The sequence below is a fragment of the Actinomadura latina NBRC 106108 genome (genome assembly GCF_001552195.1).
Lineage (GTDB): Bacteria > Actinomycetota > Actinomycetes > Streptosporangiales > Streptosporangiaceae > Spirillospora > Spirillospora latina.
In genome coordinates this window covers 165096-220181 of record NZ_BCQS01000012.1, presented here as the reverse complement: position 1 = coordinate 220181, position 55086 = coordinate 165096, and the positions used below count along the sequence as shown (strand labels likewise).

Below are 55086 nucleotides of genomic sequence, written 5' to 3'. Positions count from 1 at the left end.
CGCAGGTGGGGTTGAGCGCTTCCAGGACGCGGCGTTGGGCGGGGGTGGCGAACCGTTCCGTGCGACCGAGGTAAAGGGGGAGGTTTCCCTTGCCGAGCAGGAGGGGCGAGACACCGGCGTTGAGAGCGATGCGGCGGGCCTGGGCGGCGGGGATCGGTGTGCCGTCGGTCAGCCGTGCGGGCACGCTGCCGCCGGTCAGCGTCTCCAGGTCGCAGATGACGGTGACCTTGGTGGCCTTGTGGCCGCCCGACAGCACCGAGGTGAGCGCGGACGCCGTCCGTTCAGACAGGTCGCGATGGTCGTCGGTCCCGGCGGGTTTGGCCAGCGGCGCGAGCGTCCCTTCCCAGACTGCGGCGTCCTCGGCGTTCAGCCATCCTTCGATGTACCGGCCGCCGTCCAGCGAACGAGTGGAGTCGATCCACGAACGCTCGTAGCCGTGCTTGACGTCCGCCGGGGCCGGGGCGGTGCCGTCACGCTCGGCGATCACGTCCCGGATGCGCTTGCCGAAGGAGGCGACCTTCCCGGCGGAGAACCCTTGGCCGACCATTCCCAGCATGATCTCTTCAGCGGCGGCGCAGTCCGTGTCGTCCAGCCGGGCGACCGCACCGGCGATGGTGGCGGCATAGCCGAGGGAGAGGTCCCCGGCGGCCCAGCGGCTCGACACCTCGGTGAGGCGGGGCCGCTGCCGGGCCAGTGCCAGCCGTTCTCTGGCTCGGGCCTCGCGCATTCCGAGCCGCGAGCGCAGCCACGCCCGGGTGGAGGGGAATCCCCACCGCTGCACTTCCCGGCCAGTGTCGACGACGCCGACAAATCCAGCGAGTGCCGCCTCCTGAATGTCACCGGCGGAGGCGAGGGATTCGGCGAGTTCCATGCAGGACGCCGCCGATTCCGGTGGGGTACGGCGGGCGAGTTCGGCGGCGATCGCAGATGCGGCGTCCACCAATTCTCTTGTGGACGCCGCGTCGAGGTCGACCACGACTGAACTCATGCTTTTATATTACCCGACCAAGGCCACCTTCATCCCTCGGAACATAGACTCCGGCCAACCAATTTACCTCACACGCAATTCACCATATGCCCGACTTGAACGTTTTGGAAAATGCTGACGGCCAATGATTCTTGGACGTGCTGAAATAGCGCTCTTGGAGGGGCGGCCCCGTACGCAGCGCCGCCCCCACCGCACGACCACGAATACTGCCCACACGGACCACGTCGGCCAATCCACGCGATCACGCCGCCGGCCATGGGGTCACGTCCAGCGAATATAGATCATCTACTGAGCAGCAGATATATCCGCGGACGTTCCCCCATCTCCGACTAAGCGTGATCACTTCTGGACTACCGCTTGGACTACCGGTGTTCCATGGAAGAGCCGAGCGCTTCCTTATGTCGTGTCCCGACAATACGTGGTCGCTCTCGGACTACTGGTGGTCCGGTATGAGCCTGGCTCAGCAGGTGGCGAGCATTGAGTTGAGGGCGCTCTTTTCGGCGCTGTCGACGGTGAGGCCGTAGTACCACTTCACCTGGATCCAGGCACGGGCGTAGGTGCAGCGGAACGCGCTGCGCGGCGGCTGCCATTCCGCCGGGTCCTTGTCGCTCTTGGACTGGTTCACGTTGTCGGTGACGGCCCACAGCTCGGGGCCGCCGAGGTCGTTGGCGTAGGTCTGGCGGCGGGAGGTCGTCCAGGCCCAGGCGCCGGACGCCCACGCCTCGGCGAGCGGCACCATGTGGTCGATGTCCAGGTCGGACGCGGCGGTCCAGGTCGCGCCGTCGTAGGGCGAGTACCAGCGGCCGGACGTGGCGGCGCAGGACGAGTTGGTGACGACGCTCGTCCCGTCCCGCTTGAGGACGGTCTCGCGGGTGTTGCACGCACCGGAGATGGTGATCCAGTGCGGGAACAGGTCGCGGTCGTAGGTGCTGCCGTGCGATTCGGCGGCGACGGTGAGGGCGGCCAGGCGGCTCGCGGCCGTGGCGGCGGACGGGATGTTGGGCGGGGTCGCGGACGCCGGCGCGTCCAGGACGCCGATCAGCGCCGCGCCCAGGACGGCCGGTAGCAGGAACAAAAGCAGGCGTCGCATCGGGGGAGCCCTTCCGCGGCCGTTCCCGGCCAGGGCGGGGGGCGCCCCGAGGGGGATCGGAAACGGCGGCACTGCGACGGTGACATTTCCGGCAAATATGAAGAAACGTCACGCATTGCCCAGGCGTGGGCTCGCCCTTGGTCGGATGCTGCCGTACGTTCCCGGCCATATGCCGCATGACCTGCGGCGTCACCGGCGTCGGCGGGCGCCGCGCCTCCCCCGCTTGGACACCGCCCCCGGTTCGTCCGGCAAGCCCGGGACCCTCCAAGGGGCAAGGACCGTGCGAGGCTAGGGAGCGGTCGGGGAGGTTGCTTCGTCGCCGAGGCTCAGTAGGAGGGTGCGGAGGGTCGCGGCGAGGTCGTCCTGCTGGCCTTGGTCGAGTGCGGCGAGGATGCGGCGCTCGTTGTCCACGTGGGCGGCTACGGCGCGGTCGATGAGTTCGCGGCCGGCGGGGGTGAGGGCGACGATGACGGTCCGCCGGTTGGCGGGGTCGAGGTCGCGCGTGACGTAGCCCTTCGCGACGAGCCGGTCGAGCCGGTTGGTGACGGCGCCCGAGGTCACCATCGAGGAGCGGGCCAGCATGCCCGCGGTCATGCCGCCGGACGGGGCGGCACGCCTGAGTGTGGCGAGGACGTCGAACTCGCCTCTCTCCAGCCCGAACTCGTTGAAGAGGTTCTTCAGTTCGCGCTCGGCGATCCGGGTCACCCGGGAGAGGCGGCCGAGGACCCGCATCGGGGACGCGTCGAGGTCCGGCCGGGCGCGGGCCCACTGCTCCAGCACGACGTCGACGGCATCACGTGCCACGCGGACTCCTCAGCGTTGAACTGTTTGACATCAAGGTATCAGCCGACCTACCGTCATCAGCATTGAACATTTCAACGTTGAAAGGTGACCGATGATCGAACGCGAGGAAGCATCGCACTCGCCGCTGCGCGGATGGCTGGGGGTCGCGGCCATCACCGCCAGCCTGTTCGTCTTCCTTACGACGGAGCTGATGCCCATCGGCCTGCTCACCCCGCTGAGCACGAGCCTGGACATCTCCGTGGGAGTCGCCGCGCTGATGGTCACCCTGTACGGAGTCTCGGCAGGACTGGGCGTCACGTTCATCGTGGCGTGGACGCGGCGGGTCAACCGGCGCGTGCTGCTGTCCGCGCTGCTGGCCGTACTGGCGCTGGGGAACCTGGTCACGGCCGTCTCACCGAACTATCCGGTGGTCCTGGCGACGCGGCTCACCATGGGATTCGCCAGCGGAGTGTTCTGGGCCATCGGCGTGAGCATGGCGGTCCGCCTCGTCCCGGAACGCTACGCGAGCCGGGCCGCCGCGACCGTGATGTCCGGCATCTCGATCGCCACGGTGGTGGGCATACCGCTGGGGACGGTCCTGGAGGACCTCACCGGCTGGCGGGCCACGTTCCTCATCTGGGCCGGCCTCAGCCTGCTGGTGCTCCTGACGGTCGCCGCCGCGGTCCCCTCACTGCCTTCGCAGAACGCCGTCTCGGTCCGCGCGGTCTTCGGGCTCCCGGTGCGGAACGTGCCGCTCCGCTCGGTGCTGATCATCGTCGTGCTCTTCGTGCTCGGCCACTTCGGGGCCTACACGTTCGTGCGGCCGTTCCTGGAGGAGAACGCGTCCGCCTCATCCGCCTTCATCACCGTGGTGCTGATCATCTTCGGCGTCGGGGGCGCCGTCGGGAACTTCGTCGCCGGGTACACGGTGAACCGAAGCCTGCGGGGCAGCTACATCGTCGGCTGCCTGGGTCTCGTAGCCGCCCTGTCGCTGCTGCTCGCGATCGGCGGCGGACGGGCCGGCGCGATCGCCGCGCTGGTGCTCTGGGGCCTGTCCTTCGGCGTCGTCCAGCTGTCCCAGGTCAACATGACGCTCGCCGCCGCGCCCGACACGTTCGAAGCCGCGATGTCGCTCAACACGATGGCGTACAACACGTCGATCGCGCTGGGAGCGCTCTTCGGCGGGCTGCTCGCCGACCATTCGGGCGTCACGAGCGTGGTGTGGTTCGGGGTCGCGCTCACGGCGGCCTCGCTGCTCGTCATGCTCGGCACCGGCGGGAAGGCCCGGCGCACCCGGTCGGCCGGTGCGCCGGCCGATGAAACGGTCCCGGCCGCCGGCGCCGGCACATGACTCTGGACGCCGACGGGACGCGCGCCGATCGTGAGAAGGGCCGCACCGGCGGCCGGTCAGGCGAAGCGGACGCGCCCCGCTGAGATGACCGTCCGGTCGTCCGCCGCGGCCTCGAAGAGCACCGCCGCGTCGTCCTTCCAGGTCTCGACACGGAGTCCGTCGCCGGGAAAGACCGGAGCGGCGAAGCGGCCTTCCAGCTCCTGCAGGTCGGCCGGGTGGGCGCCGAGCGACGCGGCCAGCGGAAGCGTGATGGCGGCCAGCGTGCACAGGCCGTGCATGATGGGGCGCGGCATCCCGGCCGCCTTCGCCGCTCCCGGGTCGATGTGCAGGTGGTGGCGGTCGCCGAGGAGGCGGTAGAGGGCCGCCTGGTTGGCGGCGGTCCGCACGGCCAGCGCTCCGGAGGGGGCGGCGTCGGGACGCCGGCGGGCGGACGGGCCCCGCTCGCCGCCGAAGCCGCCGCAGCCCGGGGCGAAGATCGACCAGGTGGCTTCGAAGTACTCGCTTTCCACCGCCACGTCGAAGACCGCCGCCGAGCCCTTGTCCCAGACCTCGGCCACGCGCGCCGCCATCTCCACGGCACCCGAGCGCGGAAGGGGATTCCGGACGCGGAGACGCTGCGTCCCGTGAACGGCCGTCCGCACATCGAAAGCACCGGCCGAACCCAGCACGTCCGGCGCCCATTGGGCGAGCGTCAGCGCGAACGCGGGAAGGACGCGAAGGCGCTCTTCGAACACCAGGTCCAGGTCGGACGCGTCAGCGCCGACCGCGAGCGCATAAAGGATGGCCTGCGTTTCGTCGTAGGTGACGGTCCTGGTGCCGAGGTCCCGCCCGCGCCACTCGCTCACGTGTCCGCCCCCAGGACGAGCCCGCTGGTCGGGACGCCGGTCCCGGCGGTGACCAGCACGTTGTGGACGTCCCCCGGCTGGTTCGGCGACGTGCCGCGCAGCAGGCGCACCGCTTCCGCGATTCCGTTCATGCCGTGGATGTACGCCTCCCCGAGCTGCCCGCCGTGGGTGTTGAACGGGAGCCGGCCGCCGTGTTCGAGATTGCCGTCCGCGACGAAGTCCTTGGCCTCACCCTTGGCGCAGAAGCCCAGCTCTTCAAGCTGAGGCAGCACCAGCGGCGTGAAGTGGTCGTACAGAATGGCGGCCTGCACATCGGCCGGCGTCAACCGCGACTGCGCGTACAGCTGCCGTCCCACCAGCCCCATTTCGGGGATGCCGGTGATCTCGGAGCGGTAGTAGCTCGTCATCATGTGCTGGTCGTTGCCGGACCCCTGCGCCGCACCCCAGATCAGAGCCGGACGGTGCGGCAGGTCGCGGGCGCGCTCGGCGGAGACGACCACGAGAGCCTGGCCGCCGTCGCTCTCCTGGCAGCAGTCCAGCAGCCGGAGCGGCTCGGCGATCCAGCGGGACGCCTGGTGGTCCGCCAGCGTGATCGGACGCCCGTAGAACCACGCGGCCGGGTTCTTCGCGGCGTGCGCCCGGTCGACGACGGCGATGCGGCCGAAGTCCTCGCTGGTCGCGCCGTACTCGTGCATGTAGCGGCGGGCGAACATGGCGACCCACTGGGCGGGGGTCGACAGCCCGAACGGGTTCATCCACGCGTACGCGGCGCTGTCGGCGCTGACGTCCATCGGGCGGTCCGCCTGGCCGAGGCCGTACCGCGTCCCGGACCGCTCGTTGAACGCCCGGTAGCAGACCACGACGTCGGCGACGCCGGTCGCGACGGCCATCGCCGCCTGCTGGACGGTGCCGCAGGCGGCGCCGCCGCCGTGCCCGACACGGGAGAAGAACTTCAGCTCGCCGATGCCGAGGTTGCGGGCGATGTGGATCTCGGAGCTGGTGTCGGCGGTGAACGTCACCATCCCGTCCACGTCGGACGGCTGCAGCCCGGCGTCGGTGATCGCGGCCAGCACCGCCTCGCAGGCGAGCCGCAGTTCGCTGCGGCCGGACTCCTTGGAGAACTCCGTGGCGCCGATCCCGGCGATCGCGGCGGCCCCTGGCAGCACGCTCATGCGTCACTCCCCTGCGCTGGAACGACGGGCAGTTGGACGACGACCGTCCCGGTCACGTGCGGGCCGATCTCGTTCACGCCGCGCACCTTGATCTCGACGCGGCCGCCGTCCCGCTTCTCCGCGACGGTGCCGGTCAGGACCATGGTGTCGCCCGGGTAGTTGGGCGCGCCGAGCCGGATCTTGATGGCCTTCACGACGGCGGCGGGCCCGGCCCAGCCCGTCACGTACCGCTCGACGAGCCCGTTGGTCGTCAGGATGTTCATGAAGACGTCCTTGGAGCCGCGCTCGACGGCGAGCGCCGGGTCGTGGTGGACGTCCTGGTAGTCGCGGCTCGCGAGCGCGGTCGCGACGATCATCGTGCGGGTCAGCGGGATGCTCAGCTCCGGGAGCTCCTCCCCCACCGCCACGTCCTGGAACCGCTTCACAGCGCGGCTCCCAGCAGGTCGAGGTCGTACGACGCGCCGCCGAGCGTCCCGGCGAGCTGCTTGCCCCACAGGAAGTGGCGGTGCACCGGGTAGTCGACGTCCACGCCGATGCCGCCGTGCAGGTGCTGGACGCGGTGGACGACGTTCAGCCCGCCCTCGTCCGACCACCACTTGGCGACGAGGACGGCGGTCTCGGCGTCCTCCCCGGCGGCGACCAGCGAGACGGCGTGCCAGAGGCAGACGCGGAGCGCGTCGATCTCGATGTAGCAGTCGGCGAGCTGGTGCTGCGCGGCCTGGAACGTGGCGAGCGGCCGGCCGAACTGCTCGCGTCCGGCCAGGTAGCCGGCGGCCATGCGCAGCGCGCCGTCGGCCACGCCGACCTGGACGGCGGCGAGCGACACGCGCACCGTCCGCAGCAGCGCGTCCAGGGCGCCGGAAGCAAGGGCCTGCGCGGGGGCGCCGTCGAGGGTGAGGTGCCCGGCGACGTCGCGGCTCGTCGTTTCGGCGCGCTCCCAGGAACCGGCGGACGTCTCGACCAGGAACAGCCCGGGCCCGTCGGCCGACGAGGCCGACACGAGCACGTGGCTCGTCCCGAACGGCGTGGGAACGACCGCCTTGGTGCCGGTCAGCAGCCAGCCGTCCCCGTCCCGCGCGGCGGTGCAGCGCGGCGACGCCGGGTCGGACGGCCCGAACTCCTCCAGCGCGACCGTCAGCCGCGCCGACCCGTCCAGAACGGACGGCACGATCTCCTGCTGCGCACCCGACCCGTGCGAGGCGAGCGTCAACGCGGCCGCGACGGCGGGCCAGACCGGGACGGGCGCGACGGTGCGCCCCTGCTCCTCCAGCAGGACGGCGAGCCCGGCGATGCCGAGGTCCGCCCCGCCGGCCGCCTCCGGCAGCGCGACGCCGAGCAGGCCGGTCTCCGCGAGTTCCGTCCACAGGCTCTCGTCGAAGCCGTGCCGGGACTCCTCCGCGGCCTTGATCCGCGCCTGCGCGGCCCGGTCGGCGAAGACCTGCCGGGCCAGGTCCCGGACGGCCTCCAGCTCCTCTCCCAGGGTGAAGTCCATCAGCGCTCCTCAACGTCTGCGCCCGCCGGGCGGGACGCCGGCGGGGACGGGGCCGGGCGGAAGGCCGGCAGGGACAGGTCGGGGTCGGGGTCGATCCAGTCGAGGACGACGGGCATGCCGACCTCGACGTCCGCGGGCTCGACCCCGGTCATGTTGCTGATCAGCCGGGTCCCCTCGGCGAGCTCGATCACCGCGATGACCAGCGGGTAGTCGAACGCCGGGTGGCGCGGGTGGTGGGCGATCACGTAGCTGTAGACGTGGCCGTCGCCCTGCGCCTCGACGGTGTCCCACTCGAACGAGCCGCACTGCGGGCAGCACGGGCCGGGCGGGTGCCGCAGCGACTTGCACTCGGCGCACCGCTGGATGACGAGCTTGTGCTCGCGCGCCGCCTCGAACCAGAACGCGTTGTCGGGGTTGACCGGCGGGCGCGGCCGCAGCGGCCTGGGCTCCGGCTTCGCGGCGGGACGGAAGCGCAGCAGCCGCCAGCGCTGTGTCGCGACGACCTCGCCGGACGCGTCCCGGTACGTCCGGACCGTGGAGATGAAGCGTCCCGCGCCGAGCCCGGTCTTCTTCTCCGGGGAGATCGCCTCGACGACCTCCTCGACGCTGACCTGGTCGCCCGGCACCAGCTCGCGCTCGAACGCGAACTCCGAGTCGGTGGCGACGACGGAGGTGTAGCCGCCGTCGGCGAGCAGCGCGGTCAGCTCGTCGGAACCGGTCGGCGCCGGGTCCGGGCGGACGGACGCCGCGTAGCCGCGCATCGTCCACGCCTGCACCATCGACGCGGGCGCCACGACGCCGTCGCGTCCGGCCTCGCGGGCGGCGGATTCGTCCAGGTAGACGGGATTGCCGTCCTCCATCGCCTCGACCCAGTGCCGGATCATGGGGACGTTCACCGGGTCCTGCCCGAAGCGGCGGGTCAGCAGCTCACGCCCGACCCACGCCTGGAGCCTGTCCTCATAGTCGTTCGTCACCGTGTCGCCGTTCGTCACCGTGTCGCCGTTCGTCACCGTGTCGCCGCTCATGACCGCTTCATCCTCGGCAGACCCAATCCCTGGACGGCGACCATGTCGCGCAGCACCTCGTTGACGCCGCCGCCGAACGTGTTGACGATGCCCTGCCGGGACAGCTGCTCGATCTGCCCGTACAGCACCGCCCCCGGCGATTCGGGACGGATCCGGCCGGCCGCCCCCAGCACCCCGGTCAGCGTCCGCTGGACGAAGATGTGCGTCTCCGTCCCGTACGCCTTCGCCGCCCCGGCCTGCGCGCCCGTCAGCGTCCCGGCGTCGACGGCCATGGTCATCTTCCAGTTCATCAGCCGCATCGCCTCAAGCCGCGCGTACGTGCGGGCGAGGTCGGCGCGCACCCACGGCAGGTCGATCAGGCCGTTCTCGCGGGCCCAGTCCCGGACGTCCTCCCACAGCCGGATCATCCGGCCGCCGAGCGCGGCGAGGCCGATGCGCTCGTGGTTGAGCTGGGTGGTGATGAGGCTCCAGCCGCCGTCGACGTCCCCGACGACCGACGACGCGGGCACCCGGAGGCCGTTGTAGTACGTCGACGTCACGACCATCCCGCCGACCGTCGGGATCGGGCTCCAGGAGAACCCGTCCGCGTCGGTCGGCACGATCAGGATCGAGATGCCCTTGTGCTTCGGCGCGTCCGGGTTGGTCCTCGCCGCGAGCCAGATGTGGTCGGCGGTGTTGGCGCCGCTCGTGAACACCTTGCTGCCGTCGATGACGAACTCGTCGCCGTCCCGGACGGCCCTGGTCCGCAGCGACGCGAGGTCGGTGCCGGCGTCGGGCTCGGTGTAGCCGATCGCGAACACGATGTCGCCCGAGAGGATGCCGGGGAGGTACTTCTTCTTCTGCTCGTCCGTCCCGAAGCGCATCAGCGTCGGGCCGACCGTGTTCACCGTCACGAACGGGAACGGCAGCCCGGCCCGCTGCACCTCGTCGAAGAACACGTACTGCTCGGCGATCGACCTGCCCTGGCCGCCGTACTCCTCCGGCCAGCCGTAGCCGAGCCAGCCGTCGTTGCCGAGCATCTTGACGATCTCGCGGAACCGGTCGCCGCCGACGCCCTGCTCGCCGGCGCGGCGCCGCACGTCCTCGGGCAGCAGGCCCGCGAAGTACGCCCTCAGTTCCGCGCGCAACTCGCGATGCGCGTCGGACTCACGCAGATCCATACCTGCCCCTTCTCAGTTCATGGGAGGAAGCGCCGGCGGCCGGCGGCGGCGAACTCCGCGCGAAGCGCCGCCTTGTCCGACTCGGTCATCAGGACGTACTCGGGCGTCCCCCGGCCCCGCCACCAGTACACGGGGTCGCCGGTGCGCCAGCCGTCGAGCTGGAGCTCCTTCTTCTTGAGCTTGCCCGAACCGGTCGTCGGCAGCGCGTGCGAGACGCGGACGAACCTGGGCGCACCCTTGGTGCCGAGGTCGTCCTGCCGGGCCAGGAACGCCCCGAGGTCCAGGTCGCCGAACTCGACGCCCTCGGGGATCTCGATGGCCGCCATGACCTGGTCGCCGGAGCGCGGGTCGGGGACGCCGAACGCGACCGCGTCCACGATCCTCGGGTGGCGCCGGACGACGTTCTGGGTGAGCAGCGCCGAGATGTTCTCCGAGTCGACCCGGATCCAGTCACCGGACCGGCCGGCGAAGTACAGGAACCCGTCGCCGTCGACATAGCCGAGGTCGCCGGTCCAGTACCAGCCGTGCCGCACCCGCTCGGCGTCCGCCTCCGGGTTCTTGTAGTAGCCCTCGAACTTCGCGGCGCCGTGCACGTCGACGATCTCGCCGACGGCGGCCTCGGCGTTGGTGACGCGTCCGTGCTCGTCCAGGATCGCGGGTGCGCACGTCTCGCGCGTCTCCGGGTTCACGATCCGGACGCCGTCGTGGGCGGGGCGCCCGAACGCGGTCGGCGGCGCGGCCGGATCCCGCTTGATCATGCCGGCGCTCTCGCTGGAGCCGTAGCCCTCGACCAGGGTCGCGCCGAACCGGCGCAGGAACTCGGCCTTGTCCTCGGGGGACGCCTCGGTGCCGAACCCGTGCGTGAGCGTGTTGTCGCCGTCGTCCGGCTTCTCGGGGGTGGCGAGGACGTACCCGATCGCCTTGCCGACGTAGGTGAAGAACGTCGCCCCGTAGAACCGGACGTCCGGCAGGAACCCGGACGCGGAGAACTTCGGCGCCAGCGCCACCGCCGCGCCGGCCGCCAGAGACGGCGCCCACAGCGCCATCAGCGCGTTGCCGTGGAACAGCGGCATCGAGCAGTAGCTGATGTCGTCGCGCTTGATGTCGTACTTGGCGCTGTTGTTGCGGCCCAGCTCGGCGAGCCGCCCCTGCGAGCAGCGCGCCGCCTTGGACGCCCCCGTCGTCCCTGACGTGAACAGCAGCAGCATCTGCGTCGCCGGGGTGACCGACGCGTCGGCCGCGGGTTCGCAGGCGTGGGACGAGACGAGCGCGGGGTACCCGGCGGAGTCGATCAGCAGGAAACGATCGCGCGGGACGCCGATGTCGAGACCGTCCAGCAGCTTCGCCCCGGCCTCATCGGTGATCAGCAGCTGGAGGTCGGTGTGCCGGACCTCCTGCTCCAGGTAGGCGCCGGTCCGCGTCGAGTTGATGCCGACGATCGTCGCGCCGCTCAGCGCCGCCGCGCCCAGCCACAGGACGTACTCGGGGACGTTCTCCAGCAGCACGCCGATGTGGAACGGCCCCTCCCGGCGCAGCTCACGCGCCAGCGACGCACGCGCCGCGCTCTCCCGGACGACCTCGTCCCACGTCCACGTCCGGTCGCGGCTGCGCAGGCCGGGCCGGGCGTCGCCCAGCCGAGCCAGCAGCAGCCCCGCGATCGTCTCGTCACGCACTCGGGCTTCCCCAGGCCGGCTCGGTGGACAGGACGCAGTGGGTGCCGCCGTAGATCGCGGTCATGCACTTGTTGCAGTGGATGCACAGCGACTCGGTGGCGGGGTCGTCCTTGATCCGGTTGATCAGGTCGGGCTCGCGCAGCAGGGCGCGGGCCATCGCGACGAACTCGAAGCCCGCCCCCATGGCCCTGTCCATGCCGGCCTTGTCGGTGACGCCGCCGAGCAGGATCATCGGCAGCTTCACCGCGGCGCGGATCTGCCGCGCGTCCTTGAGCAGGTAGAGGTCCTCGTAGGGGTAGGACTTCAGGAAGTGCTTGCCGACGAGCTTGATCCCGAGCTTGGTCGGCTGCTTCATGACGGCCGCGAACTCGTGCAGCGGCGCGTCACCCTTGAACAGGTACATGGGGTTGAGCAGGGAGCTCCCGGCGGTCATCTGGAGGGCGTCGACGGAGCCGTCGGCCTCCAGCCACCGCGCGACCTGGATCGCCTCGTCGATCCAGAACCCGCCGGGCACGCCGTCGTCCATGTTCAGCTTCGCGGTGACCGCGATGCGGTCGCCGACGGCGTCGCGGACGGCGCGGCCGATGTCGCGCGCCAGCCGGGCGCGGTTCTCCAGCGAGCCGCCGTACTCGTCGTCACGGTGGTTGATCTTGGGGCTGAGGAACGAGCTCGTCAGGTAGTTGTGCCCCATGTGGATCTCGATCGAGTCGAAACCCGCCTCGATCGCCATCTTCCCGGCCTGGCCGTGCTGCTCGACGACGCGCTCCAGGTCCGCGTGCGTGGCGGCCCTCGCGACGGTCTGCGTGGTCAGGTGGAAGTGGCGGCTGGGCGCGAGCGCGGGCAGCTTGTTGCTCTTGGGGTTGGCGACCGGGCCGGCGTGCCCGATCTGCGCCTGGACGGCCGCCCCCTCGGCGTGCACGGCGTCGGTCAGCTTGCGCAGGCCGGCCATCGCCTCGTCCCGCCAGTAGATCTGCCTGCGGTCGGTGCGCCCCTCCGGCGCGACCGCGCAGTACGCGACGGTCGTCATCCCGACGCCGCCGCGCGCGTGCCGGACGTGGAAGTCGATCAGCGCGTCGGTGACCTGGCCGTCCTTGGTCAGGCCCTCGTACGTCGCGGCCTTGACGATGCGGTTCCGCAGCGTGACGGGCCCCAGCTTGGCGGGAGCGAACACGTCGGGCGTCGGGTCGTTCATGCAGAGTCCTCCATCCGGTTAGACGTTAATCAGCGGGATGTCCGGGCACTCCGGACATCCCGCTGACCGGGAGCGTCGACGCGCCCTAGGCGTCCTTGCGCAGCGCGGCGGCGATCTGGTCGGCCTGCGCCTGCTGCTCGACGAGCTGGCGCAGCAGCCACAGCCGCAGGACGCGGGTGACGGCGGCGGCCAGGTACAGGGCCGCGCCGAGGACGGTCAGCGCCAGGAACCCGACGGCGAGCGTCTGCAGCGAGCCCACGTCCCGCATGTCGTCCTTGGCGAGCGAGACGTTGTAGGCGGCGAAGACGCCCACGACGCCGGCGACCATCGCGACGAGGCCGACAATGCGGAGCGCCCCGTCGAACCGGGACTGGTCGGTCTTCAGCTTCTGCTTCGCCACGTCGTCCTTGAACTGCTGGCGCCGTTCCTCGGTGAGCATGATGGGGTCAACCTCCCAGGTAGTCGCTGGACAGCCGGTCTTCGATCTCGTCGGGCGGGCCGGCCGCCACCACGCGCCCGTGCAGCATGAGCGCGGCGGTGTCGGCGATCGGCAGGACGGCGCGGGCGAACTGCTCCGCGACCAGTACCGACAGGCCGCCCTCGACCAGCTCGGCGACCGTCTCGTACATCCGGGTGACGATCATGGGCGCGAGGCCCATGGACAGCTCGTCGAGCAGCAGCACCGCCGGGTCGGTGCCGAGCGCCCGCGACAGCGCGAGCATCTGCTGCTCGCCGCCGGACAGGGAGCCGGCCAGCTGGTGGCGGCGCTCGCCGAGGATCGGGAAGCGGGCGTAGGCCTTCTCCTCCAGCTCCGCCAGCCTGGCGCCGGTGCCGGTGGCGGCCCACAGGTTCTCCCGCACCGTCAGGTTGGGGAAGATCCCGCGGCCCTCGGGGATCGAGCAGACGCCGAGGCGGGCCGCGTCCTGCGCGGAGATGCCGTTCACCTTGCGCCCCGCGAACCGGAGCTCCCCGCCGGACGGGGGGTGCAGGCCCGCGCAGACGCGCATCGTGGTCGACTTCCCGCCGCCGTTCGGGCCGAGCAGCGCCAGCAGCGAACCGGGCCTCAGCGCGAGGTCCACGCCGTGCAGGACCTCGATCGCGCCGTAGCCCGCGCGGACGTCCACGAGCTCCAGCAGCGGCTCGGCCTCCGGCACGGCGTCGTCGGCCGCGGCACGCGGCTCCGGGACGACCTCACTCATGGCCTGCCTCCTCAGTCCCGATGTAGGCGGCGATGACCTCGGGCGAATCCTTGATCTCCGCCGGCGTGCCGGACGCGATGAGCGCGCCGTAGTCGAGGACGTGGATGGTGGAGCACAGCTTCATGACGAGCGGCAGATCGTGCTCGACGAGGCAGATCGCGAGGCCCTCGCCGGCGAGGCCGGTGAGCATCTCGGCGAACGCCTCCGTCTCGCGTTCGGTCTGGCCGGACGCGGGCTCGTCCAGCAGCAGGACGCGCGGTGAGGTCATCAGCGCGCGCGCCACCTCGACGACGCGGGCCCGTCCGATCGGGATGTCGGACACGTCGCGGTCGGCGATGTCGGTGAGCCCGGTGCGTTCGAGGACCTTGTCGGTCTCCTCGTCAAGGTCGAAGCGCTTGCGGGTGTTGCTGCGCAGGATGTCGCCCGCTACGCGCACGTTGTCGCGGACCGAGAGCGACAGGAACAGCTCCAGTCGCTGGAAGGTCCGCGCCATGCCGCGCCGCGCGCGCTTGGCCGGGGACAGCCTGGTGATGTCCTCGCCGTCCAGGAGTACCTGGCCGGACGCCGGCTTCTGCAGTCCGGTGATGGTGTTGAACATGGTGGTCTTGCCGGCGCCGTTCGGGCCGATCAGCCCGGTGATCTGCCCCTCGTCCATGGCGAGGCCGACGTCGTTGACGGCCGTGTTGCCGCCGAACCGGACGGTGATGCCCCGGGTCTCCAGCAGCGACGTCTTGTCAGGCACGGGCCCCTCCCTTCAGGCCGAGTTCGCGGTCGAGTCGCGCGCGCAGTTCGTCGGTGTAGGGCTCGTCCACGCCGACGAGCTCCAGCGGTGTCGGGCGGGTGCGCCGCCCCTCGTCCAGGTACATGCGGCCGAAGACCGGCAGCAGCATGGCCGTGCACAGGGCGACGAGTGCGAACGTCCACGTCCCGATCACACCGGTGAGGGCCAGCAGGTAGAGGACGGCGCCCAGCGCCCCCGCCCCGTACAGGACGGGCTTGGCGTTCCGCGTCGCCCGGTAGCCCTCGAAAAGGTCGTGCAGGAAACCGCTCGGGTTCCTGCCGACGCCCATCCCGAGAAGCGCCGTGCTGACCATGACGAGGTGACCGATCGTGGTGTAGATGGTGGCCATGCCCTCGTTGTCCAGCGCCAGCTCGCTGAACGTGGACACGAGGACCGCCGAGCCGACCCCCGCCATCAGCCCGCCGATCAGGGCTCCGCTGATGTAGCCGATGCCCGCCACGACGACGAGCATCAGCAGGGCGAGGCTGCCGATGAACGTGAAGTTCTCCTGCGCGACGGTCCCGGTCGCGGCCGACATCAGCACGCCGCCGAGCCCCGCGATCGCCGCGGAGATCATGAAGACGCTCAGCTTCAGCCGGACCAGGTTCTGGCCGAGCATCGCCGACGCCGCCGGGCTGTCCTTCATCGCCGCGAGCCGCCGCCCGTACCCGCTGTTGCGCAGGGCGGCGAGCCCGACGGCGATCAGCGCGAACAGGACCGTCGCGGTCATCAGCGACGCCGTCCCGTTCCGCAGGTCGAGCGGGCCCGCCTTGAGCGGCGGGATGACCAGCGACCCGTCCGGGAACAGGGTGAACTTCATCCCGAACAGCTCGTGCTCGGTGGTGTCGCGCAGCACCATGTTGGACAGGAACTCGCCGAACGCCATCGTCGCGAGGGCCAGGTAGAGGCCGCGCAGGCGCAGCGCCGGCAGCGCGACGAGCCCGCCGACGAGTGCCGCGGCCGCGATGCCCAGCACGATGCCCTGGACGTTCATCCGCGCGTCGAGGCCGGTGCCGACCACCCCGGCGTGGAACGCCACGACGGTGGCGACCGCGCCGAACGCCAGCGGCGCGAGATTCAGTTCTCCCGCGTAGCCGGTGAGGACGGTCAGCGACAGCGCAATGATCGCGAACGTCATGCCGAGCGAGAACGTGGTGATCGCGCCGTCCGAAAGCAGCAGGCTGTAGAGGTACACGACCGCGACGAGCACGAGCCCCCACGCGGCCGAGGCCCGGACGGTCGGCACCCGGTACCGCTCGCGGGTCCGGACCGCGGCCCCGCGCAGCCGATCCTGGGGCAGCACCACCAGGACCACGAACAGCAGGATCATCGGCAGCGAAACGCGCAGGTTGCCGGTGAACGTGCCCGCCGACGGCAGGTAGGCGAGCACGTAGTTGGCGGCCAGGCCGAGCACCATCGCCCCGGCGAACGTGCGGGGGATGCTGCGCAGCCGGCCGAACATCGCCGCCGCGAACGCGTCGATCACCAGCAGCGTCAGCATGTTGGCGTCGAGCCCGCCGCCGCTGATGGGCACGATCAGCACCCCGGCGAGGACGGCGAGGGTGGAGCCGAGCGCCCACGACAGCATCGCGGCGCGCTCGGGGTCGTGGCCGTTGAGGCGCAGCAGGTCGGGGTCGTCGACCGAGCCGCGCATGACCACGCCGACCCGGCTGCGGGTGAACAGCACCCGCAGCCCGGCGGCGATCGCCACGGCGGCGACCAGGCAGACGATCTCGTGGTACCGGATCACCACGCCGGCGACCGTGATCTTCGCACCCGCACCGAAGAACATGTCCACGGTGTGGGCCTCATCCGGATTCCAGATCCACTGGGCCAGATAGACGGTGCCGAGCAGCACCCCCACCGTCACGATGATCTTCGTGACGTCGGCGGTGCCGCGCAGCCCCTTCATGATCGCGGTGTGCAGCGCGGCGCCCATCGCGGGACCGACCAGCCCGATGACGACGATCAGCGCGAGCCACACCGGCCAGCCCCACCGCTCGGTGAGGTGCCAGTACAGGAACGTGCCGAACATCGCCTGCGCGCCATGGGCGAAGTTGAAGATTCCCGAGGTGTTGTACGTGAGTACGAGCCCCGAGGCCGCGATGGAGTACACCGAGCCCAGGACGAGGCCCAGGATCGTGTACGTCAGGAACGTCGTCACTTGCTCACCGCCATGTGGTACCGCCTCCGGCGGGTCGGATCAGGAGGACTGGGGCTTGATGACGTCGCCGGTCAGGAACTTCGTCGAGATCCGGTCGTCGTTCAGCTTCGCGCCCCAGGTCTTCGGGTCCGTCTTGACGACGAACTCGGGGCCGCACTCGAACTCGCCGGGGTTCTTCGGCATGACCTGCTCGTACTTGGTCTTGTCGAGCTTCACCATGAGCGAGCACGACGCCGGCTTGTTGTTGCCCGGGTCGGTCGGCGCGTGCAGGCCGCCGCCCGTCCACTCGTGCACCTTCGCCAGCTCGTTGATCACGCACTGCCGGGTCAGGTCCGAGCCGCACTTCTGCGCGGACTGCGCCCACAGCAGGAACGACGAGGTGGCCTGCATGCCGAGCAGCGCGACCTTGCCCTGCTTGGCGTTGACCAGGTCCATGTACTGCTTGACCGCCGGGACCTTCTCTGCGTTCTCCAGCGGCTGGAAGATCATGCCGACGTGCAGGTTGTCACCCGCGCCGGAGGTGTTCCACTTGGCCACCATCGTGCTGTACCAGGTCGCCTCGAAGACGTACTTCGGCTTGGCGCCGACCCGCTCGATCGACTCCAGCAGGCTGAACTGGCCGGGGTCGGGCGAGTCGGACGACCACAGGTAGCCCGCGTCGCACTTCTTGATCTTCTCGGCGAACGGCATGTAGCTGCTCTCGCCCTTGTCGTTCAGCCGCACGCCGCACTCCAGCGGCTTGATGCCGATGCCCTTCATGGCGCTGGCGATCTTGCTGGTGCCGGTGCTGACGGCCGGGGACGTCGACAGCAGGAGGTCGGTCTTGTCCTTGAAGTCGGGGAACAGCTTCTCGGCGAGGCGGAGCCCGCCGATGTTCATCATGTCCACCGGGTACGGGACGGCCTCGTACTTCATCGGGCCCATCGCCGCGTTCGGGCCGACGGTGAAGCCGGCGACCGTCGGCAGCTTGCACGCCACCCGGTACTGCTCGGCGGCCTCGTCCATCGCGAAGCCCTGCCCGACGAGCATGAAGTCCTGCTTGCAGGACTCCTGCATCACCTTCGCGGACTGCATGTAGGCGGCGTCGTACTGGTTGCCCTTGATCTTGCGTCCGTTGATGCCGCCCTGCTGGTTGCACCAGTCGATCATGGCGGCGACGGCGTCGCCCATCTCCTTGGACAGGCCGGGCGCCGCGGAGAAGCCGCGGTCGTCGCCGAAGCCGATGGTGATGGCGTCGTCGGTGATGCCCTGGTCGGTCTTGCCCTTGGCATCGCCGGGGCCGCACGGGGACGGCAGCGTCCCGAACGTCTTGCCGGCCGCGGCGGCACCGCCCGAGCCGCCGCTCTCGGAGGCGCCGTCCGTACCCGAACGCTCGCTGGAACAGGACGCGGTGACGAGCGCCACCGCGAGGGCGCCTGCGGCGAGGCGCCCGATCTTGTCGACCTTCATTCGGTCGTACTCCTTTCACCGGCCGCCGGGGCGGCAAGTGGTGTTTTCGGGCAGGCGGGGGACGGGGTTCTCGGGGGTGCGGGCGACCCGCCCGGCGGCCCTCTGGTACGCCGGGCGAGGTGGTTCGCGTGTCTGTTGTCGCGGCCCGTTCCAGCGGGCCGGCGGGGTGGGACGTGGTCAGCCGAAGTTGGCCTGGCCGCCGTCCAGCGGGATCGTCGCCCCGGTGAGGTAGCGCATCGCCGGCTGGACGAGCGCGACCACGGCCTTGCCGATGTCGTCCTCGCAGTCGCCGATGTAGCCGAGCGGGATCGTCCTGCGGAACTCTTCGGCCGCCTCGGGGTTGTTCTCCGCCCACCACTTCAGCCCCGGGGACAGGGCGTGCGGGGCGATGTTGTTGGCGCGGATACCGTCCGGGCCCCATTCGGCCGCGGCGGTCCGGGTCAGCGACCGGAGGGCCTGCTTGGCGGCCGCGTAGGCGCCGTACGTGGCCGGGTCCCAGCGGACCATGGCGGACGTGACCAGGTTGATGATGCTGCCGCCGCCGCGCGCCTTCAGGTGCGGGTGGCACGCCCTCATGAACGCGAACGCGGCGAACGGGCCGGTCACGAAGCCCTTCTGGAACTTCCTGTCGCTCATCTCCAGCAGCGGGCCGTAGGAACCCGAGTAGGCGTTGTTGACGAGGATGTCGATGCCGCCGAACTCCTCGGCGACCCGCTCCACGACGCCGGGGATCGCCTCGGTGTCCGCGACGTCGCACCCGAACGGCTCGGCCCGCGAGCCGCGCTCGCGGATCAGCTCGCAGGTGGTGTCCAGCTTGGACTCCGTGCGGCCGAGCACGGCGATCGCCGCGCCCTCGGACGCCAGGGCGAGCGCTATGCCCTGCCCGACGCCCTGCCCCGCTCCGGTGACGATCGCGACCTTGTCGCTGAGGCTTCCCATTGGCTCTCCTACTCAGTCCTGCTTGCGCGCCCATCCCGGTCGACCAGCGTCGTGCCTGGTCAGTCCGGGCTGCTCAGTCCTGATGCGGTCATGGTGATGTGACCCGACGCACGTAGAAGGTCCAGTCCCGCTCAGCGGGAACGAGTTCGGCATGGAACGGTCCGTGACCGTCCCGCTCACCGGAATGCCCTGGTGGGGCGCGTGTCCCTCAGCCCACAATGGGCCGTCTCGGTTGCGAGGAGGGGTCCGATGGAGATGATCGCGAGACTGACCGGTCCCGGCGGCGAGTTCGAGTTGCGGGAGGACGAGGTGCTCGGCGCGCGGCTGCCCGTGTTCGCCAACCGCGCCCGCAGCCTCGGCGAGGTGCTCGCCCGTTCGGCGTCCTACGGCGACCGCGACTACATCGTCACCGCGTCCCGCCGGCTGACCTTCGCCGCGCACGCCGCCGCCGTCGCGTCGATGGCGAAGGCGCTGCGGGACGACCTCGGCGTCCGGCCCGGCGACCGCATCGCGATCAACGCGGCGAACAGCCCCGAATGGATCGTCTCCTTCTGGGCGGCGATCGCCGCGGGCGCCGTCGCGGTCGGCTACAACGCCTGGTGGACGCCGCGCGAGGTCGAGTACGCGCTCGGCCACACCGACCCGAAGATCGTGATCGCCGACGAGAAGCGGGCCGCGCTGACCGCCGAGGACGTGCTGACGGTCGAGAGGGACGTCCCGTCCCTGATGGCCCGCTACCCGGACGCCGAGCTGGACATCCCCGACGTCGCCGAGGACGACCCGGCGGTCATCCTGTACACGAGCGGCACGTCGGGCCGCCCGAAGGGCGCCGTCCATTCGCACCGGAACCTGACCTCGGTGATCGAGTACCACCGGTACAACGACGCCGTCATGGGGGCGTTCGGCATCGACGCCTCCTCCCGCCGGTACCTGCTCGCGCTGCCGCTGTTCCACATCGCGTCGCTGCACAACCTGGCCGTCCCGCGCCTCGCCACCGGCACCGCCGTGGTCATGCACCTCGGCGGCTTCGATGTGGACAAGGTGCTGAGCCTGGTCGAGAAGGAGAAGGTCACGAACTGGGGCGCCGTCCCCACGATGGCGCACCGCATGATGCAGCACGGTGATCTGGCGAAGTACGACCTGTCGTCGCTGACCGCGTTCGCGCTGGCCTCCGCGCCATCCTCGCCCGCGTTCAAGGAGCGGCTCCAGGCGGTGTTCCCGCCGGCGCGCGCCGCCCTCGTCGACAGCTACGGGCTGACCGAGTCGTGCACGGCCATCTCCGTCGCCACCCCGATGGACCTCGCGGAGGCGCCGGGGACGCTCGGCGCCCCGAACCTCGGCGTCCAGGTGGAGATCCGCGACCCCGAGGGCAAGCCGGTCCCGGACGGCACCGAGGGCGAGGTGTGCGCCCGCAGCGCCTACAACATGATCGGCTACTGGCGGGACCCGGAGGCCACCGCCGCGAGCATCGACCCGGACCGGTGGCTGCGCACCGGCGACATCGGCATGATCGACAACGGCCGGCTGCGGCTCACCACCCGCCGCTCCGACCTGATCATCCGCGGCGGCGAGAACGTCTACCCGATCGAGGTCGAGAACGCCATCGCCGAGTACCCGGGGATCTCCGAGTGCATCGTCGTCGGCGTTCCGCACCCCGACCTCGGGCAGGAGGTCGCGGCGGTCGTCGTCGCCGCCGGCGCCCCGCCCTCGGCCGACGATCTGACGGCCTTCGCGAAGGAGCGCCTCGCCTACTTCAAGGTCCCGTCCCGCTGGCACGTCACCACCGACCCGCTCCCCCGCAACGCGACCGGAAAGGTCCTCCGCAAGCAGATCGAGACCGAGATCTCCTGACGTGCGGACGGAGACCGTGCCGCCGGCATCGCGGTGGGACCGCGAACTGTCAGGGGTCGCTGGTTGGCTGACCGGTGCCGCCGACGAGACGAGAGGCCCGCCGTGGACGAAGAGCGTTTCTGGAATCTGATCGAGACGGCGTGGGCGCCGCTGGGCGCCGAGGCCGGTGCGGCGCGCCGCGCCCTGGCCACTCGCGACCTCGACGAGGACGCCTACGAGCTGCCCGCCTTCGCCGTGGTGGGGAAGGCGCTCGACGAGTTCATCGGCAACCTCCGCCGGCTCGCCCGGGATCTGCCCGCCGAAACGCTGACCGACCTCGACCGGGTGCTGGAGCGCAAGCTCCACGACATCGACCGCTCCGACGTCCATGCCGTGACGGACGGCTCCGACGACGGTTTCCTATACGCGCGCGGCTTCATCGTGGCGCTCGGCCGCGACTTCTACACCGCCGTGGCCGCCGACCCGCGCACGGCCATCCTGGACGCCGACTGCGAGGAGATGTGCTACCTGTTCGCGCATCTGTACCGGGAACGGTTCGGCGCCTTCCCGGATACGGGTTCCGGCATCACCCGCGAGTCCTGCTCGAACCCGGCCGGCTGGAGAGACTGACGGCGTATCGCGGGAGGAGTCGCCGAGGCGGGCCGGGCGGGGCGACCGGATCGGGCGCTGGTCGTGGCTGCGGGGTACCTCGGTCACCGGCGTCGGCCGTCGTGTTCAGGTGCGGTGGGCGTGGGTGAGGAGGGCGGCGGCGGGGCCGGACGGGGTGGTGCCGGTCCGCCACACGGCGCGCAGGGAACGTTCCAGCGTCACGCCGTCGATCGCGATCCCGGCGAGGACGCCGGTGGCCAGGTCGGCGGCCACGACGAGGTCGCTGATCAGCGCCGGTCCCGCGCCCGCGACGACGGCGTTGCGGACGGCCGTGCTGGAGCCGAACTCCAGCAGCGGCGGGGCGAGGTCCAGGCCGTGCGCGGCCATCGCCTGCCGGGCCGCCTGCCGGGTGCCCGAGCCCGCCTCCCGGGTGATCAGCGGGGTCGCGGCGACCTCGGCGGGCGGGACGGGACGCTTCCGGCGCGTCCAGGGGTGGCCGGGCGGCGCGACGAGGACGAGGCGGTCACGCGCGACCGTCCGGGAGCGGAGCCCGCTCGGGCGGCCCGGCGACTCGATGAAGCCGATGTCGACCTCGCCCTGCCGCGCCAGCTCGCAGACGTGCGCGGAGTTCGTCACCTGCATGCCCACGTGCAGGTCGGGGTCGGCGCGGCGCAGCTCCCCGATCCAGGCGGGCAGCAGGTGCTCGGCGATGGTGAGGCTGGCGGCGACCGTGAGGTTGCCGGTGTGCTCGCCGCGGAGGGCCTCGACGCCGTCCGCGAGCGCGTTCAGGGCGTCCAGGACGCGCTGGGCCCAGCCGGTCACCAGCGTCCCGGCGGGGGTGAGGGACGAGCCGCGGCGGGTCCGGTCGACGAGCCGGACGCCGAGCCGGCGTTCCAGCCGGGACAGCCGCTTGCTCGCGGACGGCTGGCTGATCCGCAGCTCCCCGGCGGCGGCCGTCAGGCTGCCCCGCTCGGCGACCAGGACCAGCAGCCGCAGCGAGTCGACGTCGGGGTGAGGGGCCATGCCCCCAGGCTATGACGTGAGGCCGGAACGGCCGGTACCGGGCGTGCCGGGCGAGCGGAAGCCTCGGACGCATGAGCACTCTGGAAGCCGTCCGTCCCGAGCGGGCGAGGCCGTGGTGGGAGCGGGCGGCGCCGGGCCTCGCGGTGGCGGCGGTCGGCGCGGCCGTGGCGATGGCGGTCAACCGGCTCGTCCCGGCGCTGAGCGCGCTGACCGTCGCGGTGCTCCTCGGGGTGCTGATCGGCGGGGCGCTGCCGGCGGCGGCGGAGTGCGGGCTGCGGTGGGCGACACGGGCCTTCCTGCGTGCCGGCGTGGTCCTTCTCGGTCTCCAGCTCAGCCTCACCGAGGTGCTGCGGCTCGGGCCCGGCATGCTCGCGGTGGTCGTGGTCACCGTCGTGGTCGCCTTCGGAGGGACGCTCCTGCTGGGACGGTTGATCGGCGTGCCGCGCGGTCTGGGGCTGATGGTGGCCACCGGGTTCTCGATCTGCGGGGCCTCGGCGATCGTGGCCATGGACGGCGTCGCCCGCAGCCGCAAGGAGGACGTCGCCACCGCGGTGACGCTGGTGACGATCTACGGCGGTGCCGCGATCGCCGCCGTCCCGTTCCTCGGCGCCCATGTGCTCGGGCTGGAGCCGGAGACGCTCGGCATGTGGGCGGGGCTGAGCGTCCACGAGGTCGCGCAGGTCGTGGCCGCCGCGTCCCCGGCCGGCGCGGCGGCGGTCGGCACCGCCGTGGTCGTGAAGCTGACGCGGGTGGTGCTGCTCGCACCCATGGTGGCGGGGATGGGCGTCATCGAGCGCAGGGCTGGCGGCGCCGACGGGAAGCGCCCGCCGGTGATGCCGCTGTTCGTCGCCGGGTTCCTGGTGATGCTGCTGGTGCGCAGCGCGGGCGTCGTACCCGGCTTCGTGCTGGCCGGCGCGAAGGAGGTCTCGACCGTGCTGCTCGCGGCGGCGATGTTCGGGCTGGGGACGTCCGTCCGCGTCCGCTCCCTGCTGCGGACGGGACGGCGCGGCCTCCTCCTCGGCCTCCTGTCGACCGTGCTGGTCGGCACCGTCTCCCTGGCCGCCCTCAGCCTCCTCGGGCACCGGTGAGGTCCCCTGGGCCGCTCCAGTCGCTCGTCCAGGACCTCCCAAGCGCGCCCCGTCACTCCGCGGACCCGGCCGTGAGCCGATCGCCGAGGGGGCTCCGCCGGTACAGGACGTGCCGCCCGTCGCGGGTCCGGGTGAGCAGGCCCGCGGCGTGGAGGACCCGCAGATGCTGGGAGACGGCGCTGGGCGTGACGTTCAGGCGGCGGGCGACCCCCACCGTCGGCAGCGGTTCGCCGAGCATGTCGAGCAGCGCCGCACGGCGGGCGCCGAGCAGGGATGCGAGCGCGGTCGCGTCCGGTGCCGGCGGCGGAGTCCACAGGGTGGCCACGCCGCGGCTGGGGTAGGCCAGGCTCGGCGGTTCGCCGGGGTGGACGGGCGGGGCGGGCTTGTGGACGAACACGGCCGGCATGAGGAGCAGCCCGCGCCCGGACGCCGCCACATGGTGCCGCCCGATCATCTTGTCGATGTAGAGCACCCCGTCCTCCCAGCGCAGGTTCGGGTGCATGTCGGCGAACAGCAGCCGCGCGCCCCCCATGGCCAGCCGCCGCGCCCGGTAGGTCATATCGGCCTCCAGCACCAGCCGCATCTGCGGCCACACCGGCTCGACGGCCGTCCGCCAGTGGCGTCGCAGCAGGTCGCACGCGGCGTCGCGAACCTCGGCGGCCGCCGCGTCGTCCGCGGGCGCGTCCCGGACGAGGGCGGCCTCCATGTCCCTTCGCACAATCTCCGGGGGCGTCCGCCGGACAACGGACAGTTCGTCCTCGAACACCGGCGCGAAGGTCGCGGGGCGCGGCGCAAGGAAGTCCGGCATGGCCAGCCTCGCGCCGACCAGGGACGTCAGCGAGCGGACGTCGCGCGGGTCGAGCCGGGCGAGCGCCGACCTGCGCCACGGCAGGTGCAGCGCCTGCAGGCCGGGCTCCCGCAGCACCCGCAGGCTGAGCACCGTCTCCGTCAGGGGCGACAGGGCGAACCGGGTGTCCGCGAGGTCCTCGACCCCGAGCCCGAAGCTGATCATTAAGCCCCAGGCTACATTCATTGGCCGTCGAGCCCGCACCGCGTGCACTTGCCTCCGGAACCGAACGGAAGGAAGCGCACATGAAGGGCTTCGACCCGAGGACGAGCTTCGGCCACGAGGTGTCCAGGCGCTACGACGCCGAGGACACCCGAGGCGACGAGGAGCAGACGGTGGCCTTCCTCGCCGATCTCGCGAACGGACGCCCGGCGCTCGAGTTCGCGGTGGGCACCGGCCGCATCGCACTGCCGCTGACACGGGCCACCGGCGTGCGGGTGGACGGCATAGAACAGTCGCCGGACATGGTCGACCGGATGCGCGAGAAGCCGGACGGCGACGGGATCGACGTGACCATGGGTGACATGTCCCGCGTCACGACCGGGCGCACCTACGGGCTCGTCTACCTGGTGTTCAACACGATCGGCAACATCCTCGGCCAGGACGACCAGGTCCGGTGCTTCCAGAACGCCGCCCGCCATCTGGACGACGACGGGGTGTTCGTCCTCGAATGCCGCATCCCGACCGCCCCGGCCCGTCCCGGGCATCAGTTCGTCGATCCGGAGCACATTGACGCCGAGAGCGTCGGCCTGGACATCTGCCGGTACGACCCCGTTACGCAGATCCTGGACGAGAACCATGTCCGCATCAGCACATCGGGAATCATCTTCGACCCCATCAGGCTCCGCCTGGCTTACCCGCCCGAGTTCGACCTGATGGCCCGCCTCGCAGGGCTCCGGCTGCGCGAGCGGTGGGGCGGCTGGAGGGGCGAACCGCACACGTCCGAAAGCCGGCGCCACATCAGCGTCTACGAACACGACCCCGCCGCCGACGACTGAACCCCGGGGACTGACCTGGGTCGTTTCGCAGGGTTTTCCGCTCGGCGTGTCACAGGGGGCGCGGCCGTCTCGTCTCGGGTCTCGAAGACGGGTTCATCAGAAGCACCCTGAGGAGCGGGACACGGTCCAGGAGACCTGGCTGCGGTACACGACCTCCCCGACTCGGCCCTCGTCCGTCAAGTCCTTCCTCTCGGCGGTGGTCACCCGGATATCGATCGATGTCCTGCGTTCCGCGCGGCTGCGCCGGGAGCAGTACGCCGGGCCGTGGTTCCCTGAGCCGCTGCTGACCGACCCCTACCAGGATCCGGAGCGCGCGGCGGAACTGGCCGACTCCCTCTCGATGGCGGCACTCCTGCTGCTCGAACGGCTCAGCCCGCTCGAACGGGCGGTCTTCGTGCTGCGGGACGTGTTCGGGTTCGGCTTCGACGAAGTCGCATCGGCCGTCGGACGCTCCGAGGCCGCGTGCCGCCAGCTCGCGGTCCGGGCCCGCCGCCACATGGATGCGGGCCGCACCCGCTTCACCGCCGACCGGGCCGAGCGCACGGAACTCGCGGGACGGTTCCTGGACGCCTTCCGGGAAGGGGACGTCGACGGACTGCGTGAGCTCCTGGCCGCCGACGTCCGGATGGCCGGCGACGCCGGCGGCAAGGCGCCGCAGCTCGGCGACCAGATCATCGGGCTGGAGAAGGTGGCGCAGGCGCTCGCCTGGTCCGTCTCGCGGTTCGTCCGGGCCGGTGCCGTGCTCGAAGAGCGGGAGGTGAACGGGCAGCCGGGCGCGATCGTCCGCGACCGGGACGGCAAGGTCCTCAGCACGTGGGCGCTCGACATTCTCGACGGCCGGATCCAGACGATCCGCACCGTGAACAACCCCGACAAGCTGCGCCATGTGGGCCCAGTGGCCGACGCCTGGAGCGCCCTACGCGCAGCGAACCAGCCCATTTCGGATTGACGAGGCTGGGACGCTGGTCCCTCTGCAAACCTTGGGAGGGAGATCTCCACGCCATGGAGTCGCCGGATGGCCCGGCAGAATGACGCCTGCTGTGCCGGGCCGGCCGTCCGAGCACGGCCGCGTGATCGCCCCGCCGAAACCGGTTGAGCCGTCCGTCCGCATTCCCGTAGGTTGCTGTCGCCCCGTCGCATGAGGACAGAGGACGAACCCGCGTGACCCCGCCTGCTCTTCAGACCTGACATCTTCTTCCGCTCACCTGTAGCCGACCCTCTCGTCGGCTCTGCCGGGCTGCCCGCGCGCGCCCGGTCATTCAGCGCTTGAGGCCGCGCCTGATCGGTCTCGTGGGCTGCCGGTCGGAGTCGGCCACCACCGGCGAGGGCAGGTTCCGCGTCAACGCCAACAGCAAGATCCTTTCGGTGTGGCTGCTCGTCCGCTGCGTGTCCTGCGACCGGACGAGCAAGCTCACCGTGCACCATCACCCAGGGGCTCGGCCTCAGCAGGAACCAGGTGCTGCGCCGAGTCAAGTGCGACACTCCGCTGCGCCGTCCGACGAGCACCGGGTTCACCTTCACCGTGCTGCCCGCTGACTAACGGAGATGCGGCCGGCGCGCCGGGCGTCGGCCGCGTCGTCCGAGGCCCGGGCGTCAGCGGGGGCGGGGCGGGTGTTTGGCTATGAAGAGGCCCTCGGCCGACACGCAGGTTTCGCCGTTCGCCTTGATCTCGCCCGTCGTGCGGATCTTGCGGCCGTCCACCGAGACCTGGCGGGCGGTGATCGTCAGCGGTTCGAAGAGCGGGGTCAGGTGGTGGTAGCGGACGGTCAGCTCGGCCGTCACCCCCGAGGCGCCCGCCCAGCCGTTCGCCACGCCGAGAGTGTGGTCGAGGAGGAGGGCCGAGACGCCGCCGTGGACGCTGGACGGCGGCCCCTGGTACGGCAGGCCCAGCGTCGCCACGGCCTGGATGGTGTGGGAGTCCACGGCCGTGTATTCGAGCGGCGGCGCGATCGGGTTCTCCGGGCCCGTGACCGGGTCATGGCGGGTCATGCCGTCGCCGCGCCACATGTTGACCAGGCGGTCGTCCAGGGGCGGCGCCGTCGCCTCCAGGTCGTCGGCCACGGCGTTCAGGCGGTCGGCGATGCCGGACATGTCGGCGTCCGTCATCTCGCCGGAGCGGACGAGCGCGTCGATCACGCGGCGGGCCGCCTCGACGGCGGCGTCCACTCCGGCGGGCCGGGTTTCGGAATGCAGGTCGATCGTCATCACGCAACCGGGTCCCGGGGCAGGCCGAGGAGGCGCTCGCCGATGATATTCAGTTGCACGTCCGTCGTGCCGCCCGCGATCGACATGTTGCGGGAGTTCAGGAACATCCAGGCCGGGTCCTTCATGCCGCCTTCGCCGCGGCCGGAGAGCGCTTCGGGGCCGATCCAGTCCATGGCGGTCTCCCACACCTGCTGGATGTGCTCCACGCCGATCAGCTTGCCGATGCTCGACTCGGCGCCCGGCTGCCCGCCGGCGAGGGAGCGCAGCGTGGTGCGCAGGCCGAACAGGCTGCTCGACTGGGCGTCGCAGAGGATGCCGCCGAGCGTGGTCAGGCGCTCGTCGTCGGCGCCCGCCGCCAGCTTGAGGAGGGCCTCGCCGCCGCTGCCGAGGGACGAGTCGTTCGAGAGCGAGACGCGCTCGTTGGCGAGGGTCGTCCGGGCGAGCTTCCAGCCGTCGCCGGGGGCGGAGACCAGGAGGTCGTCCGGGATGAACACGCCGTCGAGGAACACCTCGTTGAACAGGGTGTCGCCGGTCAGCTCGCGCAGCGGCCGGATGTCGATCCCCGGGGACTTCATGTCCAGCAGGAAGTACGACAGGCCCTTGTGCTTCGGGACGGACGGGTCCGTGCGGGCGAGCAGGATGCCCCAGTCGGCCTCGCGGGCCATGGACGTCCACACCTTCTGCCCGGTGATCGTCCAGCCGCCCTCGGCCTTCTCGGCCCGCGTGGACAGCGCGGCGAGGTCGGAGCCCGCACCCGGCTCGGAGAACAGCTGGCACCAGCGGATGTCGCCGCGGAAGGACCCCGGCAGGAAGCGCTCGTGCTGGGCGGGCGACCCGTGCGCGATCAGCGTCGGCACCACCCAGTTGCCGATGATCATGTCGTGCGCGCGGAGGCCCGCGGCGCGCATCTCCTCGGCGATGACCAGCTGGGCGACGGCGTCCGCGCCCTTGCCCCACGGGGCGGGGAGGTGCGGGGACGTGTAGCCGCGGTCGGCCAGGTACGTCACGCGCTCCCTGCCCTCCAGGGCCTTGGCCGGCTCCAGTTCGGCTCGGACCTCCGCGCGGACCTCCTCGGCCTCGGGCGGCAGTTCGACGCTCAGTTCGCGGCGGACGCCGTCCAGGGTCAGGCGCGCGACCCGGCGGCGCCACGACGCGGTGGAGCCGAGCAGGATGCGGAGGGTCTGCGCCCGGCGCAGGTAGAGGCTCGCGTCGTGCTCCCAGGTGAAGCCGATGCCGCCGAGGGTCTGGATGCAGTCCTTGGCGGTCTGGAACGCGGCCTGGACGCTGGTCGCGCCCGCGACGGCCGCGGCCAGGGACGCCTCGCGCGGGTCGGGCTCGTCCTGGGCGCGGGCGGCGTCCCAGGCGCAGGCGCGGGCCTGCTCGGCGTGCGCGAGCATCCGGGCGCAGCGGTGCTTGACGCCCTGGAACTGCCCGATCGGGCGGCCGAACTGCTCGCGGACCTTGGCGTACTCGGCGGCGGTCGCTGTCGCCCAGTCGGCCAGGCCGGACGACTCGGCGGCGAACAGCACCGCCGCGAGGTCGCGGACGGTCTGCGTCCCGATGTCCAGGACGGAGACGGCCGCGTTCGCCGGCTCGACCGTGCCCAGGCGGCGGGTCAGGTCGTGGCTGGGCAGCTCGTCGACGACGGCCGCGCCGCGGGGCAGGACGACCCAGGCCGTCCCGTCCCCGTCCCGGGCCGGGACGACGAGGACGTCCGCCAGCGGAGCGCCCAGCACCGGGCCCGAAACGCCGGTCACCGTGACCTCGGAGCCGGAACGGGCGAGGGCGAGGCTCCCCGCGTCCAGGCCCACCGCGCCGGCCGCGCTCCCGTCCGCGAGGGACGGCAGGTGCCCGGCGTGTCCCGCGCGGGACAGCACGGCGCTCGCCAGGACGGTCGGCAGGAACGGCCCCGGGACGATGGCGCGCCCCAACTCCTCCAGGACGACGGCCAGCTCGACCAGGCCGTAGCCCGCGCCGCCCGCGCTCTCCGGAAGGTGCAGCCCGAGCAGTCCCTGCGCGGCGAGGTCGTCCCAGAACGCCGGCGCCTTCTCCTGCTCGGCGTCCACGGCGAGGCGCACCGCCGAAGGCGTCACCTGCCGCGACGTGAACGCGCGCACGGCGTCGCGCAGGTCGCGGTGCTCCTCGGTCAGCCCGATGGTCATGCTTCAGATCCGTTCGATGATGGTGGCCGTGGAGTGCGCGCCGCCCGCGCACATCGTGACGAGGGCGGTCGACGTGTCGGACCGCTCCAGCTCGTTCACGGCCTGCGTGATGAGGCGGGCGCCGGTCGAGCCGACCGCGTGGCCGAGGGCGATGGCGCCGCCGTTGACGTTGACCTTGTCCATGTCGGCGCCGAGCACGGACGCCCACGACAGCACGACCGACGCGAACGCCTCGTTGATCTCGACGAGGTCGATGTCGGACAGCTTCATGCCCGCCCGCTCCAGGACGTGCCGCGTCGAGTCGATCGGCCCGTCCAGGTGGTAGTACGGGTCGGACCCGACCATCCCGGACGCGACGATCCGGGCGCGGGGCCGCAGCCCCAGCTCGGCGGCCCGCTCGGCGGACATCAGCAGCACCGCGGCGGCCCCGTCGCTGATCTGGGACGAGTTGCCGGCGGTGTGGATCCCGTCCGGGATGACGGGCTTCAGCCCGGCGAGCGCCTCGGCGGTCGTGTCGCGCAGCCCCTGGTCGCGGGTGACCACGGCCGTCTCACCGGTCGGGCCCTCCTTGGTCATGATCGGCGCCTCGATCGGGAGGATCTGCCCGGCGAACCGGTCGTCGTCCCACGCCGCCTTCGCCTTGGCCTGCGACGCGAGCCCGAGGGCGTCGGCGTCCTCGCGGGTGATGCCGCGCTTCTTCGCGATGCGCTCGGCGGCGGTGAACTGGTCGGGGTAGTCGATGTCCCAGCCCTCGGGGGCGGGGCTGCCGGTCTCAGGGGTGCTCGCCTGGCCGAGGAACACCCGGCTCATCGCCTCGACGCCGCAGCCGATGCCGGTGTCGATCGCTCCGGACGCGATCAGCCCGGCGATCATGTGCACGGCCTGCTGGGACGACCCGCACGCGCAGTCGATCGTCGTGCACGCGGTCGTGTAGGGCAGGCCCGCGTACAGCCACGCGTTGCGGGTCACGTTGTTGGACTGCTCCCCCGCCTGCGTCACGCAGCCGCCGACGACCTGCTCGACCGCCGCGGCGTCGATGCCGGCGCGGTCGAGCAGCCCGCGCTGCGTCGCCCCGAGCAGCTGGGCCGGGTGCAGCCCGGACAGGGCGCCGCGGCGCTTGCCGACCGGCGTCCGGACGGCATCGACGATGACGGCCTCAGGCATGGAATGTCTCCTTAGTTCTCGGTCAGGACGCGCTTGGCCCAGCGGTAGTCGGCCTTGCCCGACGGGGAGCGGACGATCGCGTCCGCGAAGGTCACCACGGCGGGGATCTTGTAGCCGGCGAGGTGCTCGCGGCAGTGCGCCCGCAGGTCGTCGACGGCCGCGGACGCCCCGGGCCGCAGCTCCACGACGGCGGCGACGCGCTCGCCGAAGCGGTCGTCGGGGACGCCGGCGACCAGCGCGTCCATCACGGCGGGGTGCGACTTGAGGGCCTGCTCGACCTCCTCGGGGAACACCTTCTCGCCGCCGGTGTTGATGCAGCCGGAGCCGCGCCCGAGGACGACGACCGTGCCGTCGGCCTCGACCCGGGCCATGTCGCCGAGGATCGTCCAGCGTGTGCCGTCGATGACGGGGAACGTCCGCGCCGTCTTCTCCGGGTCGTTGTGGTAGGCGAGCGGGACGTTCCCGGAGCGGGCGAGGTAGCCGACCTCGTCCGAGCCGGGCGGGACCGGCTTCAGGTTCGCGTCCACCACGGTGACGCGGGGGTCGGCGGCGAGCCGCATCAGGCCGTCCGCGCCGATCGCGATGGTGCCGTCCGCGCCCGACTCCGACGCGCCGAACGCGTTGTTCACGTGGATGCCGGGGATCAGCCCGGCGAACTCCTCCTGCACGCTGCGCGACAGGATCGCGCCGCCCGACCCGAGCACCTTGAGGGACGACAGGTCGTACTCGGCGCCGTGCGCGCGGATCGCGTCGGCGAGCGGGCGCGCGATCGCGTCCCCCACCACCGCGACGATCATGGGCTTCTCGCGGTCGATCGTGCGGAGCGCGTCCATCGCGTCGAAACGCCGCATCAGGATCGACTTGCAGCCGGTGAGCATCGCCATGAACAGCGTGTAGGACGCGGCGCCGTGCATCAGCGGCATCGTCAGCAGGTAGCTGAGCTCGAACCCGGTCTTCGCGCCCTCGACGAGCTCCTCGACGGTGCGGCGCGGCTCGCCGTACGGGTTCCCGCCCTTCACGGCGGCCATGTAGAAGTCCTCATGCCGCCAGACGACGCCCTTCGGGTTGCCGGTCGTGCCGCCCGTGTAGAGGACGTAGCGGTCGTCGGCGCTGCGGCCCTCGCGCAGGGACGGGTCGGGCGAGCCGGGCTCGGACACGTAGTCGGTGACGCTGATCCGCGACGGCCACTCCGGCTTCTCCGCCGTCTCCCCCGTCCGGACGACCGAGACGACGCGCAGGTCGGGGCATTCTCCGGCGACGCGGGCGGCGGCCGGCGCGAACTCGTCGTCCACGACCAGGGCCGTGAGCCCGGCGTCGGTGTAGAGGTACAGCAGTTCCCGGTCGGTGTACCGGTAGTTGATGTTGACCGGCACGGCCCGGATCTTCAGGCAGCCGAGCATCGCCTCGACGTACTCGGTGCCGTTCAGCATGTGCAGGCCCACGTGCTCGCCCGGCGCGATGCCCGCCGAGCGCAGCCGGCCGCCCGCCGCGTCGGCCCGCGCGTCGAGGTCGGCGAAGGTCAGGCTGCGGTCGCCGCAGACGAGCGCCGTGCGGCCGGGGACGGCCGCCGCCACGGCCTCGAAGAGGGTCGCCAAGTTCAGCGTCATGGCCGCGAGACTAGAATTGGTTCTCATCGGAGGGCAAGGGCCGTCCCGCTCAGCGGTCTTCGCCTTTCACTCCACCTGCGGACACCCACTCAGCGGGACCGCGCCGCGGGCGGAACTAGAATTCGTACTAGCCTCCGGACGCGACCTGAACACCGATCCCGGAGGCTGCGATGAACGCTGACCTGTCCCTGGCGGGCCGTACCGCCATCGTCACCGGCGCGGGCGCCGGGCTCGGCCGTGCCGAGGCCCTCGCCCTGGCCGCGCAGGGCGCCAACGTCGTCGTCAACGACATGGGCCCGGCGGCCGACGACGTCGTCGCCGAGATCACGAAGGCGGGCGGCGGGGCCGTCGCGGTCAAGGGGGACGTCGGCGACTGGTCGATGGGCGACACGCTGGTGTCGGCCGCCGTCGACACGTTCGGGTCGCTGGACGTCCTGGTGAACAACGCGGGCGTGCTGCGCGACAAGATGCTGTTCAACCTGTCGGAGTCGGACTGGGACGACGTCATCCACGTCCACCTGAAGGGGCACGCGTCGGTGTCCCGCGCCGCCGCCGTGCACTGGCGCGCCGCGAGCAAGGCCGCCGGCGGCCCGGTCTACGGGCGCGTGGTCAACACCGCGTCGGAGGCGTTCCTGTTCGGGTCGGCGGGCCAGCCGAACTACTCCGCCGCCAAGGCCGGCATCGTGGCGCTCACGCTGTCGACGTCCGCGGGCCTCGGCCGGTACGGGGTGCGCGCCAACGCGATCTGCCCCCGCGCCCGGACGGCGATGACCGAGGCGACGTTCGCCGAGGGCACCGCGCCCGGCGGCGTGGACGTGATGGCGCCCGAGCGGGTCGGCACGTTCGTCGGCTACCTGGCGTCCCCCGCGTCCGAGAAGATCACCGGCCAGGTGTTCGTCGTGTACGGCGACATGGTCGCGCTGATGGCCGCCCCGACCGTGGAGCAGAAGTTCACGGCGGCCGAGGGCGTCTTCTCCGTCGAGGAGTTCGGCGCGCAGATCACGCCGTACTTCGACGGCCGCGACCCGCGGCAGACCTACGCCGCCTACAGCGTCGCCGCGCTCGACGACACCGGTACCAGCAAGTACTGATCACCCGAACCCGCCGGTGGCCGCCTTCGGCGCGAGGGGCGGCCACCGGTGTTCCATCCGGTCGTGCTCAGAAGAGGGACGCCTCGCGCAGGGTGGCCTCGGCGCCGCCGTCCACGTAGATGACCTGGCCGGCCATGTGGCTGTTGACCGGGGAGATCAGCCAGCGCAGCGCCTCCGCGATCACCTCCGGGTCGGCGTAGCCGTTCAGCGGCATCGGGACGGCCTCGTTCATGATCTCGAACATGGCCTCGTCCGCGAACAGCGGCTCGGTCATCGGCGTCTTCACCACGCCCGGCGCGATCGCGTTCAGCGGGATGCCCGCGCCCGCCCACTCCGGGGTGGTGCAGACCCGGCGCATCCACTGCGCGAGCGCCGACTTCGACGACGGGTACAGCCGGCCGCCGGCGCCGCTCTCCTCGACCTTCGTCGCCGCCGCGATCGCGGCCGGCTCGTCCAGGTCCAGGCAGGCGCGGACGACGTCGTCGTCCACCGGGTGGGTGCCGGAGATCGAGGCGACGACGGCGGCGCGCGGCGACTCCGCCGCCGCGAGCGCGGGACGCAGCCCGTCCAGCAGCCCGACGACGCCGAAGTAGTTCACCTTGACCGGCATGATCGTGAAGTCGGAGACGCCGGCGCAGGCCACGACGGCGTCGAGCCGCCCGCCGGCCTTCTCCAGGGTCTCCCCGACCGCGCTCGCCCGGCCCTCGGGGACGCTCAGGTCGGCGCAGACCTCCGCGTCGCGCAGGTCGATCCCGATGACGGTGTCGCCCGCGTCCCGCAGCATCCCGGCGAGGGCCTCGCCGATGCCGGACGCCGAGCCGCTGACGGCGATGGTGCGTGCCATGGTCACTCTCCTAGGTGTGTGCGCCGCCGTCGACGCGGAAGTCGGCGCCGGTGTAGTAGGCGGCGTCGGACGACCCCGCGAACGCGATCGCGGCGGCGATCATCTCCGGATCGGCGGCACCGTAGTAGGACCGGATCTTGGAGAAGTAGTCGAGGTCGAGGCCGGGCGGGAACATGTCGGCGGACCGGATCAGCGGCGTGTCGACCGCGCCCGGGGAGATCGGCACGACCCGGATGCGCCGGGCGGCCAGCTCGGCGGCGAGGCTGAGGGAGAACGCCAGCACCGCGCCCTTGGACGCCGAGTACGCCGTCATGTACGGGTTGCCCTGCGTCGCCGACAGCGAGGCCGTGTTGATGATCACGCCCGTCCGGTCCGGGAGGTGCTTCAGCGCCTCGCGGCAGAACAGGGCGGTCCCGACGAGGTTGACGGAGAACAGCCGGTTCAGGTCCGCCACCGTCAGCGTCTCGATGGGGGTGGTCTTGTGGACGCCGGCCACGTTGACGAGGACGTCGATGCCGCCGAGCGCCTCGGCCGCGCCCGCCACCGCGGCGATCACGGCGGCCTCGTCGGTCACATCGGCCGTGCGGGTGGTGATGGTGCCGGGCCCGGTGACCGCCTCGGCGGTCTCGGCCAGGCCCTTGTCGGAGATGTCCACGCCGTAGACCGCGGCGCCCTCGGTGGTGAGGCGGATCGCCGTGGCCCGTCCGATGCCGGACCCAGCCCCGGTGAGCAGCACTCTCACGCCGTCATAGCGATTCATGGCGGCACGCTAGCCGCTGTCCCGGACCGTCCGCCGGGACCATCCCGATCACTGGGAGGGGCGCGCGGCGTTCGACCGGGGCGCGAGGAGGAGCCGGCAGGCGAGGCGGATGTCGCTCTCCACGTCCGCCATGGACGCGCGGCCGTTCAGGCTCGACTGGAGCACCCCGTACCAGCACTGCATCAGCAGCCGGACGAGCGTGACGTCCTGCGCGGTCGGGACCTCGATGCCCACGGCGCGCAGCAGGATCTCCCGGAACGTGCTGTCGATGTGGATCGTGTCGGCGACGGTCGCGACATGCGCGGTGTTCGACGCGTGCAGCATCGACGCCGACAGCACGGGCTGCGTCATCAGGCTCCGGCTGGCCTGCACCAGCAGGTCGGCGACCGCGTCCTCGGGCTCGACGCCGGGCGCGGGCTCGGAGACCTGCTCGCGGAGCCGGTCGACCTGCGCCGCCATCACCGCGGTGAACAGGTGCACCTTCGACGGGAAGTACCGGTACAGCGTGCCGATCGCGACCCCGGCCGCCTTCGCCACCTCGTGCATCTGGACGCGTTCGAGGGACTTCTCGGTACCGATGCGCGACGCGGCGCGCAGGATGCGCTGCCGCCGGTCGTGCTGCTCGGGTGAGCTGGGCTCGGCGGACATCCTCGCCGCTGCGATCCTCGCCACGGTCCTCCCTCCGGGTCCGTCGGTGCGGCTGACGCCGGTGTGCTGACTAGGAACAATATCCAGAACGCGCGCCGTCCCCGCGATCGGCGATACCGGTCAGTGGGACGGGACGCCCCGCCGCGGCGCGGCCCGCGCTTACCTTGTGCGCGCGCCGGGATCGTGCGGGCTGGAGGGGACGTCACGTGGGGAAATGGGACGACGAGTACGACGTGGTGGTGGCCGGCTCCGGGGCCGGCGCGATGGCCGGTGCGCTCGCGGCGGCCTCGACGGGGCTGCGGACGGCCGTGCTGGAGAAGACCGGGGTGCTCGGCGGGACGTCCGCGTACTCGGGGTCGGCGATCTGGCTGCCGGGCACGCGGGTGCAGGAGCGGGCCGGGATCGGCGACTCGACCGAGTCGGCGCGCACGTACCTGCGGGCGCTGCTGGGCGATGACGGCGCGGCCCACCGCGAGGCGTTCCTGGAGACGGCGCCCCAGGTGGTGGAGTTCCTGGAGAAGGACCCGGCGCTCGAATTCCGGTTCCAGGCGTTCCCCGACTACTTCGACGCGCCCGGACGCATGGACATGGGGCGTTCGTTCGTGCCGCTCGAACTGCCGGTGGAGCGGCTCGGTGAACTCGCCGGGCTCGTCCGCCCGCCGGTCGACCGGGACCGGGCGGGGCGCGGGCACTCGTCCAAGCCGATGGCGCAGGGCCGGGCGCTGATCGGGCGGCTGCTGCTGGCGCTCACCGCGACCGGCGCCGGCGTCGTGCGCACCGAGACCCCGCTGACCGGCCTGATCGTGGAAGACGGCCGGGTCGCGGGCGTCGAGGCCGGCGGGCTCCGGCTGCGGGCGTCGCGGGGCGTGCTGCTGGCCGCCGGCGGGTTCGAGTCGTCGGCCGGCCTGCGGGCCGCGCGCGGCGTGCCGGGCGGCGCGGACTGGACGATGGCCCCGGACGGCGCGAACACCGGCGACGCGATCGAGGCGGCCGTGCGGATCGGCGCGTCCACCGGGCGGCTCGACCAGGCGTGGTTCTGCCCCGGCCTCCTCACCCCGGACGGGCGGCCCGCGTTCACGCTCGGCTTCCGGGGCGGGCTCATCGTGGACGGCTCCGGACGCCGCTTCGCCAACGAGTCGCTCCCCTACGACCAGATGGGCCGCAAGCTGGCCGCCGCCGAGGGCCCCTTCCACCTGATCTTCGACGCGCGTTCGGACGGGCTGCCGGCGATCTCCGTCCCGCCGCTGACGACGGATGAGCAGCTGGCGTCCGGCCGGTGGGTCCAGGCCGGGACACTGGAGGAACTGGCCGGGAAGATCGGCCTTCCCGTCGACGTCCTGACCGGGACCGTCGCCCGCTTCAACGGCTTCGCCGAGAAGGGCGTCGACGACGACTTCCACCGCGGCGAGGACCCTTACGACCTGTACTTCTCCGGCGGCAGGCCGTGCGTGGTGGCCGTCGACGAGCCCCCGTACTACGCGGCGGAGGTCGTGCTCAGCGACCTCGGGACGAAGGGCGGGCTGCGCACCGACCCCGACGCCCGCGTCCTGGACGCCTCGGACCGTCCGATCCCCGGCCTCTACGCCGCCGGCAACACCAGTGCCTCGTTCACCGGCCCGGTCTATCCCGGTCCGGGCATCCCGATCGGATCGGCGGTGGCGTTCGCCTACCGCGCCGTCCAGGACATCAAGAGAAGCAACCCGTGAGATCCATGGGTAGGGGTGCCGTAGCGACCGTCACCTGAGCCGCCGGAACCGCGCGCGTTCGTCAGGGGGTCTTCGGATGCGGGACGTCCGCCGGGCTGTCGTGCGCCGTACCGGCGGGTTCCGTGCGTGAGAGCGCGGCGAGGAGTCGCAGTTTCTCGTCGCTGTCGCTGCCCTTGTCGGGGTAGTAGACGACGAGGATGACTTCGTCGATGGGGAGTTTGTCGCGGTGGAGCCGTAGTTCACCGACGACGGGGTGGCGGACGACGGTGGTTCCTCCGTCGAGGTTGCGGACGTCGTGTCGGGCCCACAGGGTGCGGAACCGTTGACTGGCGAGTGCGAGTTCCCCGACGAGTTCGACGAACCGGGGGTTGTCGATGTCGTCCCCGATGGTGGTGCGAAGAGCGGCGATGAAGCTGGCGGCGGAATTCGCCCAGTCCTGTTGGAAGGCTTGTTCCTCGGGGTCGAGGAACAGGGAGCGGAGCCGGTTCTGGCCGGGCCGAAGGCGCGGGGAGAACGCGACGGCCATCGGGTTGGAGGCCAGGACGTCGAAGGCGCGGCCTTCGACGAACGCGGGGATCTCGAGGTGGGCGAGGAGTTGGTGCACCCGTGCCGGTACCTGCTCGGGGCGCCTGCGGCGCGGCGCCCTCGCGCGGACCGCCGCGAGGCCGAGCAGATACGTCCGTTCGACGTCGTCGAGCTGCAGGACGCGCGCGAGTGATTCGAGCACCTGAGGTGAGGGGTTCCTGTCGCGGCCCCGTTCCAGGCGCAGGTAGTAGTCGGGGCTGATGCCCGCGAGCAGCGCGACCTCCTCACGGCGCAGGCCGGGGACGCGGCGGTTGCCGCCGGGCGGGAGTCCCGCCTGCGCCGGGGAGATCAGCTCGCGTCGCGCACGCAGGTAGCCGCCGAGCCGGTTGCCGGATTCCTCGTCCTTCATACCCACACGGTAAGGCGGTGCGCGCGTCTCAGCGGGGGTCCTGGCAGGACCAGGGAGCACGGGGGCTCTGCCACTTGCGGCGAACGCCGTCAAGACTTGCGGCAGCGCTGTCCGAGGAGGACGGCGAGCCTCGCTGAAGGGAAGACCTCATGGATCTCTCCAACCGCACCGTCCTCATCGTCGGCGGGACCTCGGGCATCGGGCGGGAGCTGGCCCGCCGGTTCGCCGCGGCGGGCAGCACCGTGGCCGTGGGCGGCCGCAGCCCGGAGGCACTCTCGGAACTCGCCGGAGAGGGTTTCGGCACGTTCGGCATCGACGTCACCGACAGTGCCTCCGTCGCACGTGCCCGCGACGCCGTGCTCGCCCGGTACCCCGAGCTGGACACCGTGGTGACGATGTCGGGCGTCATGGCCGTGGAGGACCTGCGCGATCCCGCGCACTTCGAGGTGGCGGAGACGACGATCGACACCAACCTGGTCGGCACCATCCGGGTCATCGACGCCTTCACCCCGCACCTGGTCCGGCGGGCCGCCGGCACCTTCATCACCGTGACCTCCGGCATCGCATTCCTGCCGTTCCCGCCCATGCCCGCCTACGCCGCCTCGAAGGCCGCGGTGCACGCCTACTCCGAGGCACTGCGCGCGCAACTCGACGGCACCGGCGTCGGCGTCGTCGAACTCGTCCCCCCGGCCGTCGCCACGGCGGGCCAGGAAAAGGTGAACCCGCACGCGCTGCCGCTCGACGACTTCGCCACCGAGGTCATGCAACTGCTCTCAGCGGAGCCCACGCCCCGCGAGATCCTCGTGAAGGGCGTCCTCACGCACCGCTGGGCCGAGCGCGACGGCACCTACGACGACCTCGTCGCGCAGCGCTCCAAGGCCCTGGCCATGCTCCCCGGCCGCGAAGGCTGAATGCGCGGCCTGAATGCGCGGCCCGTTGAAGAGGTGCGCCAGGGTCAGACGAGGTTGTCCTCGACCTTGAGGCCGAAGATGCCGCGGCCCCACATGGAGAGGGCGTGCTCGACGTCGTTGGCGACGTGGACGCTGCCGGCGTGGGCGTCGCGCCAGGCGCGTTCGATGACGTTGCCGCGGTGCAGGGAGTTGCCGCCGGCGGTCTTGAAGAGGATGTCGATCGCCTCGATGGCGCGTTCGGTGCCGCGGACCTGGTCGCGGCGGGCGCGCAGCCGCAGCTCCATCGGGATCTTCTCGTTGCGGGACGCGTACTCGTGGATCTCCCGGACGTTCCGGTCGGTCTGCAGGATCGCGGCGTCGATCTCCGAGGCGGCGCGGGCGACGGCGACCTGGGCGTGCGGGTCCTCGACGAAGCGGCCGCCGCCGAGGCTGAGGCGGATCCGGTCGCGCATCTTCGCCACGTAGAGGTCGTGGCAGCCCCCCGCCATGCCGATCACGCTGGCGGTGACCGTGCTGGTGAAGATCGTGCCGAACGGCATGCGGTAGAGGGGGCCGGTGTTGACCTTGCGCCCGGGGTTGCGGAGCTGGGCCTGCTCGAAGTTGCGCATGGCCCGGTGGGACGGGACGAACGCCTTCTCCACGACGATGTCGTCGCTGGCGGTGCCGCGCAGGCCCATCGAGTCCCACACTTCGCGGATCTCGTAGTCGCGCTTCGGGACGAGCACCGTCATGAAGTCGACGGGGCGGCCCTCCGCGCCGACGACGAGGGCGCCGAGCAGCACCCAGGACGCGAACTCGCAGCCGGACGAGAACGACCAGCGGCCCGCCAGCTCGTAGCCGCCGTCGACGGGGGTGAGGCGGCCGATCGGGCTGTAGGACGAGGAGATCAGCGTGTCGGGGCCGACGCCCCACACCTCGCGCTGCGCCTCGTCCGCGAACAGGCCGAGGTGCCAGGAGTGGACGCCGAGGATCGCGGCGACCCAGCCGGTAGAGCCGCAGGCGCCCGAGATCGCGCGGACCACCTCGTAGAAGGCGACGGGGTCGTCCTCGGCGCCGCCGTAGCGGGCGGGCTGGAGCATCCGGAACACTCCGGCGGCGGTCAGCTCCCGCATCGTCTCCGCGGGGACGTGTCCCTTCTCGTCCACGGACCGGGCCCGCTCGGCGATGCCCGGCAGCAGCCCGCGCACGGCGTCCAGGACCTCGTTGCTCATCCGTCGACTCCCGTCTTCGTCGTCCGACCATTGCAGCAGACCACGCCCGCGTCCCCGTAAGGGGCTCCGCGTCCCGGCCACCGGGACTCGCCGTTCAGGACGGTGACCTGCGACCTAACGTTCGAATCAGCCATCCATCGCTGAAGGGATGATCCACGTGACCGCAACCGAGTCGGACGCCGTCCGCGCCATCGAGGCGGAGGCCGTCTCCTCCCGTTTCGCCCGGGGATGGCACTGCCTCGGGCTGGCCGAGAAGTTCAAGGACGGCAAGCCCCACACGGTCCAGGCGTTCGGGCAGAAGCTCGTCGTCTTCACCGGTGCGGACGGGAAGACCAACGTCCTCGACGGCTACTGCCGGCACATGGGCGGCGACCTGTCCCAGGGCACGGTCAAGGGCAACGAGATCGCCTGCCCGTTCCACGACTGGCGCTGGGGCGGCGACGGCCGCTGCAAGTCGATCCCGTACTCGCGCCGCGTCCCGCTGCGCGCCCGGACGGCCGCGTGGCCGACGATGGAGCAGGACAAGCTGCTGTTCGTCTGGAACGACCCGGAGGGCAAGCAGCCCCCGGCGGACGTGACGATCCCGGTGATCGAGGGCGCCACCCGCGACGACTGGACCGACTGGCGCTGGACCGAGCAGGTGGTCCACACCAACGCGCGCGAGGTCATCGACAACGTCGTCGACATGGCGCACTTCTTCTACATCCACAAGTCGTTCCCGACGTACTTCAAGAACATCTTCGAGAACCAGACCGCCACGCAGATCATGAAGGGCGTGACCCGCGAGGACGCCCGCGCGGCACGGGAGGAGGGCGGCGGGGGCGGGCCGCGTATGCTCGGCAACACCTCCGTCGCGTCCTACCACGGCCCCTCGTTCATGATCGACGAGCTGACGTACCACTACGAGGGGTACGACCTGCACTCGGTCCTGATCAACTGCCATTACCCGATCGACCAGAACTCGTTCTCGCTGCACTCGGGCATCATCGTCCAGCACAGCGACGCGCTGCCGCCGGACGCGGCCGAGGCGACCGCGGCGAAGTTGTCGGAGTTCATCCTGCTCGGCTTCCAGCAGGACGTCGAGATCTGGAAGAACAAGACCCGCATCGACAACCCGCTGCTGTGCGAGGAGGACGGGCCCGTCTACCAGCTGCGCCGCTGGTACGAGCAGTTCTACGTGGACGCAGCCGACGTCAAGCCGGAGATGACCGACCGGTTCGAGTTCGAGATCGACACGACCCGTCCGGTGGAGTCGTGGAAGAAGGAGGTCGAGGAGAACCTCGCGCGCCGCGAGGGGGCCTCGGCGTGACGTCCCGCCAGGACGAGCGGCTGCTGGACGGCCCGCTGCTCCCGGTCGCGTGCCGCCGCTGCGCCGCCGAGGTGCTGGTGCGCAAGTCGAGCTGGGAGCAGACGAGCATCCAGTGGAACGCCGCCGCGCGGGCCGCCTGCGTGGGCATCCAGGACCCGCACGACACCTGCCCGGCGCTGCGCTCGGCGATCCAGGAGGCGGCGCTGACCGGCTCCATCAAGGTCGTCGATGGGTGAGCTGACCGGGCGGGTCGCCGTCGTGACCGGCGCGGGCGACGGCATCGGACGCGGCGTCGCCCGCCGCTTCGCCGCCGCGGGCGCCCGCGTCCTGGTGGCGGAGCTGAACGAGGAGACCGGCGCGCGGGTGGCCGCCGAGATCGGGGAGAACGCCCGGTTCGTCCGGACGGACGTGACCGACAAGGCACAGGTCCACGCCATGATCGCCGCGGCGGTCGAGACGTGGGGCGCCGTGGACGTCCTGGTCAACAACGCCTGGGGCGCCGGGACGGTCGGCCGCGTCGAGAACAAGACCGACGAGAACCTCGCCCGCGGTTTCGCGATGGGCTACTACGGCCCGCTGTGGGCGATGCAGGCCGCCTTCCCCTACATGAAGGCGCGCGGGTGGGGGCGCGTCATCAACATGTGCTCGCTGAATGGGGTCAACGCCCACATGGGCACCCTGGAGTACAACTCGGCGAAGGAGGCCCTCCGGACGCTGACCCGCACGGCCGCCCGCGAATGGGCGCCGACGGGGGTCGTCGTGAACGCGATCTGCCCGGGCGCCAAGAGCGCGGCGTTCCGGCGGATGGCGGCCGCGCATCCGGAGATCGAGGCCGCCGCCGACCGCGCCAACCCGATGGGCCGCCTCGGCGACCCGGAGGCCGACATCGCACCGGTGGCGCTGTTCCTCGCGTCCGAGGGCGCCCGCTACCTGACCGGAAACACCCTGTTCGCGGACGGCGGCTCGCATATCAACGGCGTCGCCTGGACCCCGGACCTGGACGGAGAAGAATGATCGACGAGTACGGCCCGTGGGCCGTCATCGCGGGCGGCTCGGAGGGGGTCGGCGCCGCGTTCGCACACCGGCTCGCGGACGCCGGCCTGAACCTGGTGCTGATCGCCCGCAAGCCCGGCCCGCTGGCGGAGACCGCGGAGGCCGTCCGGGCGAAGGGGGTGGAGGTCCGCACGCTGGAGCTGGACCTGATCTCCCCCGACCCGCTGAAGAAGGTCCGCGAGGTCACCGACGGCCTGGACGTCGGGCTGCTGATCTTCAACGCGGGCGCGAACAGCTACGGCCACGAGTTCGTCACCGGCGACCTGGACCGCTTCCAGGACGTCATCGACCTGAACATCACCGCGCAGCTGGCCTTCACGCACCACTTCGGCGCGCTGATGAAGGCGCGCGGCCGCGGTGGCCTGCTGCTGGTCGGCTCACTCGCCGGGTACATGGGGCAGGCGCAGATCAGCATCTACTCGGCGGTGAAGTCCTTCGGACGGGTGTTCGCCGAGGGGCTGTGGCTGGAGATGCGCGAGCACGGGGTGGACGTCCTGGAACTCATCCTCGGCGTGACGCGGACTCCCGCGATGGAACGTGCCGGCCTCAACATGGACATGCCGGGGCTGAACGTCGCCGACCCCGACGACATCGCCCGCGAGGGCCTCGAACACCTCAAGGACGGCCCGATCTGGGTCGCGGGCGGCAACTACGAGGCGGCGCAGAAGCGCGCGGGCTTCCCGCGCGACCGCAAGGTCCTGGGCGCCCACGAGGCCATGAAGCGGATGCTGCCGGATCCGTCCTAACCGGATCCGTCCTAACCACCTTCGACATGCGCCTCGTAGAGGCGCCTGAGCAGCCGGTTCAGCTGCGCACGCTCATCGCGGCCCAGGGGTTTCAGGAAGCCTTCCTGCTCCTGGGCCGCTGCGTCCGCGAGGTCCCGGACGAGGGCGGCCCCCTCCTCGGTGAGCGCGACGAGGCGGCGCCGGCGGTCGGTGTCGTCCGTCCTTCGCTCGATCAGCCGGCGGCGGGCCAGTGAGTCGAGGACGGCGACGATGTTGCGCGCGTCCACGGCGACGAGTTCGGCGAGTCTCCGCTGCCCCATGTCGCCGCGTTCGCCGAGGGTGGAGAGGACCGTGTACTGGCCTTGGGTCAGGTCGTGGGCGGCCAGGAAGGCCGTCCAGGAGCGGGCCGTGAGCGACCCCATGCGGGCCAGCAGGAATCCGGTTCCGTATTCGTAGCGAGGCCCGTCCACGGCGTCCAGCATATTCGACATGATGCATGTGCTCTGATAGACATGAATCATGTCGATAATTCCACTGGACGGCCGGTCGCTGCACGTCGAGGAGTCGGGAGACCCGTCCGGGCGCCCGTACCTGCTCCTGCACGGCTGGCCCGAGTCATGGCGGACGTGGCAGCCCCTGATGGACGCCGCCTCGCCCGATGCGCGCATCATCGCCCTCGACCTGCCCGGCATAGGCGGATCGACAGGCGGCGTCGCGGGCGGGTCGAAGGCCGCGCTGGCGTCCGTCGTGCACAGCTTGGTCGAGCAACTGTCGCTGACCGACCTCACCCTGGTCGGGCACGACGCGGGCGGGATGGTCGCCTACGCGTACCTGCGCCGGTATCCCGTGGACCGCGTGGTCATCATGAACACGGTGATTCCCGGCGTCGCACCATGGAACGACGTCCTGCGGAACCCCTACATCTGGCACTTCGGCCTGCACGCGGTTCCGTCCCTGCCCGAGACCCTCGTGCGGGGGCGGCAGGCCGAGTACTTCGACTACTTCTACGACGTGCTGTCGGTGGACCCGTCCAGGATCACCCCCGAGTCGCGGGCCGCCCACGTGGCCGCCTACGAGAGCGACACCGCGCTGACCGCCGGCTTCGACCTCTACCGCGCCTTCGGCCAAGACGCCAAGGACAACGCCACGCTCACGGAACCGACCACCACGCCCCTCCTCTACCTACGAGGGGACGGCGAAGGCGGCGACATCACCGCCTACGCGGCCGGCTTCCGCGAGGCCGGAATCGAGAACCTGACGACCGCGATCATCCAGGACGCGGGCCACTTCGCCCAGGAAGAGCAGCCCACCGCGGTCTGGTCCGAGATCGAGTCCTTCGCCGGTTGAAAGATCCGGGCGGCGTCCCGACATGTGCAGGTGACCACCGACCACAAGGAGGCCACGTTGCCGAGGACGCCCCATGGATGAGGACGACTTCGCGGCCGTGTACGCCGCGACCTACCAACCGCTGCTCGGCTACGCGCTGCGCCGCTGCGACTCCCCCGAGGACGCGGCCGACGTCGTCGCCGAGACGTTCACGATCGCCTGGCGCCGCGCGGCCGACATGCCGGCGGGCGACGAGGCCCGGCTGTGGCTGTACGGGGTGGCGCGCCGCGTCCTCGCCAACCACCGCCGCGGCGTCGTCCGCCACTCGGTCAAGACGGCCGCGCTGCGCGCCGAACTGGCGCCGGCCGGACCCGCACGCGATGACTCGGCCGTCGCCGACGTCTTCCGCGCCCTGCCCGGACGCGACCGGGAGGTCCTCGCCCTCCTCGGCTGGGAGGGCCTGTCCGTCACCGAGATCGCCACGGTGCTCGGCTGCTCCCGCAACGCGGTGAGCGTCCGCCTGCACCGCGCCCGCCGGCGCTTCGCGCGCGGCCTGCGCGCCGCGGGCATCGACCACCCGGGACCGTCCGCGCCGCCCCGGGCCGTCCTGCATGGGAGTGAGCTGGCATGACGTCTTCGATCGACGATCTCATCGCGGATCTGAACCCCGTGCGCGACGGCGACATCACCAGCGAACCGTCCGGCGCGGCCGCCCGGACCCTGCTCGCCGCCATCACCAGCGCGGAGGACCCGGCGCCGCGGCGCCGCCGCCTCCCCCGGTTCGCCCGTCCCGCCCTCGGCGTGGCGGTGGCCGGTGCCGCGGCCACGACAGTCCTCGTCCTGTCCGCGCAGGACTCCGGCCCACTGCACGCCTACGCCAATGCCGCCGTGCGGATCGACGTGTCGGACGGCGTGTACGAGGTGGAGGTCAAGGACGCCTTCGCCGACCAGCAGGAGTTCCAGGAGGCGTTCGCCAAGGTCGGGCTGCGCGTCAAGCTCAGCATCGTGCCGGTGTCGCCGGCACACGAACGCGCCGTCATCAGCTTCGGCTCACTGCCGGCGCCTCCCAGGAAGAGCGTGCCGGCCGGCGGCGAGAGCGGGACGTTCACGACCGTCCTGAAGTGCCCGCCCGGCAAGGACGCCTGCCCGCTCAAGGTCCGGATCAACGGCCCGATGTTCCCGTCTCCGGGAGGCGAAATCGTCATCGGCCGCAAGGCCCGGCCCGGCGAGGTCTACGGGGACGCCCGGCCGGCGCGGGGCGATCACCCGGAGAGCCTCCGGCTCACCGGCCGGACCGCCGGCCGGGCGCTCGCGGACCTGCGCGCGCGGGGGCTCACCGCGTCCTTCTCCATCGGCGAATTCAAGGCGGACGGCTCTGGTTCCATGTACAACCCGCCCGCGGGCTGGCGCCCCGGTGACGGACGCCGGATCACCGGAGCCTGGGTGCGCAGCTCCGACTCCGTCGGCCTGCTGGTCACCCCGGCCAAGGGCGACCCGGAGCCGCAGCCGACCGGCTGACCCTCGGCCGGCCGCACGGTTTGACCTCGAGTTAGATCGAGGTCTTAGCGTCTCCCTTGATCGACGATGCCGATGAAGGGGGACGACCATGCGGGTCGCGGGATTCACCGAGCCGGGCGGGCCGGGCGTGCTGCAGACGCTGGAGCTGCCCGTGCCGGGTGCCGGTGCCGGCGAAGTGCGGGTCCGGGTGGTGGCGGCCGGGGTGCAGCCGTTCGACCTGGCCGTCCGGGAGGGGTGGTCGCCGCCGGGGACGCCGGAGGGCTTTCCGCGCATTCCCGGCAACGAGTTCGCGGGCGTCGTGGACGAGGTCGGCACGGGCGTCACGTCCGTCCGCCCGGGGGACGAGGTCCTGGGCAACTGCCGCCTCAACGCCTACGCCGAGTACGTCGCCGTCCCGGCGGAGGCGCTGACGGCCAAGCCCGCGAGCATGCCGTGGGACGTGGCGGGCGGCTTCCCCGCCGCCGTCATGACCCCGCACATCGCGCTGGAGGAGATGGGCGTCGGGCCGGGCGACACCCTCCTCGTCCATGCGGCGGCGGGCGGGGTGGGGACGGTCGCCGTGCAACTCGCCCGCATCGCCGGCGCCACGGTCATCGGCACCGCTCGCGAGGCCAACCACGAGTACCTCCGCTCGCTGGGCGCGATCCCGGTCGCCTACGGGGACGGCCTGGAGGAGCGTGTGCGCGCGGTCGCACCTGACGGTGTGGACGCCGCCCTGGACGGTGCCGGCGGCGACGCCTTGGACGTGTCCCTCAACCTGGTCAAGGACCGCTCTCGCATCGTCACACTGGTCGACCACGCCCGCGCCGCCGCCCTCGGCGTCCGGACGACGCCGCCCGGGAAGCGGTCGGCGTCCCGCGTGGCCGAGGCCGCCCGCCTCTACGACGAGGGGCGCCTGCGCATCCATGTGCGGGCGGCGTTCCCGCTGGAACGTGCCGCCGACGCCCACCGCGAGGTGGGCACCGGCCACGGCCGCGGCAAGGTGGTTCTGACGACTGGCTGATCGACACCGGCGACCCGTCCCGGCGGCTGTCGCGTTCACCCGATCCGCACCGCATGCCCGTCGCTGATGGTGGCGGCCGTCAGCGGTTACCGGTGGTCTGTTCCGTGCTCGTCGGGACGGCGGCCCGGGACCACGATGCCGTGCTCGTAGGCGAGCACGACGGCCTGGACGCGGTCGCGGAGGTGGAGCTTGGCGAACACGCTGCCGACGTGGCTCTTGACGGTGGCCTCGGTGACGACGAGCCGCGCCGCGATCTCCTGGTTCGACAGGCCCTGGGCCACGAGGAGGAGCATCTCCCGCTCGCGCGGAGTCAGCGCGGCCAGCAGGTCCGGGGGCGGCCGGACGGGGGCGGCGCGGCCGGCGTAGTCCTCGATCAGGCGGCGGGTGATCGACGGGGACAGCAGCGCCTCGCCCTGGTGGACGACGCGGATCGCCTCCAGGAGCCGCTCGCGGGGCGCGTCCTTCAGCAGGAATCCCGATGCCCCGGCGCGCAGCGCGCCGAACACGTATTCGTCGAGGTCGTAGGTGGTGAGGATCAGCACGCGGGGCGGCCGGGCAGCCGAGCGGAGTCCGTCCGTTGATCGGCGGTGGGTGGGGGCTGGAGGACGGTGCGCGGCGGTGAGGAGGGCGGTGGCCTCGACGCCGTCCATCCGCGGCATCCGGACGTCCATCAGGACGACGTCGGGCCGCAGCTCCGCCGCCCGCGCGACGGCCTCGCGGCCGTCCGCGGCCTCGCCGACGACCTCCAAGTCGTCCCGGGTCTGCAGGAACAGCCGGAAACCGATCCGGATCAGCTCCTGGTCGTCGACGATCAGCACCCGGATCGTCACGCCCGCTCCCCGACCGGCAGCCGTGCCGCGACCCGGAACCCGCCGCCGGGGGCCCGGCCCGCCTCCAGCTCGCCGCCGAGCACCGCGACCCGCTCCCGCATCCCCACCAGGCCGTGCCCGCCGGGGCCCGGCTCGCCGCGTCCCGCCCCGTCGTCCTGCACCAGCACCTCCAGGTCCGGTCCGCTGTAGTCCAGCCGTACCGTGGCCAGTGTCGCCCCGGCGTGTTTCAGCGCGTTGGTCAGCGCCTCCTCGATGATCCGGTAGGCGGACAACTCCACCCCGCTCGGCAGGTTCAGGGGCTTCCCGGCGATCTCAAGCCGGACCGGCAGCCCCGCCGCGCGGTACCCGGCGGCCAGTTCGTCCAGGTCCGCCAGTGTCGGTTGCGGCCGCGTCTCCGCCGCGTGCGGCCCGCGCAGCAGGACGAGGATCCGGCGCAACTCGGCCAGGCTCTGCTCGGCGCTGGTCTCCACCCGCTCCAGCGTCCGCGCGGCCACCCGCGGTTCGGTCTCCAGGACGTCGCGGGCGCCGCGGACCCCGATCAGCATCACCGTCACCGAGTGGGCGACGATGTCGTGCAGTTCGCGGGCGATCGACTCGCGTTCGCGCTGCGCCGCGATCAGGTCGAGCTGCTCCCGTTCGCGCTCCAGCGTGGCGGCTCGTTCCTCCACCGCCCGGACGTAGCGGCGGCGCGTCTGCATGTAGGCGCCCAGCATCCACGCGCCGATCGGCGCCGGCGGGGCGCAGACGCTGTCGGCGACCAGGAACACGACCACCGGTGCCAGCACCGCGAGCGAGACGCGCCGGTCGCGTGTCTCGGCGAGCGACCACAATGCGACGACGACCGGCGCGCCTCCGGGCGAGTACCCGGCCTCGGTCAGCACGGCCGCCGCCGCGACCGTCACCGCGGTCACCGCCACCCCGAACCGGCGGCGGGCCAGGAGCACCGCGCCGGTGAGGACGGTCACCGCGATCGGCACGAACGCGGGCTGGGTGCCGTCGTTGAACAGCAGCCCCACTTCCACGATGGTCGCCGCCACGGCGAGCACCACGTCGAACAGCACCGGGCGGTGCGCGGCCTGCAGGCCCCGCACCGCCCGGATCCGCCCCGTGACGTTCACGCCAGGTCACGCCGTCGTTCGAACCCGACCGCGACCAGCACCGCGAGCACCGTCCAGACCGCGAACACCGCGCCGGCCTCCGCGACCGTGAGTGTCGTGTTGTGGCTCCCGCCCGTCATGATGCCCGCCGCGCCGAACGGCGACAGGTTCGCCTCCCGCTCCCACGCCCCGCTCACCAGCGGCTGCACCACCAGGTCCAGGATCAGCAGGACCACCGCGCCGACGACGGGGCCGCGGATCAGCGCACCGAGCGCCGCGCCCAGCACCGTCGCCAGCACGAGCGCCGCGACGTTGCCCGCCACGACCTCGGCCACCTGGCCGGACGTCAGGTCCGGGCCCGGCTGGTCGGCCAGCAGCGGCAGCGCCACACCGACCGCGACCGCGTTGATCAGCAGCGCCAGCCCGAGACCGGTCAGCGCGTACGCCGCGACCCGGACCGCCAGGACGGTGCCGCGGCCGCGCCGGGCCACCAGCGCCGTGGGCGCGGCGGTCCGGTGCCGGTACTCGCCCGCCGCACCGACCAGCCCCCACAGCAGCAGCAGGACGGGAAGCCCCGACAGAGCCTCCTTCTTCTCCGGTATCTCGTCGAGCGTTCCCGACGCCTTGGCGATGAGCACCGCGTTCAGGACGGCGAAGGCCATCCCCCCGGCCGCGAATCCCCACACGGCACGGGTCGTCACCGACTTGAGCAGTTCCCCGCGAAGCAGGCCGATCATCGCTCCAACCCTCCGGTGAGCTCGAGGAACACGTCCTCCAGCGACTCCACCTCACTGATCGGTCCCTCGTGCACCAGCCTGCCACGGTCGATGACGACCACGTCGTCGACCGTCTGCGCGGCCTCCGCGAGCAGGTGGCTGGACAGCAGCACCGTGCCGCCCTTCGCGGCCCGGTCCCGCAGCATCGTCCGGAGCCAGCGGATCCCCTGCGGGTCCAGCCCGTTGGCCGGCTCGTCCAGCACCAGGATCTCCGGGTCGCCCAGCAGCGCGGCGGCGAGCCCGAGCCGCTGCCGCATCCCCAGCGAGAAGGCACCGACCCGGCGGCCCGCCGCCTCCGTCAGCTCGGCGATCTCCAGGACCTCCTCGACGCGGCGGCGCGGCAGCCCCGCCGCCAGCGCCAGCGCCCGCAGATGCGCGCGGGCCGACCGGCCGGGGTGCGCGCCGCACGGCTCGATGTGGACGCCGATCCGGCGCGCGTCCGGCGCCAGCGACGCCACCGGCGCGCCCAGCACCGACACCGCGCCCGCCGACGGCCGCGCCAACCCCACGACCGCCTTCAGCGCCGTGGTCTTGCCCGCGCCGTTAGGGCCGAAGAAGCCCGTCACCGCCCCCGGCCTGGCCGTGAACGTCAGATCGTCGACCACCGTGCGCCGGCCGTACCGTTTCGTCAGCCCCTCGACCGTGATCGCCGGGGTGGGCTTCGTCCGTGATGTCATGCCGCCAAGCTTCGGCCGCCCGAATCTCCCGGTCATCCACCCACGGTCGAAACCCGTTCTCCGACCGCAGCATGACTTTCGCCGGGCTACCGGTAACCGCGCTTGAGCAAGTACTTGGCTCCCGCGTCGAAACCCTCGGGGCTCAGCAGCTCGAATCCGAAGGCGTCGGCGAGCCGGTCGGTGACGTTGAAGGCGGCGCAGACCGCCAGCGCGTCCCGGACCTGCTGAGGCGAGGCCCCGGCGGCCAGCACGTCCCGCATGTCGTCGGCGCCGACCTTCCCGTCCCGGGTCAGCTTGCCGAGCATCCGCAGCGTCGCCCGCAGCGGCTCCCCGATCGGTGCCTCTTCCAGGTCGGCCAGCACCGCCTCGACCAGCGGCCCGTCCTGATACGCCTGGCTCGCGGTCGCGGTGTGCGCGCCGATACAGAACGCGGAACCGTTCACCTTGGACACGTAAGCGGCCATCAACTCGCGGTCGCCCACCGAGCAGTCGGACGGCCCGCGCATCGCCTCATGGGTGAACTCCTTGGCCCGCGCACCGTAGAAATCGGGCCGATAGAAGACCAGCTTGGCGGCGTCCGGCAGCGGACGCCCGGAGAACAGCCGGATGACCGCGAACAGCGCCTTGCTTCTCCGGCTGTAACCGCGATTGAGGATGTCAAGACGCATGATCGGGCCCCTCCCCCGCAGTCGCTTCGGCCAAAGCCTCCAGCCCGGCCGCATAAAGCCGGTCGGACTGGCCGATCGCGGCGCACACCACCAACTCGAAGACCTGGTCCTCGCTGTATCCCGCCGCCTTCACCGCCGCCAGATCCGCCTCGGTCACCTGCGCGGGCCTGTCGACGACCTTGCCGACCAGCACGTCCAACGGCGGGGCTAGGCCCTCATTACCGAAAGCACGCGCCCGCTGCTCCGCAGACGCCGTGCCCTCCCCGCTCAGCACCCGCTCCACCAGCGCCCGGTGCGTTGTTCGCTTGCTGTCCTCGTCCGACACGGCACCTCGCCCCCTCCACAGCCGACAATCGTCCTCACCGACAAGACGATTGCCACACCCCCGAATACGACACACACCTCAAAGAACTTCCGCCACCCACGTACCCGCAGGTCAGGCGGATACCTTCCTGAGAGCCGCACCGCTCGCCCGCGCCCACGCAGGGAGTGGGGGTGACGAAGCCGAGATCCAGGACGAACGCTCCGGCCCGGCCGATCTCGTCCGCGAGTCACCACGGTCACGTCGGCATGCAACTGCCAGATGTCCACGCCCGGTCCCATGCCCGCTTGGCGAGCGGATTGACGTAGCCGATAACCGAGAGTCCACAACTAACCACAGTCCGCCAGCAGATGCGGCACAATCATCATCGTGCGGGACGAGGACCAGAACACCCTGCAAGGCGACTTCGGCGAAGCCTGGCTGGAGGCGGTCGCCGCCGGGTGCGGTCTCCTCCACGGCCGGCCGACCACGGTGGATCTCCAGAAGGCGGACGTGCAGCTCGTGTATCCAGGGACCGAACTGGGGACGTACTATCCGACAGTGAACGTCCAGGTGAAGACGACTATCCGGCTGCGGCAACTGACATCCGGCGACTGCAGCTATGACCTGGACCTTGAGACGTACGAAGCACTCAGGCGCACCGACCATGCCGTTGGTAGGGTCCTCGCTGTAATCGGCATTCCCAGAGAAGGCGAGAGGGTGCGCCTACACAGCGAGGGAACGCTCCTATGCGGCCGCGGAGCATGGGTTTCGCTTGAGGGAATGAAACCTTCACGAAATAGGACGAGCCAGACAATACACCTTCCCGCCACAAATACCCTGGATCACTCAGGGTTGCATAGAATGCTTAAAACGCACGGGGTTCGACGATCGACCCCGGTTCCTTCCATTAATGTTTGGGAGCAGCCGTGAGCCGCGCGAACCCCACCGCCGACGAAGGGGGCACAAAAGCCCCGGCTCTCGCAGCATTCATAAATTACCTCACCAGTTCTGGCTGGGTTGTCGAAGACTCCGACGAACAGACCAGCATGTGGCGACTGCAACGCAATGAACGTTACGACAGAATCCGCATTGTACTGCCGACTACCCAGCGCGTTCGCGATTACGGGGACCGGGTTGACGACGCACTCAAGGCACTCTCCTTCGTTGAGCGTCGACTCCCAGAAGAAATCGCAGACGACATCAACTTCGGCGGTGCGGACAATGTCGCCGTGCGCCTGACACCCGACGCACCGGCGGGTGAGGCGCCACTGGTCCTGGCCTATTCCGCGATCTCCGCTCTCAAGAACTTCGTCGTGGCGTCTGCGGCTTCGCTGGACCACGACTCGCTGGTCCTTCCCCCGAGGCGACCGCAGCGAGCGGAGGCGTATGCATCCCAAGCAAGGCTGTCCACTCAGCCGGGGAGTTTCATACTGTCACTGGCCCTGCCGCTGTCGGACATCTATGCGGAGGAGTCGGATGACTCGACTCCCCCAGGTCAGGACGCACTGGTGGATGTTCCGCCGCAACCCTTCGGGCGCAAGGTGACGAACCGGATGCTGGCGACGACCCGAAAGGCCCAGCAACTGGCGGAGGAGGTCAGCGAAGGCGACCGGCCGATCTCTTCGTTCGGCGAGTTCGTTCCGCATGCCCCCAATGCCACAGAGTTGGCGGCACTGAGTTCACTCGGCGGGCCGGACCACGGTATCTATCAAATACGGTTCGCCAGGTCGCCCTTGACCGGCGGCACCACGGAACCGGCAGTCCTGCGGGTAACCCCCGGACAGCAGCGAATCCTCGGCGAAGCCGCCGACTACCTGCGAACCAAGCAACCAAGGGCCGGAGTCACAGTCACCGGCCTAGTGGTGCGGCTGTTCCGGGAAGGTGGCTTCGGACGAGGAGAGGCGGTCATCCAGGGAGTGGCCGACGATTCCGGCGAGGCCCGCAGATACAGAGTCGAACTCGGCGAACTCGACTACAACGAAGCCGTAAGGGCGCACGCGAATGGACTTCAAGTCACTGCCACCGGAGATCTGGATATCCGGGGTACCAGGCGGTCTCTTCGCAGGTTGACCTCGTTCGCCATCATCCCGGGCCTTGAGGACGAATCCTAAGTTCGCACCATAACCCGGGTGCAGTCTCGGCTGGCCGTCTAATTGAAAGCGGCTTTGCTGCGGTCAGCGGCGATGGGCGGTGACTGTCCCGGTGGGGGACTCGGGCCAGACCAGCATCACCCGACGCCCGCCCAGGCGCAGCGCTCGCCCGATGTTGGCGAAGACCATCACGGGATTGTCGAAGAACATCGTGCCGAACCTGCTCATCGCCAGGTCGAAGCGTTCCGATGGGAATAGGCGGGTTTGTGTGTCGGGCAAGTCGCCCTGATATCGGAGGGCGCTGAGCCACGTTCGTTGGCGCGGCACCTTTTCAGCGGCGGGCGAGGGCACGGACGGTGCTTGCGCCCGGTGGCGCGGTGCAACTGGGTTGCTGGGGCCGGTGTTCCACTGGCGGCGATGCGGTGGCTTGCCGCGCGCTGCGGAAGGGGGCCGTGAGTGAACCAGCGATCGTCCGAGAAGGGGTGGGGAGCGCTCGGGCTGGTGCTCGTATTGTCCGCCCAGTTCGTGATCATGCTGGACGCGTCGATCGTCACGGTCGCGCTGCCCGACGTTCAGCGAGAACTGGGCTTCTCCGCGTCGGGCGTGCAAGCGGTGGTCACGGCGTACAACACCGCTCTCGGGGGTGGGCTTATCTTGGGCGGCCGGGTCGGTGACCTGTTCGGCCGACGCCGCATCTTCGTCATCGGGATGGCCGGTTTCGCGGCGTCCTCGTTGCTGTGCGGCTTGGCGCCGAACGCGGTCATGCTGG

General features: G+C 71.4%; 57 protein-coding genes (2 of these 57 running past the window's edge). 21 read left to right on the top strand and 36 right to left on the bottom strand.

Going from position 1 to position 55086, the window contains the following annotated elements; translation table 11 throughout:
- The 3 genes from AL2_RS18825 to AL2_RS18815 form a co-directional block, all read right to left on the bottom strand.
- Positions 1-988 carry the 5' portion of an HNH endonuclease signature motif containing protein gene (locus AL2_RS18825; protein WP_083946656.1) on the bottom strand. Its footprint begins 257 nt before the window's first position, so 988 of the gene's 1245 nt are visible here — the first part of the coding sequence; the start codon lies at positions 986-988; its stop codon lies off the left edge, out of view.
- 460 nt (positions 989-1448) lie between these two features.
- The gene (locus AL2_RS18820) at positions 1449-2078 is read right to left on the bottom strand and encodes an HNH endonuclease family protein (RefSeq protein ID WP_067635183.1); all 630 of its coding nucleotides are present in this window, start codon (positions 2076-2078) and stop codon (positions 1449-1451) included.
- Positions 2079-2366: 288 nt separating this feature from the next.
- Positions 2367-2882 (bottom strand): MarR family winged helix-turn-helix transcriptional regulator, encoded by a 516-nt coding sequence (locus tag AL2_RS18815; RefSeq protein WP_067635182.1) that lies wholly within the window; start codon positions 2880-2882, stop codon positions 2367-2369.
- A 91-nt stretch (positions 2883-2973) separates the two neighbouring features.
- On the opposite strand from AL2_RS18815, the gene AL2_RS18810 reads away from it, so the two are divergent.
- A complete protein-coding gene (locus tag AL2_RS18810) occupies positions 2974-4212 on the top strand; it encodes an MFS transporter (protein ID WP_067635181.1) in 1239 nt (412 codons plus the stop codon).
- A gap of 56 nt (positions 4213-4268) precedes the next feature.
- Here AL2_RS18810 and AL2_RS18805 read toward each other — a convergent pair whose 3' ends face one another.
- From AL2_RS18805 to AL2_RS18740, 14 genes are all read right to left on the bottom strand, one after another.
- A complete protein-coding gene (locus tag AL2_RS18805; protein ID WP_067635180.1) occupies positions 4269-5057 on the bottom strand; it encodes a MaoC/PaaZ C-terminal domain-containing protein in 789 nt (262 codons plus the stop codon).
- Positions 5054-6229: a lipid-transfer protein gene (locus tag AL2_RS18800; RefSeq protein ID WP_067635179.1), complete on the bottom strand. Its 1176-nt coding sequence runs from the start codon at positions 6227-6229 to the stop codon at positions 5054-5056. Before AL2_RS18800 ends, AL2_RS18805 begins: the two co-directional genes overlap by 4 nt.
- Entirely contained in the window at positions 6226-6654 is a 429-nt protein-coding gene (locus AL2_RS18795) for a MaoC family dehydratase (protein WP_067635178.1), read from the bottom strand. The genes AL2_RS18800 and AL2_RS18795 overlap by 4 nt, the downstream gene beginning before the upstream one ends.
- Entirely contained in the window at positions 6651-7721 is a 1071-nt protein-coding gene (locus tag AL2_RS18790) for an acyl-CoA dehydrogenase family protein (RefSeq protein WP_067635177.1), read from the bottom strand. The genes AL2_RS18795 and AL2_RS18790 overlap by 4 nt, the downstream gene beginning before the upstream one ends.
- Entirely contained in the window at positions 7721-8746 is a 1026-nt protein-coding gene (locus AL2_RS18785) for a bifunctional MaoC family dehydratase N-terminal/OB-fold nucleic acid binding domain-containing protein (protein ID WP_067635176.1), read from the bottom strand. Before AL2_RS18785 ends, AL2_RS18790 begins: the two co-directional genes overlap by 1 nt.
- Entirely contained in the window at positions 8743-9906 is a 1164-nt protein-coding gene (locus AL2_RS18780) for an acyl-CoA dehydrogenase family protein (protein WP_067635175.1), read from the bottom strand. The genes AL2_RS18785 and AL2_RS18780 overlap by 4 nt, the downstream gene beginning before the upstream one ends.
- Before the next feature lie 17 nt (positions 9907-9923).
- Entirely contained in the window at positions 9924-11579 is a 1656-nt protein-coding gene (gene casI / locus AL2_RS18775) for a steroid-22-oyl-CoA synthetase (RefSeq protein ID WP_067635174.1), read from the bottom strand.
- The gene (locus AL2_RS18770; protein WP_067635173.1) at positions 11572-12771 is read right to left on the bottom strand and encodes an NADH:flavin oxidoreductase; all 1200 of its coding nucleotides are present in this window, start codon (positions 12769-12771) and stop codon (positions 11572-11574) included. The genes casI and AL2_RS18770 overlap by 8 nt, the downstream gene beginning before the upstream one ends.
- Before the next feature lie 85 nt (positions 12772-12856).
- Entirely contained in the window at positions 12857-13210 is a 354-nt protein-coding gene (locus tag AL2_RS18765) for a hypothetical protein (protein ID WP_067635172.1), read from the bottom strand.
- A 7-nt stretch (positions 13211-13217) separates the two neighbouring features.
- Entirely contained in the window at positions 13218-13970 is a 753-nt protein-coding gene (locus tag AL2_RS18760; protein ID WP_067635171.1) for an ABC transporter ATP-binding protein, read from the bottom strand.
- The gene (locus tag AL2_RS18755) at positions 13963-14712 is read right to left on the bottom strand and encodes an ABC transporter ATP-binding protein (RefSeq protein ID WP_067635170.1); all 750 of its coding nucleotides are present in this window, start codon (positions 14710-14712) and stop codon (positions 13963-13965) included. The genes AL2_RS18760 and AL2_RS18755 overlap by 8 nt, the downstream gene beginning before the upstream one ends.
- On the bottom strand, positions 14705-16915 hold the full coding sequence (locus AL2_RS18750; RefSeq protein ID WP_067635169.1) for a branched-chain amino acid ABC transporter permease: 2211 nt from the start codon (positions 16913-16915) through the stop codon (positions 14705-14707). The genes AL2_RS18755 and AL2_RS18750 overlap by 8 nt, the downstream gene beginning before the upstream one ends.
- A gap of 39 nt (positions 16916-16954) precedes the next feature.
- Positions 16955-18364: a type 1 periplasmic-binding domain-containing protein gene (locus tag AL2_RS18745; protein ID WP_067635168.1), complete on the bottom strand. Its 1410-nt coding sequence runs from the start codon at positions 18362-18364 to the stop codon at positions 16955-16957.
- Positions 18365-18541: 177 nt separating this feature from the next.
- Positions 18542-19303, bottom strand: coding sequence for an SDR family NAD(P)-dependent oxidoreductase (locus tag AL2_RS18740; RefSeq protein ID WP_067635167.1), 762 nt, complete (start codon positions 19301-19303; stop codon positions 18542-18544).
- A 249-nt stretch (positions 19304-19552) separates the two neighbouring features.
- Here AL2_RS18740 and casG point away from each other — a divergent pair, with 249 nt between their 5' ends.
- Both casG and AL2_RS18730 read left to right on the top strand, forming a co-directional pair.
- Positions 19553-21154 (top strand): steroid-24-oyl-CoA synthetase, encoded by a 1602-nt coding sequence (gene casG, locus AL2_RS18735; protein WP_067635166.1) that lies wholly within the window; start codon positions 19553-19555, stop codon positions 21152-21154.
- Positions 21155-21256: 102 nt separating this feature from the next.
- Positions 21257-21763: a DUF4240 domain-containing protein gene (locus AL2_RS18730; RefSeq protein WP_245666724.1), complete on the top strand. Its 507-nt coding sequence runs from the start codon at positions 21257-21259 to the stop codon at positions 21761-21763.
- A 105-nt stretch (positions 21764-21868) separates the two neighbouring features.
- Here AL2_RS18730 and AL2_RS18725 read toward each other — a convergent pair whose 3' ends face one another.
- Positions 21869-22765, bottom strand: coding sequence for a LysR family transcriptional regulator (locus tag AL2_RS18725; RefSeq protein WP_067635164.1), 897 nt, complete (start codon positions 22763-22765; stop codon positions 21869-21871).
- Positions 22766-22836: 71 nt separating this feature from the next.
- Here AL2_RS18725 and AL2_RS18720 point away from each other — a divergent pair, with 71 nt between their 5' ends.
- Positions 22837-23853 (top strand): YeiH family protein, encoded by a 1017-nt coding sequence (locus AL2_RS18720; RefSeq protein ID WP_067635163.1) that lies wholly within the window; start codon positions 22837-22839, stop codon positions 23851-23853.
- 52 nt (positions 23854-23905) lie between these two features.
- Here the strand turns inward: AL2_RS18720 and AL2_RS18715 are convergent, their stop codons facing one another.
- Positions 23906-24865: an ArsR/SmtB family transcription factor gene (locus AL2_RS18715; protein WP_067635162.1), complete on the bottom strand. Its 960-nt coding sequence runs from the start codon at positions 24863-24865 to the stop codon at positions 23906-23908.
- Positions 24866-24945: 80 nt separating this feature from the next.
- Here AL2_RS18715 and AL2_RS18710 point away from each other — a divergent pair, with 80 nt between their 5' ends.
- From AL2_RS18710 to AL2_RS36485, 3 genes are all read left to right on the top strand, one after another.
- Positions 24946-25698, top strand: a complete 753-nt coding sequence (locus AL2_RS18710) for a class I SAM-dependent DNA methyltransferase (RefSeq protein WP_067635161.1) — start codon at positions 24946-24948, stop codon at positions 25696-25698.
- Between the two features lie 46 nt (positions 25699-25744).
- Positions 25745-26647, top strand: coding sequence for an RNA polymerase sigma factor SigJ (gene sigJ, locus AL2_RS18705; protein ID WP_083946654.1), 903 nt, complete (start codon positions 25745-25747; stop codon positions 26645-26647).
- Positions 26648-26988: 341 nt separating this feature from the next.
- Positions 26989-27234 carry a DUF1062 domain-containing protein gene (locus tag AL2_RS36485; RefSeq protein WP_439951368.1) on the top strand — a complete coding sequence of 82 codons (246 nt, stop codon included), beginning with the start codon at positions 26989-26991 and terminating at the stop codon, positions 27232-27234.
- 57 nt (positions 27235-27291) lie between these two features.
- On the opposite strand, the gene AL2_RS18700 is transcribed toward AL2_RS36485, so the two are convergent.
- From AL2_RS18700 to AL2_RS18685, 4 genes are read right to left on the bottom strand one after another with little or no spacing between them, the layout of a single operon-like run.
- Entirely contained in the window at positions 27292-27903 is a 612-nt protein-coding gene (locus AL2_RS18700; RefSeq protein ID WP_067635372.1) for a PaaI family thioesterase, read from the bottom strand.
- On the bottom strand, positions 27903-30065 hold the full coding sequence (locus AL2_RS18695) for an acyl-CoA dehydrogenase family protein (protein WP_067635160.1): 2163 nt from the start codon (positions 30063-30065) through the stop codon (positions 27903-27905). The genes AL2_RS18700 and AL2_RS18695 overlap by 1 nt, the downstream gene beginning before the upstream one ends.
- Before the next feature lie 3 nt (positions 30066-30068).
- Positions 30069-31229: a steroid 3-ketoacyl-CoA thiolase gene (locus tag AL2_RS18690; RefSeq protein ID WP_067635159.1), complete on the bottom strand. Its 1161-nt coding sequence runs from the start codon at positions 31227-31229 to the stop codon at positions 30069-30071.
- Positions 31230-31240: 11 nt separating this feature from the next.
- Positions 31241-32836 carry an acyl-CoA synthetase gene (locus AL2_RS18685; protein WP_067635158.1) on the bottom strand — a complete coding sequence of 532 codons (1596 nt, stop codon included), beginning with the start codon at positions 32834-32836 and terminating at the stop codon, positions 31241-31243.
- A 170-nt stretch (positions 32837-33006) separates the two neighbouring features.
- Here AL2_RS18685 and AL2_RS18680 point away from each other — a divergent pair, with 170 nt between their 5' ends.
- Positions 33007-33927: an SDR family NAD(P)-dependent oxidoreductase gene (locus tag AL2_RS18680; protein ID WP_067635157.1), complete on the top strand. Its 921-nt coding sequence runs from the start codon at positions 33007-33009 to the stop codon at positions 33925-33927.
- 67 nt (positions 33928-33994) lie between these two features.
- Here the strand turns inward: AL2_RS18680 and AL2_RS18675 are convergent, their stop codons facing one another.
- Genes AL2_RS18675 through AL2_RS18665 form a run of 3 tightly spaced genes read right to left on the bottom strand, consistent with a single transcriptional unit; the run spans position 33995 to position 36203 of the window.
- Positions 33995-34771, bottom strand: a complete 777-nt coding sequence (locus AL2_RS18675) for an SDR family oxidoreductase (RefSeq protein WP_067635156.1) — start codon at positions 34769-34771, stop codon at positions 33995-33997.
- A 10-nt stretch (positions 34772-34781) separates the two neighbouring features.
- Positions 34782-35531, bottom strand: coding sequence for an SDR family NAD(P)-dependent oxidoreductase (locus tag AL2_RS18670; protein WP_067635155.1), 750 nt, complete (start codon positions 35529-35531; stop codon positions 34782-34784).
- A 48-nt stretch (positions 35532-35579) separates the two neighbouring features.
- Entirely contained in the window at positions 35580-36203 is a 624-nt protein-coding gene (locus AL2_RS18665) for a TetR/AcrR family transcriptional regulator (protein WP_174550858.1), read from the bottom strand.
- A 182-nt stretch (positions 36204-36385) separates the two neighbouring features.
- Here AL2_RS18665 and AL2_RS18660 point away from each other — a divergent pair, with 182 nt between their 5' ends.
- A complete protein-coding gene (locus AL2_RS18660; protein ID WP_083946653.1) occupies positions 36386-37885 on the top strand; it encodes an FAD-dependent oxidoreductase in 1500 nt (499 codons plus the stop codon).
- Between the two features lie 61 nt (positions 37886-37946).
- Here AL2_RS18660 and AL2_RS18655 read toward each other — a convergent pair whose 3' ends face one another.
- On the bottom strand, positions 37947-38819 hold the full coding sequence (locus tag AL2_RS18655) for a helix-turn-helix transcriptional regulator (protein ID WP_067635153.1): 873 nt from the start codon (positions 38817-38819) through the stop codon (positions 37947-37949).
- Positions 38820-38968: 149 nt separating this feature from the next.
- Here AL2_RS18655 and AL2_RS18650 point away from each other — a divergent pair, with 149 nt between their 5' ends.
- Positions 38969-39730: an SDR family oxidoreductase gene (locus AL2_RS18650; protein ID WP_067635152.1), complete on the top strand. Its 762-nt coding sequence runs from the start codon at positions 38969-38971 to the stop codon at positions 39728-39730.
- A gap of 44 nt (positions 39731-39774) precedes the next feature.
- Here the strand turns inward: AL2_RS18650 and hsaA are convergent, their stop codons facing one another.
- Positions 39775-40941, bottom strand: coding sequence for a 3-hydroxy-9,10-secoandrosta-1,3,5(10)-triene-9,17-dione monooxygenase oxygenase subunit (gene hsaA / locus AL2_RS18645; RefSeq protein WP_067635151.1), 1167 nt, complete (start codon positions 40939-40941; stop codon positions 39775-39777).
- A 148-nt stretch (positions 40942-41089) separates the two neighbouring features.
- Between hsaA and AL2_RS18640 the strand changes: the two genes are divergently transcribed.
- The 4 genes from AL2_RS18640 to AL2_RS18625 are packed head-to-tail and all read left to right on the top strand — an operon-like array spanning position 41090 to position 44049.
- A complete protein-coding gene (locus AL2_RS18640) occupies positions 41090-42250 on the top strand; it encodes a 3-ketosteroid-9-alpha-monooxygenase, oxygenase component (protein WP_067635150.1) in 1161 nt (386 codons plus the stop codon).
- Complete coding sequence (locus AL2_RS18635) at positions 42247-42486, top strand: ferredoxin (RefSeq protein ID WP_067635149.1); 240 nt, start codon at positions 42247-42249, stop codon at positions 42484-42486. The genes AL2_RS18640 and AL2_RS18635 overlap by 4 nt, the downstream gene beginning before the upstream one ends.
- Positions 42479-43264, top strand: a complete 786-nt coding sequence (locus tag AL2_RS18630; RefSeq protein ID WP_067635148.1) for an SDR family NAD(P)-dependent oxidoreductase — start codon at positions 42479-42481, stop codon at positions 43262-43264. The genes AL2_RS18635 and AL2_RS18630 overlap by 8 nt, the downstream gene beginning before the upstream one ends.
- Entirely contained in the window at positions 43261-44049 is a 789-nt protein-coding gene (locus tag AL2_RS18625; RefSeq protein ID WP_067635147.1) for an SDR family NAD(P)-dependent oxidoreductase, read from the top strand. The genes AL2_RS18630 and AL2_RS18625 overlap by 4 nt, the downstream gene beginning before the upstream one ends.
- Before the next feature lie 11 nt (positions 44050-44060).
- On the opposite strand, the gene AL2_RS18620 is transcribed toward AL2_RS18625, so the two are convergent.
- Positions 44061-44510, bottom strand: coding sequence for a MarR family winged helix-turn-helix transcriptional regulator (locus AL2_RS18620; RefSeq protein ID WP_067635146.1), 450 nt, complete (start codon positions 44508-44510; stop codon positions 44061-44063).
- A gap of 37 nt (positions 44511-44547) precedes the next feature.
- Between AL2_RS18620 and AL2_RS18615 the strand changes: the two genes are divergently transcribed.
- From AL2_RS18615 to AL2_RS18600, 4 genes are all read left to right on the top strand, one after another.
- Positions 44548-45375 (top strand): alpha/beta hydrolase, encoded by an 828-nt coding sequence (locus tag AL2_RS18615; protein WP_067635145.1) that lies wholly within the window; start codon positions 44548-44550, stop codon positions 45373-45375.
- 73 nt (positions 45376-45448) lie between these two features.
- Complete coding sequence (locus AL2_RS18610) at positions 45449-45985, top strand: RNA polymerase sigma factor (RefSeq protein WP_067635144.1); 537 nt, start codon at positions 45449-45451, stop codon at positions 45983-45985.
- Positions 45982-46872, top strand: coding sequence for a hypothetical protein (locus AL2_RS18605; protein ID WP_067635143.1), 891 nt, complete (start codon positions 45982-45984; stop codon positions 46870-46872). The genes AL2_RS18610 and AL2_RS18605 overlap by 4 nt, the downstream gene beginning before the upstream one ends.
- An 88-nt stretch (positions 46873-46960) precedes the next feature.
- Entirely contained in the window at positions 46961-47875 is a 915-nt protein-coding gene (locus tag AL2_RS18600; protein WP_067635142.1) for an NADP-dependent oxidoreductase, read from the top strand.
- Between the two features lie 86 nt (positions 47876-47961).
- Here AL2_RS18600 and AL2_RS18595 read toward each other — a convergent pair whose 3' ends face one another.
- From AL2_RS18595 to AL2_RS18570, 6 genes are all read right to left on the bottom strand, one after another.
- On the bottom strand, positions 47962-48705 hold the full coding sequence (locus tag AL2_RS18595) for a response regulator (protein ID WP_067635141.1): 744 nt from the start codon (positions 48703-48705) through the stop codon (positions 47962-47964).
- Positions 48702-49823, bottom strand: a complete 1122-nt coding sequence (locus AL2_RS18590) for a sensor histidine kinase (RefSeq protein ID WP_067635140.1) — start codon at positions 49821-49823, stop codon at positions 48702-48704. The genes AL2_RS18595 and AL2_RS18590 overlap by 4 nt, the downstream gene beginning before the upstream one ends.
- Positions 49820-50539 carry an ABC transporter permease gene (locus AL2_RS18585; protein ID WP_067635139.1) on the bottom strand — a complete coding sequence of 240 codons (720 nt, stop codon included), beginning with the start codon at positions 50537-50539 and terminating at the stop codon, positions 49820-49822. The genes AL2_RS18590 and AL2_RS18585 overlap by 4 nt, the downstream gene beginning before the upstream one ends.
- Entirely contained in the window at positions 50536-51255 is a 720-nt protein-coding gene (locus AL2_RS18580; protein WP_067635138.1) for an ABC transporter ATP-binding protein, read from the bottom strand. Before AL2_RS18580 ends, AL2_RS18585 begins: the two co-directional genes overlap by 4 nt.
- An 86-nt stretch (positions 51256-51341) precedes the next feature.
- A complete protein-coding gene (locus tag AL2_RS18575) occupies positions 51342-51923 on the bottom strand; it encodes a carboxymuconolactone decarboxylase family protein (protein ID WP_067635137.1) in 582 nt (193 codons plus the stop codon).
- Positions 51913-52248: a carboxymuconolactone decarboxylase family protein gene (locus tag AL2_RS18570; RefSeq protein ID WP_067635136.1), complete on the bottom strand. Its 336-nt coding sequence runs from the start codon at positions 52246-52248 to the stop codon at positions 51913-51915. The genes AL2_RS18575 and AL2_RS18570 overlap by 11 nt, the downstream gene beginning before the upstream one ends.
- A 366-nt stretch (positions 52249-52614) precedes the next feature.
- Between AL2_RS18570 and AL2_RS36480 the strand changes: the two genes are divergently transcribed.
- Both AL2_RS36480 and AL2_RS18565 read left to right on the top strand, forming a co-directional pair.
- Entirely contained in the window at positions 52615-53157 is a 543-nt protein-coding gene (locus AL2_RS36480; protein ID WP_245666723.1) for a DUF4365 domain-containing protein, read from the top strand.
- Positions 53154-54338 (top strand): hypothetical protein, encoded by a 1185-nt coding sequence (locus AL2_RS18565; RefSeq protein WP_157438230.1) that lies wholly within the window; start codon positions 53154-53156, stop codon positions 54336-54338. Before AL2_RS36480 ends, AL2_RS18565 begins: the two co-directional genes overlap by 4 nt.
- 63 nt (positions 54339-54401) lie before the next feature.
- Here AL2_RS18565 and AL2_RS38580 read toward each other — a convergent pair whose 3' ends face one another.
- Complete coding sequence (locus AL2_RS38580; protein ID WP_067635134.1) at positions 54402-54596, bottom strand: methyltransferase domain-containing protein; 195 nt, start codon at positions 54594-54596, stop codon at positions 54402-54404.
- 177 nt (positions 54597-54773) lie between these two features.
- Between AL2_RS38580 and AL2_RS18555 the strand changes: the two genes are divergently transcribed.
- Positions 54774-55086 carry the start of an MFS transporter gene (locus AL2_RS18555; RefSeq protein WP_067635133.1) on the top strand. It continues 1145 nt past the right edge of the window, so only the first 313 of its 1458 coding nucleotides appear in the window; its start codon is at positions 54774-54776; the stop codon falls past the right edge of the window.

Bases quoted from the DNA above. Each gene is read 5' to 3' on its own strand.
- AL2_RS18820 (WP_067635183.1), bottom strand. From the start codon at position 2,078: ATGCGACGCCTGCTTTTGTTCCTGCTACCGGCCGTCCTGGGCGCGGCG.
- AL2_RS18810 (WP_067635181.1), top strand. From the start codon at position 2,974: ATGATCGAACGCGAGGAAGCATCGCACTCGCCGCTGCGCGGATGGCTG.
- AL2_RS18800 (WP_067635179.1), bottom strand. From the start codon at position 6,229: ATGAGCGTGCTGCCAGGGGCCGCCGCGATCGCCGGGATCGGCGCCACG.
- AL2_RS18790 (WP_067635177.1), bottom strand. From the start codon at position 7,721: ATGGACTTCACCCTGGGAGAGGAGCTGGAGGCCGTCCGGGACCTGGCC.
- AL2_RS18785 (WP_067635176.1), bottom strand. From the start codon at position 8,746: ATGAGCGGCGACACGGTGACGAACGGCGACACGGTGACGAACGGCGAC.
- AL2_RS18780 (WP_067635175.1), bottom strand. From the start codon at position 9,906: ATGGATCTGCGTGAGTCCGACGCGCATCGCGAGTTGCGCGCGGAACTG.
- AL2_RS18770 (WP_067635173.1), bottom strand. From the start codon at position 12,771: ATGAACGACCCGACGCCCGACGTGTTCGCTCCCGCCAAGCTGGGGCCC.
- AL2_RS18765 (WP_067635172.1), bottom strand. From the start codon at position 13,210: ATGCTCACCGAGGAACGGCGCCAGCAGTTCAAGGACGACGTGGCGAAG.
- AL2_RS18760 (WP_067635171.1), bottom strand. From the start codon at position 13,970: ATGAGTGAGGTCGTCCCGGAGCCGCGTGCCGCGGCCGACGACGCCGTG.
- AL2_RS18745 (WP_067635168.1), bottom strand. From the start codon at position 18,364: ATGAAGGTCGACAAGATCGGGCGCCTCGCCGCAGGCGCCCTCGCGGTG.
- AL2_RS18740 (WP_067635167.1), bottom strand. From the start codon at position 19,303: ATGGGAAGCCTCAGCGACAAGGTCGCGATCGTCACCGGAGCGGGGCAG.
- casG (WP_067635166.1), top strand. From the start codon at position 19,553: ATGGAGATGATCGCGAGACTGACCGGTCCCGGCGGCGAGTTCGAGTTG.
- AL2_RS18725 (WP_067635164.1), bottom strand. From the start codon at position 22,765: ATGGCCCCTCACCCCGACGTCGACTCGCTGCGGCTGCTGGTCCTGGTC.
- AL2_RS18720 (WP_067635163.1), top strand. From the start codon at position 22,837: ATGAGCACTCTGGAAGCCGTCCGTCCCGAGCGGGCGAGGCCGTGGTGG.
- AL2_RS18715 (WP_067635162.1), bottom strand. From the start codon at position 24,865: ATGATCAGCTTCGGGCTCGGGGTCGAGGACCTCGCGGACACCCGGTTC.
- AL2_RS18710 (WP_067635161.1), top strand. From the start codon at position 24,946: ATGAAGGGCTTCGACCCGAGGACGAGCTTCGGCCACGAGGTGTCCAGG.
- AL2_RS18700 (WP_067635372.1), bottom strand. From the start codon at position 27,903: ATGACGATCGACCTGCATTCCGAAACCCGGCCCGCCGGAGTGGACGCC.
- AL2_RS18695 (WP_067635160.1), bottom strand. From the start codon at position 30,065: ATGACCATCGGGCTGACCGAGGAGCACCGCGACCTGCGCGACGCCGTG.
- AL2_RS18690 (WP_067635159.1), bottom strand. From the start codon at position 31,229: ATGCCTGAGGCCGTCATCGTCGATGCCGTCCGGACGCCGGTCGGCAAG.
- AL2_RS18685 (WP_067635158.1), bottom strand. From the start codon at position 32,836: ATGACGCTGAACTTGGCGACCCTCTTCGAGGCCGTGGCGGCGGCCGTC.
- AL2_RS18680 (WP_067635157.1), top strand. From the start codon at position 33,007: ATGAACGCTGACCTGTCCCTGGCGGGCCGTACCGCCATCGTCACCGGC.
- AL2_RS18675 (WP_067635156.1), bottom strand. From the start codon at position 34,771: ATGGCACGCACCATCGCCGTCAGCGGCTCGGCGTCCGGCATCGGCGAG.
- AL2_RS18670 (WP_067635155.1), bottom strand. From the start codon at position 35,531: ATGAATCGCTATGACGGCGTGAGAGTGCTGCTCACCGGGGCTGGGTCC.
- AL2_RS18655 (WP_067635153.1), bottom strand. From the start codon at position 38,819: ATGAAGGACGAGGAATCCGGCAACCGGCTCGGCGGCTACCTGCGTGCG.
- AL2_RS18650 (WP_067635152.1), top strand. From the start codon at position 38,969: ATGGATCTCTCCAACCGCACCGTCCTCATCGTCGGCGGGACCTCGGGC.
- hsaA (WP_067635151.1), bottom strand. From the start codon at position 40,941: ATGAGCAACGAGGTCCTGGACGCCGTGCGCGGGCTGCTGCCGGGCATC.
- AL2_RS18640 (WP_067635150.1), top strand. From the start codon at position 41,090: ATGATCCACGTGACCGCAACCGAGTCGGACGCCGTCCGCGCCATCGAG.
- AL2_RS18630 (WP_067635148.1), top strand. From the start codon at position 42,479: ATGGGTGAGCTGACCGGGCGGGTCGCCGTCGTGACCGGCGCGGGCGAC.
- AL2_RS18625 (WP_067635147.1), top strand. From the start codon at position 43,261: ATGATCGACGAGTACGGCCCGTGGGCCGTCATCGCGGGCGGCTCGGAG.
- AL2_RS18620 (WP_067635146.1), bottom strand. From the start codon at position 44,510: ATGCTGGACGCCGTGGACGGGCCTCGCTACGAATACGGAACCGGATTC.
- AL2_RS18615 (WP_067635145.1), top strand. From the start codon at position 44,548: ATGTCGATAATTCCACTGGACGGCCGGTCGCTGCACGTCGAGGAGTCG.
- AL2_RS18610 (WP_067635144.1), top strand. From the start codon at position 45,449: ATGGATGAGGACGACTTCGCGGCCGTGTACGCCGCGACCTACCAACCG.
- AL2_RS18605 (WP_067635143.1), top strand. From the start codon at position 45,982: ATGACGTCTTCGATCGACGATCTCATCGCGGATCTGAACCCCGTGCGC.
- AL2_RS18600 (WP_067635142.1), top strand. From the start codon at position 46,961: ATGCGGGTCGCGGGATTCACCGAGCCGGGCGGGCCGGGCGTGCTGCAG.
- AL2_RS18585 (WP_067635139.1), bottom strand. From the start codon at position 50,539: ATGATCGGCCTGCTTCGCGGGGAACTGCTCAAGTCGGTGACGACCCGT.
- AL2_RS18580 (WP_067635138.1), bottom strand. From the start codon at position 51,255: ATGACATCACGGACGAAGCCCACCCCGGCGATCACGGTCGAGGGGCTG.
- AL2_RS18575 (WP_067635137.1), bottom strand. From the start codon at position 51,923: ATGCGTCTTGACATCCTCAATCGCGGTTACAGCCGGAGAAGCAAGGCG.